This window comes from Streptomyces sp. NPDC023573 (assembly GCF_055559735.1).
Map to the genome: position 1 here is coordinate 1,168,761 of NZ_JBVHKB010000001.1, position 56,355 is coordinate 1,225,115.

A 56,355-nucleotide genomic window follows, 5' to 3' on the forward strand; every position below is an offset into this window, starting at 1 on the left:
AGGTGTGGACGAACCCGGAGTGGATCCGGGTGGACTTCAGCGACGGGGCGGGCGCGACGGTCTCGGTGTTCTGCACCTGGAACGGCCACTCGCCGATCGTGGAGACCGTGGACCAGTAGGCGAGTCACGAGTCACGAGTTACGAGTCACGAGAACGCGTCGGGCGGCGGGGCCGGGGACGGCTTGGCGCCCGCGTCGGTGACGACGGCGGCGCCTCCCGTGAAGTCGGCGAGCGCGCGGCCCTGTTCGACACGGCCGGGGTGGGGGTCGCTCGCGACCCGCCGGGTCAGGTCGGCGACGGCGATCGGCAGGTCGGAGGCGACCAGGACGGCGTTCCCGAAGCGGCGGCCGCGCCAGACGGTCGGGTCGGCGGCGAGGGCCACCTCGGGGAAGAGCGAGGCGGCCGTGGCGATCTGGCCGCGCAGATGGGCGAGCGGCGGGCCGTCGGCGAGGTTGGCGGCGTACTGCCCGCCGGGCTTCAGCACCCGGCGCACCTCGGTGAGGAATTCGGCGGAGGTGAGATGGGCGGGGGTCCGGGCTCCGCCGAACACGTCGGCGATGACGAGGTCGGCCCAGCCGTCCTGGATCCTGCCGAGCCCGGCGCGGGCGTCCGCCGAGCGGACCCGTATGCGCGCCTGTGGGTCCAGGGGCAGCTCCCGCCGCACCAGCTGGACGAGGGGCGCGTCGATCTCCACGATCTGCTGCGTGGAGCGCGGGCGGCTCGCGGCGACGTACCGGGCGAGCGTGAACGCCCCGCCGCCGAGGTGCACCACCTGGAGGGGCCGGCCGGCCGGGGCGGCGAGATCGATGACATGGCCGAGCCTGCGCTGGTATTCGAACGAGAGGTACGCGGGATCGTCCAGGTCCACATGGGACTGCGGGGCGCCGTCCAGCAGCAGCGTCCAGGCGCGCGGGCGCTCCCGGTCGGGCACCAGCTCGGCGACACCGCCGTCCACCGTCGCGGAGACGGACTCCTGCCGGCGCTCGGACCGCTTCCGGTCGCTCGCGCCCCGGGCCGCTCCTCGACGTGCCACGCGCGCTCGTCCCCATCACTCACCGGTTTCGGGCCGGTTCCCCGGTGGGGCCGGCGTGGGCGGGAGGCCCCGCCCACCTGGCCATTATGGCCTCAGCGGCAGTTGTCGGCCGCCTCGATGAGCCGGGCCGCCTGGTCGAGGGCGGCCCGGAGGACGGCCGGATCGGTGACCGGGGCCTCCTCGACGGGCGGCAGGAGCCACCCCCCTCCGGTGACCGGCGGCTCGGCGGGCACGCGCAGCCCCCGGCCGTCCGTCCTCGTACAGGCGCTGCCGGGCACGTCCCACGCCTCCGCCGTGCCGGGCGGCACCAGGAAGCCGAGGACGGCGCATGCTCCGTCGTGCAGGACCGGGCCGACGGGCTCGTTCTCCGCTCCCCTGCGCAGGATGTCCACGGCCTCCAGGCCCTGACGCGCCGGGACGGTCACCAGGTCACACGGTGTGGTCTCCGGGCCCCTGTCCGTATGAGGCAAGGGAACCCCTCCTCTCGTCTCGACGAGACGGCGCCGCGCCCGTCTCCTCATGGACCAACGCGCCGACGGCGTCAAGGGCTACGGCGGCACGCCGCCGCAAAGGGTGGCAGTTCATGGCGGATCACGGGCGAGATGTCCGCTTTATAGCTAAACGCTGCGTGTGCGGTCCGTCACAGCAGGTACGTTCTTGCTCCGCCGGGACACCGGAAGCAGGAGCCCGGCTGCACCAGAGAGGGCCTTGCCATGGTGTCGACACGGGCAGTTCCCAACCTCGCCTTCCGGCGGCTGCGCGGACAGCGCTCCGCCGGGGAGTTCGCGGCCGCGGTCCGCCGGGCCGCGCGCGAGATCGGTGAACACGTCGCGTGCGACGCCCGGTACGTCGGACGCGTGGAGTCGGGTGAGATCCGCTGCCCCAACTACGCGTACGAACGGGTGTTCCTGCACATGTTCCCCGGGGCGAGCCTCGCGGACCTGGGCTTCTCGGCGCGCGAGAGCGTGCGCGGCCGGGGGGCCCGCACGACACCTCTGCCCCCGCCCACCACACCCCCCGCGCTCGACAGCGACATCCACGAGGAGAGCGACGTGCTGCGTCGCGTGTTCATGACCAGCGGTACCGCCACGGTGGCGGCCGCGTCCCTGGGCCTGGGCGGCCATGCGTCCGCCGCGGGCCCCCTCACCGTGCCCGCGCAGCGCCGGATCGGCGAAGCCGAGGTGAGCGCCGTGGAGAAGGCCGTACGCCAGATCCGCCTGCTGGACGACCGGCACGGCGCGGACGGTCTCTACCGGCGGGCCTCCCAGCCGCTCCGGGCGGCGTACGCCCTGCTCGACTCCGGGACCACGGCGCGGCGCAGCACGGCGGACCGGCTGCACGCGGGCGCCGGTGAGCTGGCGATCTCCGTGGGCTGGCTGGCCCACGACTCGGGGCGCTTCGACGACGCGCGCTCCCACTACGCGGAGGCGCTCGCGACGGCCCGGCTGGCCGGGGACGCCGCGCTGGAAGCGCACGCGTTCTGCAACGCCTCGTTCCTGGCCCGTGACACGGGGCGGGCCAGGGAGGCGGTCCGCGCGGCGGAGGCCGGGCAGCGGGCCGCCCGGCCGCTCGGCTCACCGCGGCTGCTGGCCCTGCTGGCGCTGCGGGAGGCGGGGGCCAGGGCGTGGCTCGGGGACCGTACGGGGTGCGAGCAGGCGATCGGGCGGGCGCAGACGGCGTTCGGTCGCGGGCCGGGCGACGCGGATCCGGAGTGGATGACCTTCTTCCGGGAAGCGGAGATGGAGCTGCTGGAGGCGCAGTGCTGGTCGGCGCTGGGTGACTGGCCCCGGGCGGCGCGGCACGGCCGCCGGGCGACCCGGCTTCAGGACCCGCACTTCACCCGGAACCTCGCGCTGTACCGTGCGCAGCTCGCCGGAGACCTGGCGCGGGCGGGCACGGCCGACGAGGCCGCGGCTGCGGGCCATCAGGTGCTGGACCTGCTGGACCGGGTCCAGTCCTCCCGGATCCGCGGGATGCTGGCGAGCGCCGTGCGGGTGCTCCGCCCTCGGGGCGGCCCGGAGGTGACGGCCCTCCTGGCCCGCTACGAGGAACTGCCTCCGGACACATGAGTTCGCGCCGCGAGGCCGAGGCCTCACGCCGCCCCCGCACCTCCCAGCCCTGGCCGGCCGGTTCAAGCCCGTCCGGCGATTGAGGACGGAACCGGTGCGCGGGGGACGGGAGCCGGCGCACGGGCACAGCGGGCGCACCCCAGCTCGGGCCGGCCGAAGCCCCCTCTCCCCCGCACCTCCCAGCCCTGGCCGGCCGGTTCAAGCCCGTCCGGCGATTGAGGACGGAACCGGTGCGCGGGATCCTGGCCGCGCTCTCCCTCTCAGGCACACGTGGTCAGCCGGCCGAACCCGACGCCAGGGTTCCGTCCGCGAACGCCGGACCGGCTGGGTCTGCCGAGCTGGAACCGGACCGGGCGCGGCGGCCCGGCAGTCCGGTGAGGTCCAGCACCCCGGGTCAGCGGTCCAGGTGGCCCGTGTCGTTCCAGCGCTCCAGCGCGGGCAGGCCGTAGGCCCATCCCAGCACCGACAGCGACGTCGGCTCCAGCCGGATCCGCGCGGCGAACGACACGTCCTCGCCCAGCCACCGCGCCCCCAGCGCCCGCAGGATGTGTCCGTGCGCGAAGACCAGCACATCGCGGTCGGCGGACCGCGCCCACTCGACGACCTCGTCCGCCCGGGCCGCCAGTGACGCGAGGCTCTCGCCCCCCGGGACACCGTCGCGCCAGATGAGCCAGTCCGGCCGGTCCGCCTTGATCTGCGCCGGGGTCAGACCCTCGTAGTCCCCGTAGTCCCACTCCATCAGCGCGTCCCACGGCTGGGCCCGCCCGCCGAATCCGGCGATCGCGCAGGTCTCGGCGGCACGGACGAGCGGGCTGGTCCGCACCTCGACGCCGGGCAGGCCGCCCCAGGGCTCCCGGTGCAGCCGTTCGCCGAGCAGCTTGGCGCCCTCGCGGCCGGTGTCGAGGAGGGGAATGTCGGTCCTGCCGGTGTGATTGCCCTGGACCGACCACTGTGTCTGGCCGTGCCGGGCGAGCAGGATTCGCGGTGCCATGACGGCTCTCCCTGAAAAATACGAAGATCAGAAGATCCGGGGACCCTAGGATCTGGTGGGTCCGGGACGGCGGTGTCCGGGACGGCGACGGGGCGGCGGACGCGAGCGGCCCGCTGGGACACCGGTGCGGGATCGGGCCCCGCTCCATCATCTCTCACCTGCCGCACGGGCAACCTGCGGGGCGGCGCCCGCGTCCCTCCCCACGCATGACCGGGGCCGTCCGCGTGGGACGGGCCCCGGGGGGAATCAGGACATACGACCGCCGTACGGTTGAACGCCCGCCGTCGACCGCATGAACACTGGGGAGAGCTACCGGATGCCGCACGCCACCGCCGCGACCCCTTCCTCCGGTCACCGGCCCCGCTGGTGGACGGAGCTTCCGCTGATCGCGGTGGTGTACGGGCTGTATTCGACGGGCCGGCTGCTGGTCCACGAGAACGTACCGGCGGCCGTGGAGAACGGGCTCGCGATCCTCCGCCTGGAGAAGGCGCTGCACCTCAACGCCGAGCACCCCCTCAACCGGCTCCTGACCGGCAACCCCGCACTCGGGATACCCGCCGACTTCGCGTACGCATCCCTGCACTACCTGGTCACCCCCGCCATCCTGATCTGGATCTTCCGGCGCCGTACGGCCGTCTACCGGGCGGCCCGGACCTGGCTGATGACCTCCACCCTCCTCGGGCTGGTCGGCTTCACGCTGATGCCGACCTGTCCGCCCCGGCTGCTCGACGCCCACCACGGCTTCGTCGACACGATGGCGCAGTACAGCGCGTACGGGTGGTGGGGCGCGGGCGCGAGCGCCCCGCGCGGGCTCAGCGGGATGACCAACCAGTACGCGGCGATGCCCAGCCTGCACGTCGGCTGGGCGGTGTGGTGCGGCGTCCTGCTGTGGCGTCACGGCCGCCACCCGGTCGTCCGGGCCGCGGGGATCGCCTATCCGCTGATCACCGTGTTCGTGGTGATGGGCACGGCGAACCACTATTTCCTCGACGCCGTGGCCGGTGCCGCCGTGATGGCCGTCGGCGCGCTGCTGACCAGGCCGTATCTGCGGCTCGCGGACCGCGTCAAGGACCGGGTGAGGGCGGTGTTCGCACCGGTGCCCGCGTCCGTCACCCCCACGGGCTCCACGATTGTCAGTGACGGATGCAAGACTTCCGCGGGTGAGCGAATACCCGGCCGGCGGACCGCCTCCGCAGATTCCAGCGACGCGCGCCCCCGTTCCGCGGTCGAAGCCGGCGACGACACTCCGGCAGCGGCTCGCTGAGCTGCGTGGTCCGGCCGTCGCGCCGCATCCGCTCGACGCACGCGCGCTGGCAGCACTCGCCGCCAACCCGGGATGCAAGCGGCGCGCCCTGCTCGACGGCGCGGGCGTCGACAAGGCGGAGCTGGCCACGGCGCTCGGCTCCCCCACGGCGTTCGGCCAGTCGCAGTTCGCGTTCGTCCGGGGCAACGCCTTCGAGGCGAAGGTCAAGGCCGACGGCGGCACGGAGCTGCTGCGCCTCCTCGTCGAGCGGCTCGGCGGCGGTGCCGAAGCGCCGGCCTCGGCCGTGGTGCCCGATCTGACGGCCGCCGGCCCCGAGGGCCGCGCCGCGCGGACGGCGCTGGCGCTGCGCGAGGCCACGGCGGCGGGCGGCTGGGCGCTGCTCGACCATCCGATGCTGGCCCTGGAAGTCGCGGGCTCGCCCGCCTACCTGGAGCCGGACGCCGTGGTGGTGCACCCCGACGGCACGTGGACGGTCGTCGAGATCAAGTCCTTCCCCATGATCGACAGCTCGGCGGACGCGGCGAAGGTCGGCGCGGCGGCCCGTCAGTCCGCGGTCTACGTCCTGGCGCTGGAGCGGATCGCCGCCATGACGGAAGGCGCCCGGGTCGCGCACCGGATCCTGCTGGTCTGCCCGAAGGACTTCTCCAACCTGCCGACCGCCTCGGTCGTGGACGTGCGCAAACAGCGTGCCGTCACCAGCCGCCAGCTGACGAGGCTGACCCGTGTCGAGGACATCGCGGCCGCCCTGCCCGAGGGGACGACCTTCGACCCGGGCTGCTCCCCCGAGGAGCTGGGCACCGCGGTCGAGGCGGTCCCCGCGGCGTACGCCCCCGAGTGCCTGGCCGCGTGCGAGCTGGCCTTCCACTGCCGGGCCAAGGCCCGCGCCGAGGGCGCGGTGGAGTCGCTGGGCCGGAGTGTGCGGGGCGAGCTCGGCGGCCTGACGACGGTCGCCGGGGTGCTGGCCGCGGCGGCCGGCAAGGAGGGAGACCCGGCCGACCCGACGGTGGCGGCCCTGCGCCGGGCCGCCGCGCTGCGGGCCGAGGCGCTGGCCGGTGCGGACGGCGGCGTTCCATGTCGCTGATCAGCACGCTCGCCCGGCTGGAGGCCGTCGACAGCGGCCGTGCCCAGCCGCTGGCCACCGTCCGCCACCGCCATCTGACCGACCGGCCGCTCGTGCTGGTGCCGCTGACGACCGCCGGTGAGGCAGGCGCTCCGCTCGGCGCGCTCGTGGGCACGGACCGCGCGGAACCCCGGCTGCTGGTGGTGGCCCAGCCGCGCGACCGGGATCTGCGGTTCGCGTTCCTCGCCGAGCTGGCCGAGGCGGTGCTGCCGCACATCGAGTCGTACGCCGACGACGTCGAGCCCGCCGAGCGCAACGAAGTGGATCCCGGGACCGGCAAGAAGGTCAAGGTCGAGGTGGAGCTCTGCGCCGACGCGGCGCAGCTGATCGTGCCCAGCAGGGCGGGCCTGGACTTCGTACGGCTGCTCGGGCGGTCCATGCGGTTCCGCCGGACGGCCGAGGACGACCCGGACACGCCCTATCCGGCGCCCGCCCGTGTGCCGCTGCTCGGCCGCTGGCTGACGCATTACGGGGAGCGGGCCAGGGTGCCGGGCTCCTCGCTGCTGCTGGCCACGACTGATCTGCTGAACCGGCACTGGGCGACGGGGCAGAGCAGCCTGGAGGACCAGCACCTCGGTGCCCTGCTCGCCTGGGTCGACCCGCCGGCCGGTGAGTCCGGTGCGGAGGCGGCGCTGCGGGCGGAGGGGGAGCGGGACCGTGCCGGTCAGCTGGTCTGCCCGCCCGCCGGACCGGCGACGGATCCGGCGTTCGACAACAGGCTGCTGGCGCCCGCGATCGAGCGGTACGACCGGGCGCGCCACGCGCTGGCCGCCGCGGAGGACGGGGTCGACGCCGACACCCGGCTCGGTGAGCTGAGCGGTGCGGAGCGGGAGATCAGGTCGCTGCTGGCGGGGGTGCTGCTGCCCACCTGGGACGCCGTGTGGCGGGGGCTCGACCTGCTGCGGGAGCTGCCGGAGGGGGCCAGGGCACAGGACCGCTGGACGCGGGACCGCTGGTCGTTCACCGCGCACCGGGACCGGGTCCGGGCGGGCGAGCCCCCCGCAGCCGCGCCGGGACGACGCGGTCACGGCCGCGCAGAAGCTGGCCTCGCGGGAGACGGCCCAGGCGCAGCTGGACGCCCAGGAGGCGCTCGACGACCCGCTGGTGCTGGCGGGCCGCAGGCTGGCCGGTGAGGCGTTCGTCGGGGAGGTGACGGAGGTCGAGATGGCGTACAGCGAGTCCAAGCGGCCCTCGCCGCGTCCGCTGGTCACGGTGCGGACCGAGGAGCGCCCGCATCTCGGGGAGCGCACCAAGGTGTACCGCTCGCTGGACGGCAAGCCTCAGACGGCGGAGTTCGTGGGGTACGCCGCCGAGGATCCCGACGCCGGCACGGTCGGCCTCGTCCTGCGCGTCACGGACCGGATGGGCCGGTCCAAGGAGCCCGCGCCGGGTTCGGTGCCCGAGCCCGGCGACCGGATCGCCTGGACCCTGTTCGAACACGACCAGCGGGGCGGTCCGAAGCTGCCCGATCCGGAGGAGACCCCGTGGACCCACGGCGGTCCGCCGGGCGCCGACGGCTCCACCGGCCATGCCGAGCAGCCCGATCCCGTGACCGCGGAGGACCTCCTGTGACAGCCGTTACCGACCCGGGGGCCGCGGCGGCCCGGGCGACCGACGCGATCCTGGACGACACCCTGCGCGGCACGGCGCGCGGCATCGTCGTGGACTCTCCGCCGGGCGCGGGGAAGTCGACGCTGGTGGTGCGTGCGGCGCTGGAGCTGGCCGCCGCGGGCCGCCCGCTGATGGTGGTCGCGCAGACCAACGCCCAGGTGGACGATCTCGTGGTGCGGCTGGCGGAGAAGGCTCCCGAGCTGCCGGTGGGCCGGCTGCACAGCAGCGACTCCGATCCGTACGACAAGGTCCTGGACGGCCTGGACAACGTACGGAAGTCGGCGAAGGCGGCGGACCTGGCGGGCCTGGACATCGTCATCTCCACGGCCGCGAAGTGGGCGCACGTGAAGAACGTGGAGCCGTGGGGGCACGCGATCGTCGACGAGGCGTACCAGATGCGGTCGGACGCGCTCCTGGCGGTGGCCGGACTGTTCGAGCGGGCGCTGTTCGTCGGGGATCCGGGCCAGCTCGACCCGTTCTCGATCGTGGGCGCCGACCAGTGGGCGGGCCTGTCGTACGACCCGTCGGCGAGCGCCGTCTCGACCCTGCTCGCGCACAATCCCGATCTGCCGCAGCACCGGCTGCCGGTGTCGTGGCGGCTGCCCGCGTCGGCCGCGCCGCTGGTGTCGGACGCGTTCTACCCGTACACACCGTTCCGCAGCGGCACGGACCACGGTGACCGGCGGCTGTCGTTCGGGGTGCCATCGGACGGGTCGGGCGCCGACCGGGTGCTGGACGAGGCGGCGGAGTCCGGCTGGGGGCTGCTGGAGCTTCCGGCCCGGCACACCCCGCGCACGGACCCGGAGGCGGTCAGGGCGGTGGCGCTGGTGGTGCGCAGGCTGCTGGACAGGGGCGGCGTCGCGACGAGCGAGCGTGGCCCGGATCCGGTCCCGGTGACGGCGGACCGGGTCGCGGTCGGCACGGCCCACCGCGACCAGGCCGCCGCGGTGCGGGCGGCGCTCGCGGAGCTGGGTGTGACGGGTGTGGCGGTGGACACGGCGAACCGGCTCCAGGGCCGCGAGTTCGACGTGACCGTGGTCCTGCACCCGCTGTCGGGCCGCCCGGACGCCACGGCCTTCCACCTGGAGACGGGCCGCCTGTGCGTCCTGGCCTCGCGGCACCGGCACGCGTGCGTGGTGGTGTGCCGTGCCGGGGTGGCGGACCTGCTGGACGAGCACCCGTCGACGGAGCCGGTGCAGCTGGGCGTGACGGTGAAGTTCCCGGACGGCTGGGAGGCGAACCACGCGGTGCTGGCGCACCTCGCCGAGCACCGCGTGCATGGGGCGCCCTGACCCTGGGCAGCGCTCTTGCGCCCGGCTGGACAATGGAAGGTGGCCGTCCGGCCGTACGAGGAAGGAACACCACATGGCACAACCCGAGCGGAACGAGCGGCAGAGGCTGCGTCCGGCGCCGCTGCTCTTCGAGCCGTCGGAGGCGGCGGCGGACCCCGAGCACTTCTTCGACCTGGAGTCGATGGAGGACCCGAGGGAGCTGCTGGCCCGCGCGACGGAACTGACGCTCGCCTTCCGGGCGGCGACCGACCGGGCCGTGGAGTTCCAGGCCGTGGCCGCCGCCCAGCTCGCGGATCCGCGACGGTTCGACCGGCTCACGGCCACGGACATAGCCGAGCGCGCGGAGTGGACCGAGGACTACGCCAAGAAGATGATCGAGTTCGGCCGGTCCCTGCTCGACGCCCCCACGCCCTGACTTCGGGGTCCTTGCCGGCCCCGGACACCGCACGACCGTCCGTCACTGCGGGTACACCCCTGGCATATGCCGTCGGGCAAGATACTCCGCCGGGGTCCGTCCTGTCCGGCTTTCGGCAACTCTGGGGAACAGGAGCGTCACGGCCGGTAGACATGTCGTCATGAGCGCATGGCTGAATGACGAAACGACCCTGCGGACCGCACCCGCCCCGCGCCCCGGTGTCGACATCTTCGCCCTGCTGCGGGACCGCGTGGACCGCCGGGCCGACGACAGGGCTGCCCAGGTCACGGCGTCCGGTGCCGCGTGGCTCGCGGGCGCCTCGGCCTACCCGCGCAGCACGCTCTCGCAGTGGGAGGCCCACCCCTGCTCCCCCGGCGTGCTGCCGTGCGGCTCCTCGTTCGACGTCGTGAGCGTCCCCGCGCTGTTCGGCAGGCGCATGCTGGAGCGGCTCTGGGCGGAGGGGCCGGGATCGGGTCCGGTCGCTACGCACCGGGGCCGGATGCTGCTGTTCGCCTCGCCCGGCACGGCCCAGCGGCTGCCGTCCCTGCTGGCCTGGGAGGAGTGGGGCACGGGCTCCGCCGACGCTCCCCCGCGCCCCCAGGGCGCGCTGCCGCCGGTGCTCTGTCACGGCACGGGGGACGCGGTCACCGTTCCGCCCCTGACCGGCGGCGCGGGCACCGGCGGGCCCCGCTGGGTGGTCGCCCCCGACACCCGCAACCCCTGGCTCCCGGGCCCTGACGTACTGCTGTGGGCCTGTGTGAGGGTGGGCAGGTCGGCGGCCCCGTCGACCACCGGGAATTCGATTTTTCCTCCCGCCGATCCGGGTGCTAATGTCTACGACGTCAGCAGGCGCCGTTAGCTCAGTTGGTTAGAGCAGCTGACTCTTAATCAGCGGGTCCGGGGTTCGAGTCCCTGACGGCGCACCGACAGTGGAAGCCCCCTCGTGGAAGCGAGGGGGCTTCTTCGTGTTCCGGCGCGTGTTCAGGTCCCGGTGGCGATCCGGACGGTCCAGGCGCCGGACCGGGTGCGGTCGGCGACGTCGATGCGGACGCGCTCGCCGGGCACGGTGTAGCGCTCGCCCTCCCGGAGCGGGGCGTCCGCGAGTGGCGGGTAGACCGACCGGTCCCAGCAGGCGTCGGAGTCGGGGTGAGTGTCCAGCACCTCCACCGGGCCGCCGCCGGACGGTGTGGCGTTGCGGATGCGGTAGACGAGCACGCCCTCCGTACAGGTCGTTCGGTCGTTGCCCGTGGCGCTGCGGGCCTCGATGGCCAGCGCGCTGTCCGCGCCGGTCCTGACGACCGCGAGCCGGGTCCCGAGGGACGCGCCGCGCACGGGCACCTCGGCCATCGGTTCCAGGGTGAGGTCGGCGGCGCCCTGCACACACACGATCTCCTCCCCGTCGAGCCAGCCGAGCTTCCACTTGTGCCAGCCGAACAGGTCCGGGGAGAGTCCGAACTGGCTGCCCATGACGTCCCAGTCGCCGACGTAGGTGTCCCAGTCGCCCTTCCCGTCCTCCGGGCGGTGGTAGAGGTCCGCCAGGTCGAAGACGTGTCCGGTCTCGTGCGCGAGGACGTTCCGGTCCGGCGGGTGTTCCTCGAAGACGGTGACGACACGCCTGATGTCCGTGCCGTCGGCGCGCACCGGGCGGTCGAAGTTGACGACCTTGGTGGCGTCGGAGTCGACTCCGGGGGCGTCCGGGTCGGCGACGAGGTAGACGATGTCGTAGGCGGAGAAGTCGGTCTCCTCGTCGGCGGCCTCGATGGCGTCGCGCAGATAGGCGCTGCGGCGATCGGAGCCCCAGTCGCGCTGTATGCCGTACCAGGTGGAGGGGTGCGGCATGGAGGTCCACCGCCGCTGCGGGTGGGCGTGCAGGGTGAATTTCCCGTACGAGGCGCGCTGGAAGAAGCGTGTGGTGGAGGGGAAGTAGTCGGCGGCGAGCACCTCGGGGGGCACGACGGGTTCGGAGTCGGGGAACGAGAGGAAGACCATGACCGCGTCGAGGCTGCGGTCGGGGCGGGGGTAGGCGCCGTTCCAGGTGTCGAGGCCGAGGGAGTGGTGCGCGCCGGTCCTGGGCAGGGCGCACGGTCCCGCGTCGCGCGAGGCCGCCACGGCCGGCCCGGCGACGAGTCCGGTGGCGGCGAGCGCCAGGAGGGACGTGAGAGCAGCCGCCGCGCTGCGCAGCCTCGGCCTCTCCGAACCCCCGGGTCTGCGCTGACGCGGCACGTCTACCTCCGGGTGGCGAATGCGGGACTTCCCCCTCACCCTGTGCCGAGTCGGCGGAGTACGCCCTGTTGTGCTGCCCCACACGGGTCAGCCGGAGGCCCCGGTGATCAGTACAGCCACACGATCACCCTTACGGACAGTCACATTTGTTCACTCCGAAAGCCGAACCGTCCAGATCAGCACAAAAATGATCATCTACGGCCATCACGCATGCGGGTGCCTCGCGCGGGACAGGCGTCAGGCAGGCGCGCGGCAGGCGTGGGCCATGCGCGTGCCCCCGGTCCGAAACGGCGGGCGCGTTGGAACGGCCGGTGCGCCACCCTCTATGCTTCACCTCGTTTTCCTGCGTGGTTCCCGCCTCCGGCGCGGCGCTCCACTCCACGCAGCTGCCCGGCCACACCTGTTCACGACAATCGGCATCAGCGGGAGCGAGCGGTGAGCGGAACCTCCGAAGGGCCGGCGCCCTCGGCGGGCACGGCCCCCGGCGCCGGGCCATCAGAGGTCACACAGGGTGATCATCCGAGGCCGGGCCTCTCCGAGCTGCGCGACTACCGCGCGGCGTTCGCCGCGTCCGCTCTCCCGATGGCCGTCGTCGACCACCACGGACTGATCGTCAGGTCCAACGACGCGCTGGGCGGGCTGCTCGGCGCCGCTCCCTCGTCCCTGACCGGGCAGACCGCGGCCGATCTCCTCGGTCTCACCTCGGACAGTCCCACCTGGCGGGCCTACACCGAGGTCCTGCGCGGCGCCCGACCCCGGCTCCGGTGCACCCGGCGGATCGAGCACGCCGACGGCCGGCCCCTGTGGGCCGAGGTCACCGTCGTGCCGATGGGCGACCGGGCCGGCGGCACGGGCCGGGTGCTGCTGTCGGTCGCCGACGTCAGTGACCGGCGCGAGATGCGGGAGCGGCTGCGCCATCTGCGGATACACGACCCGGTGACCCGGCTGCCCAACCGCACCCTGTTCTTCGAGCGGCTCGCGAGCGCGCTGGAGACCCCACCGCACCAGGACGGGCCGTCGTCACCCCCGCACGGCCGGATCGGCCTCTGCTACCTGGACATCGACGGCTTCAAGGCGGTCAACGACACCCTGGGGCACCGCACCGGCGACCGCCTCCTCGCCGCCGTCGCCGGGCGGCTCACCGACTGCGCGGAGGCCGACGGCCACCGCGCCGGCGGTCATCTGGTGGCGCGTCTGGGCGGTGACGAGTTCGCGATCCTGGTCGAGGACTCGTCGGGTACGCCGCAGCTCACCGAACTCGCCCGCGCGGTGCTCCTGGCCCTCCAGCGGCCGTTCGAGGTCTCCGGGCACCTGCTTTCGGTCTCCGCGTCGATCGGGGTGGTGGAGCGGTCGTCGGCCGGCACGTCGGCCACCGCCCTGATGCAGGCCGCGGACACCACGCTGTACTGGGCGAAGGCCGACGGCCGGGCCCGCTGGACCCTCTTCGACCCCGAGCGCAACGCCCACCGGATGACCCGGCAGGCGCTCTCCTCCACGCTCCGCCCCGCCGTCGAGCGCGGCGAGTTCACCCTGGAGTACCAGCCGCTGGTCGGCATGGCGGACGAGGTCGTACGGGGTGTGGAGGCCCTGGTCCGCTGGAACCACCCGAGATTCGGCCTGCTCGCGCCGAGCCGGTTCGTCCCCATCGCCGAGGAGGACGGCACGATCGTCCAGCTCGGCCGGTGGGTGCTGCGCACGGCCTGCCGTCAGGCCCGCCGCTGGCAGCTGGGACACCCCGACGAGCCGCCGCTGTTCATCAGCGTCAACGTCGCCGTGCGGCAGGTGTGGGACTCCGACCTGGTGGCCGACGTCGCGGAGATCCTCGCCGAGACGGGCCTCGACCCCGGGCTGCTGCAGCTGGAGCTGACCGAGTCCGCGGTGATGGGCTCGTCGGGCAGGCCCCTGCGGGTGCTCCAGGCGCTCAGCGACATGGGTGTCCGCATCGCCATCGACGACTTCGGCACGGGCTACTCCAACCTCGCCTACCTCAGCCGGCTGCCCGTGTCCGTGCTGAAGCTGGACGGCTCCTTCGTACGCGGTTTCCGTTACGAGGACGGGGCGCACCCCAGCCCGGCCGACGAGACGATCGTCGAGGCCATGGTGCAGCTGGCCCACCGCCTGGGCCTGACGGTCACCGCGGAGTGCGTGGAGACCTCGGGCCAGGCGGAGCGGCTGCGCCGGATCGGCTGCGACACCGGGCAGGGGTGGCTGTACTCCCGTGCGGTGGCCCCGGAGCGGATCGCCGAGCTGATCGGTACGAGGCCACCGGAGAGCTGACCGGGTCAGCCGAGGGCGGACAGCCCGTAGGCGTCGGCGATGAGTTCGTACGAGCGCAGCCGCGCCTCGCCGCCGTGGGCGTTGGCCGTGATCATCAGCTCGTCGGCGCCGGTGCGCTTGGCCAGGTCGTCCAGGCCGCTGCGGACCTCGTCCGCCGTGCCGTGGACGATGTCCTTCAGCCAGCCGTCGACGAACTCGCGCTCCATGGGGCTGAAGTCGTACGCCTCGGCCTCTTCGGGACTCGGCACGAGGCCCGGGCGCCCGGTGCGCAGCCGGACCATGGACAGGGCACCGGTGAGCACCTGGCGCCTGGCCTCGCGCTCGTCGTCGGCGGCCAGGGCCGCGACCCCGATGAGGGCGTAGGGGGCGTCGAGCACCGCGGAGGGCGTGAAGGACTCCCGGTACAGCTCCAGGGCCGGCACGGTGTTCCGGGACGAGAAGTGGTGGGCGAAGGCGAAGGGCAGGCCGAGCACACCGGCCAGCCGGGCGCTGAAGCCGGAGGAGCCCAGCAGCCAGACGGGCGGGCGGCCGGGCGACTGGACGCCGCCGGGCGAGGTCGCCTGCACGGGCCCGGGGACGGCGTGGATACGGGCGTAGGGATGCCCGTCCGGGAAGTCGTCGTCCAGGAACCGGGTCAGCTCGGCGAGCTGCTGCGGGAAGTCGTCCGCCCCCTCGTTCAGCCGGTCCGTGCGCCGCAGGGCGGCGGCGGTGGCACCGTCCGTGCCGGGGGCGCGGCCGAGGCCGAGGTCGACACGGCCCGGGGCCATCGCCTCCAGGGTGCCGAACTGCTCGGCGATCACCAGAGGCGCGTGGTTGGGCAGCATCACCCCGCCGGAGCCGAGCCTGATGCGCTCGGTGTGGGCGGCCAGGTGCGCGAGGATCACGGCGGGGGACGAGGAGGCCACCCCGGGCATGGAGTGATGCTCGGCGACCCAGTAGCGGTGGAAGCCCCGGCTCTCGGCGAGCTTGGCGATGTCCACGCCGGTGCGCAGGGCCTGGGTCGCTGTGCGGCCCTGGCCCACGGTCACCAGGTCGAGCACGGAGAGGGGCACGGAGGCCGTGCCCCTCGCTGTGCCGCGAATCCCGTCGCCCCGGTTCTCGTCGCCTCGGTTCTCGTCCACGTGTTTCGGCCTCTCCGGTGCTGCGTCTGTGTACCGGAGGGTGCCAACAGGAGGATGGCTCCGCTTATTCCCGTCGTTCCCCCGGCCCCGGGTCTGGACCGCCTACTCCCGGACCTCGATGCCCCGGGGCTCCGTCGCGCCCGGCGGGGGCTCGCGGGTGGCGAACAGGGAACCGAGGGTGGGCGCCCAGATCCGGCGCTCGGCCAGCCGGAGGCCTTCCCACACCGCCACCTGGTTGGCGGTGAGGACCGGCTTGCCGAGGAGTTCCTCCAGTTCGGGGACGTACGCGGCGGTGTGCAGGGCGTTGTCGGGAAGCAGGACCACCTCGGCGTCCGGGTGGTCGCCGGCCACGGCCAGCTCCTTCACGATCTCCACGTCCGCGTCGGCCGCCGCGGACGCCGTCACGATGCCGCCGCCCCGCGTCGAGGTCACCTCGACACCCCCGGACCCCAGGAAGCCCGCGAAGAGCGCGGCGATGTCCTCGGAGTAGGTCGCGGCGACCGCGACCCGGGTGGCGCCCAGCTCGCGTACCGCCTGGACGAAGGCGATGGACGTGCTGGACGCGGGGAGCCCGGCGGCCCTGGCCAGGTCTGCGGCCTGCTCATGGGCGCCCGCCCAGCCGTAGGCGAAGCTGCCGCCCGAACAGGCCCAGACCAGCGACTCGGCGCCGGCCATCCGCAGCTCCTCGACGCCTGCGCCCAGGCGCTCGGCCGAGCCGGCCGTCCGCAGGTTGTCGACCCTGCGGACGTCCTCGTCGATGTCGGTGTGGAAGAGCGGCACTCTGATGTCGCTGTCGAGCATGACCTCGATCCGCGGGAAGTCGTCCTCCGCGGCGTGGCCCGGGTAGAGAAGTCCTACGGTCGTCATGTCCACCCTTCCCGTGCGTCCGGATGTCCTGCCGGCACTCGTAACCACCGCTGCCCCTGCCTGGCACAAGTATTCCCCTTTTCGCCCCATACCGCCGCCCGCAACGGGGGTGACCAGCGGTTTCTCCCCGGATGCCGAGGCCCTGTTGACGGGCGTGCCCCCCCGGTGCGAGCGTGGTCGTTCCGATGACCGATCCCGTGATCCTCGTGCTGGACACCGACCCGTCACCGCGCCTGGGCCGGCTGACCGGCCGGGCCGTCGTCCGGTACGCCGACGAGCGGACGCTGGCCGCCCGGCTGCCCGAGGCGGACGTGCTGCTCGTCTGGGACTTCACCTCCGACGCCGTCCGCGAGGCATGGCCGGGCGAGGGGCCACGACCCCGCTGGGTGCACACCGCGAGCGCCGGGGTGGACCGGCTGCTCTGCCCGGAGCTGGCCGCCTCCCCCACCGTCGTCACCAACGCCCGTGGCGTGTTCGAGCTGCCCGTCGCCGAGTACGTCGCGGGACTGGTGCTCGCCTTCGCGAAGGACCTGCCCCGCACCCTGGAGCTCCAGCGGCAGGGCCACTGGCACCACCGGGAGACCAGGCGGCTGGCCGGCAGCCGGGCCGTGGTCGTCGGCGCGGGCCCCGTCGGCCGGGAGATCATGCGGCTGCTGCACGGCCTCGGCGTCCAGGTGGCGCTCGTCGGCCGTACGGCCCGGCGCACGATCCACGGCGTCGAGGATCTGGGCCGGCTGGCGGCGGGTGCGGACTGGGTGATCTGCGCGGCCCCGCTGACCGACGAGACGCGCGGAATGTTCGACGCCCGCTTCTTCGGACTGCTCCAGCCGTCCGCCCACTTCGTCAACGTGGGGCGCGGCCCGCTGACCGTCGAGGAGGATCTGGCCGACGCGCTGCGGAAGCGGTGGATCGCGGGCGCGGCGCTCGACGTGTTCCACGAGGAGCCGCTGGGTCCGTCGAGCCCGCTGTGGGAGGTGCCGGGACTGCTGGTCTCCCCGCACATGAGCGGCGACACGGCCGGCTGGCGGGACCGGCTGGGCGAGCAGTTCGTCTCGATGTACGAGGGATGGGTGGCCGGTGAGCCGCTCTCCAACGAGGTGGACGTACAGCGGGGTTACGTACCTTCTCCGGACATCCCCGCCTGACATCCGCGGTGACGCGCACTCATGAACCCGCGCGGGGCGGGGAATACGCCCCGCGCATCCGTCGTCGCGCTCCGCCCATGACGAGACACGGGAAGGTCACCCTCCGGCCACTGTTCGATTACATGGCAGCGCTTCCTGCATAGACGTCCGGGAGCGGGAAGGTGCTCACCCTGTCCGGACTGTTCGACACCCCGATTTCTCCAGGAGATTGCGAACCATGGCTGACTTCCCTCACCTGTCCCGTCGGGGCTTCCTCAATCGATCGGCGGCCGTGGGAGGTCTGATCGTCGTTCCCGGCCTGCTCTCCGCGTGCAGCAAGACGGACGCCGGCGCCACGGACGGTGAGGGCGCGCTCGACAAGCTCCGCAAGCAGGGCTTCGTCAGGGTCGCGTACGCCAACGAGGCCCCGTACGGCTACATGGAGGGCAAGCAGCTCAAGGGCGAGGCCCCCACGCTGCACCGGGAGATATTCAAGGCGCTCGGCGTGGACGAGCTGAAGCCCACCCTCTCGGAGTGGGACGGCCTCATCCCCGGTCTCCAGGCGGGCAAGTACGACGTCGTCAGCGCGGGCATGGCCATCACCGCCGAGCGCTGCGCCAACGCCTTGTTCTCCGAACCGGAGTTCATCTCCCCCACCGCCCTGATGGTGAAGAAGGGCAACCCGAAGAAGCTCACCGACCTCGCCTCCGCGAAGGCCGCCGGGGTCACCGTCGGCGTGATGTCCGGTGCGGTCGAGGGCTCGTACGCCGAGGGCGCGGGCATCGCCGAGGGGAAGATCAAGACCCTGCAGAAGCCGCAGGACGGCGCGGACGCCGTCAAGGGCGGGCGGATCGACGCCTTCCTGCTCACCGGGATCTCGCTGCGCTGGCTCGCGAAGACCAACCCGGACACCGAGGTCACCGAGGCCTTCGTCCCCGAGCTGGACGGCGCGAAGCAGTACTCGCCGGGCGGCGCGGTGTTCCGCAAGGGCAACGAGGATCTGCGGGACTCCTTCAACCGGGAGCTCAAGAAGATCGTCTCGGACAAGTCCCGCTATGTGGAGCTTCTCCAGGAGTACGGCTTCGGCGCCACGGAGATTCCGCCGGCCACGCTCAAGACGGCCGACCTGTGCAAGGGCTGACGAGGACGGACCCCACCGCATGAGTGACTTCCTCTCCATACTCGGCGAAGAGTTCCCCCAGGTCAGGTCGGGCCTGTGGGTGACGCTCGAGGCGACCGTCCTGGGCTCCCTGCTCGCCCTGCTGCTGTCGTTCGCCCTCGGCCTCGCCGCGGGCAGCAAGCTGCTGCTGGTGCGGGGGGTCTCCCGGACCGTCGTGGAGTTCTTCCGCGGCACCTCGCTCTACATCCAGCTGTTCTGGCTCTACTACGCGATGCCGCCCCTCACGGGTTACGAACTCACCCCGCTGGTCTGCGGCGTCGTCGCGTTCGGCCTGAACTACGGGGCGTACGGCTCCGAGATCGTGCGCGGCGCGATCAACTCCGTGCCGCGCGCGCAGTACGAGGCGGCCGTGGCGCTGAACATGACGCCCTTCCACCGCATGCGGAAGGTGATCATGCCGCAGGCCTGGGTGCAGATGATCCCGTCCTTCACCAACCTGCTGATCCAGCTGCTGAAGTGCACGCCCCTGCTGTGGCTGCTCTCCGCGGCCGACCTGATGACCGCGATCGAACACGTCCGCAGCCGGAGCGGTGAGAGCCTCCTCACCTATCTGCTGCTGCTGGCCGTCTACTTCGTCCTGGCCTACGCGCTGACGCTGCTGATGAACATGCTGGAGCGCACCGCCAAGCGGCGGCTGGGACTGCACACCGGTGCGGGCAGCCTGCTCAAGACACGCACGGCGGAAGCCGCCGCCACAGCGGGAGGTGCCCGGTGAACCAGTCGTTCCGGTGGGAGGCCGTCGGGGACGCCTTTCCCCTGCTGCTCGAAGGATTCCGGGTCACGCTGCTCGCGACCGTGCTCGGCACGCTGGTGGCGGCGGTGCTGGGGCTTGCCGTCGCCGTGGCCGGGCGGGCGCCGTCCCGCTTCGTGACCGTGCCGGTGAAGGCGGTGACCGAGTTCGTCCGCTCCACCCCGCTGCTGGTGCAGCTGGTGGGCGCGGCAGCCGTCTTCAGCTCCGTGGAGCCGCTGACCATCGGCATCATCGTGCTGGGCATCCACTACGCCGCGTACACCTCGGAGGTCTACCGGGCCGGGATCGACGGTGTGCCCAAGGGCCAGTGGGAGGCCTGCCGGGCGCTCTCCATGTCGCCGCGGCGGACCTGGCAGGCCGTGATCCTGCCGCAGGCGGTGCGCAACGTGCTGCCCGCGCTCGGCAACTACGCGATCTCGATGTTCAAGGAGACCCCCTTCCTCGCCGTGATCACGGTGCAGGAAATGGTCTTCGAAGCCCGGAAGTACGGAGCCGACCACTTCGTGTACACCGAGGTGTTCACGCTCGCCGGACTGGTCTTCCTGGTCGCGAGCTACCCCACCTCACTGCTCATGAGAAAGCTGGAGAAGCGCCTTGGCCACTGAATCCGCACCTCTCGAAAAGGAACCCGGGCCCGCGGACGCGGCTCCGGACGCCCGGCTGACAGGAGTCGAGCCGCTGGTCCGATTCGACAAGGTCGTCAAGCGGTACGGCGACCATGTGGTCCTGGACGAGCTGGACTTCACCGTGCGGCGCGGTGAGCACGTCACGCTGATCGGGCCGAGCGGCTCGGGAAAGACGACCATCCTGCGGCTCCTGATGACGCTGGAGAAGGTCAGTGACGGCGTGATCTGGGTGGACGGCTCGCCGCTCTCGCACATGCGGACGCCGTCCGGGGCGCTGAAGCCCGCCGGTGAGAAGCAGCTGCGGGAGTCCCGGAAGAAGATCGGGATGGTCTTCCAGCAGTTCAATCTCTTCCCGAACATGAAGGTGCTCCAGAACATCACCGAGGCGCCCGTCAACGTCCTCGGCATGGACAAGGACGAGGCGGAGGCCCGTGCCAGGGAACTGCTCGACCTGGTCGGGCTCTCCGGCAAGGTCGACGCCCATCCCTCCCAGCTCTCGGGCGGCCAGCAGCAGCGCGTCGCCATCGCCAGGGCGCTGGCGATGCGGCCGGAGATCCTGCTGCTCGACGAGGTGACCTCGGCTCTGGACCCGGAGCTGGTGGCGGGCGTCCTGGAGCTCCTCGGCGACATCGCGAGGAACACCGACATCACCATGCTCTGTGTGACCCACGAGATGAACTTCGCCCGGGACGTGTCCGAAAAGGTCCTGATGTTCGACGCGGGACGGGTCGTGGAATCCGGTACGCCGGAAAAGATATTCACCGACCCCGAACACGAACGCACGCGCGAATTTCTCAACGCGGTGCTGTGACCTCGCCTTTGGCATGTCGACCGTGACCGTGGCATATGCCGAGCGGGTGCGCCCCAGCTGACCCGGCGGGGGCGCACCATCAACTCCTCGACAGCTCCTCCCCTGCGGCCTGTTGACGACTATCGTGGGTCATGAGCTTGCGGTCACAACCTGGTAGCTGCCCTGGAGGGGGAACCGTGGCGTTGAAGCCCGAGCCGAAGGCACCGTTCCATTCGGTGCAGTACGCCCTGCGGGTGCTCGAATCCGTGTCCACCCACGGCAGCGGGGTGACCGAGGCGCGGCTCTCCCGCGAGACCGGACTTCCGGCGGGGCATCTCGCGCCGCTCCTGCTGACCCTGCGCCGCGAGGGTTACGTCGAGCAGGTCGCCGACGGCGCCTACATCATCGGGTCCTCGCTCCTGGAGCTCGGTTCCGGCTCCTCCCGCAGGCGGGCCCTGGAGGCCAAGCTCCAGCAGACGCTCGTGCAGCTGCGCGACTCGGTCGGCGCGGCCGTCTATGTCAGCCGCTACGTCGACGGGGAGATCCGCGTCACGCAGGTGGCCGACGGGCCCCGCACCCCCGCCGTCAACGAGTGGGTCGACTTCCGCTCGGCGGCGCACGCCAGCGCGATCGGCAAGTGCCTGCTGACGCAGCTCGACCAGAACGGCCGGCGCGACCACCTGGCCCGGCACAGGACCGCGCGGCTGACGTCGCGGACGATCACGAACGAGAAGGTGCTCTTCTCCAAGCTGGACAGCCAGCCGGCGACGGTCCCGGTGCTCGACCTCCAGGAGTACGCCGTGGGCACGGTGTGCGCGGCCGTTCCGCTGACGGCGGGCTCCTCGGCCGGGTGCCTGGCGCTCTCCCTGCCGATCGAGCACGCGCACCGGCTGCGGGCCGCGGCCGCCACGCTGAACCGGCGCGCGGCGCCGGTTCTCCTGTCGCTGGCCCTGTGAGCCGGGATCCGCGCAGACCGCTCCCCTGTGGCACACACCACGCCCGGGCGGTGGCCGGAGGTCTCGCCCGGTATACACGCAGGGGTGCGGGCCCGCAGGTCAGGGGCGGGTCCGCACGGATCGGCGGCTGTCGTCGGGGTGCGGCGGGCATGTGTCATCAGCACCCCTGAGGACCAGGTATTATTTTCGAGTCAGCAGGCGCCGTTAGCTCAGTTGGTTAGAGCAGCTGACTCTTAATCAGCGGGTCCGGGGTTCGAGTCCCTGACGGCGCACAGACACCACAGTGGGCGGTCTCCTTCCGGGGAGACCGCCCACTGTGTTTTCGTGCCGCGCGGGATCAGAACTTCACGTCGGAGCACGCGTAGAACGCGTTGCCGGTGTCGGCGACGTTCCAGACGGCCAGGATGATGTGCTTCCCGGACTTCTGGGTGGGCATCGAGCCCTGGTGGGTCAGCGTCGCCGGCGGCTGCTGGTTGCCGTACGGCACCGTCATGAAGGGCTGCGATTCCAGTGCCGCCCTGGTCAGCGGCTTGGTGGAGTCCCAGCCGTTCTTGGTGATGTAGTAGCGGAAGTCGCTGGTGGAGTGCCGGGCGGTGAACTGCCAGCGGAAGCTGTAGCCCTGCCCCGAGGTGACCTGGGTGGCGGGCCAGTTGCCGCCTCTCGGGTCGTCGAGCTGAGCGAAACCGCCGTTTCCGCCGGAGCAGATCTTGCCGTCCGCCGGTCCTGCCGCCGGGAAGCCCTTGGGGCCCTCGACGCTCTGCGGTTCCCACTGGATGTTGCCGCAGCCGGTGACGGTGCCGTTGGCACAGAGCTTCTGCCGGCTGATGGGGGAATCCGTGTAGCCGTGACTGCTGGCGCTGCTGGTCGCGAACATGGAGACGCCCGCTATCGCCAGGCCGATGACGGCCGCGCTTGCCCTTTTCCGCATGCTGTGTCGCTCCTCGAGAACGTGGGGGATGTTCTGGGGATGATCCGAACTGTGCTGCGCGCCTCGCTGTGCGGTCTAGACCAAGTCCAGATTATTGACGCGGCATGAACATGTCCAGACCAATGTGGATCGGGTTTCAGCGCTCCCTCCGGTGCAAGCGGAGGCGGTCAGGCCCTGTCCCCGCCGCTGCGGCCGGTGTAGAAGGCCACCGTCAGATCCCTGACCAGGGCCTTGTGTTCGTAGGCGTCGAGCTCGACGATGCCGCGCGCGGTCAGCCGGCCGACGGTGTCGTCCACCGCGTCGACGACGGAGGTCAGCACCTCGTCCCGGTGCTTCGCGTCGATGGCGGCCACCCGGCACCGCTGCATCGCCGCCGCGACCTCGGGGGCGTACTCGATCTCGGTGGGCTGCGCGGAGTAGACCTCGATGCCCACGGGCACGCAGTCCGCCTTCACCATGCGGGTCAGCGCGTCGCCCACCGCCTCCGCGTCGCGCAGGGTGCGGGTCTCCTCCTGGAAGGCGTCGGCGGGCAGCTGAGAGAGGACCCTGGCCAGCGCCGCCTCCACCTGGTCGCGCAGATACCGCTCGTGGTCCGCCACTCCGAGCGTGGCCCGCGCGGTGTCCCTCACCCGCCATACGACGAGGACCACGGCCCGCAGCGCGGTACCGCTCGCGTCCACGGCGGACAGCGGCTCGCTGCGCCAGTGCCGCAGGCGTACGTCGACCCGGCGGCGCCGCAGGATCGGGGAGATCCAGAGAAGACCGGTGCGCCGGACGCTGCCCCGGTAGTCGCCGAAGAGCGTCAGCACCGAGGCGTGTCCGGACCGGCCCCGGCCCAGACCGCAGAGCGCGAACAGCACCACCGCCGCCACGAGGGCCAGCAGCGCCCAGGTCCCGGCGCCGATGCCGTCGTACGGGCGCTCCCCGAGCCCGAGCCGCCCCGTCACCGCGGTGGGCAGCGCGCCCTGCCACCGGAGCAGGGCCAGTCCGCCGGCCACCCCGGCCGTCGCGGTGAACAGCGCGGCCCAGCCCGGCAGCACGGGCCCGGGCCGCTCGGTGAGCCGGGGGTCGGCGAGGGGCGCGGGCCGGGTGGGCACCTGCGACCGGCGGGACCGCGGCAGGGGCGCGCGCCGCGCGGTGCCGGTCCCCGCGCCGTCGGGTCTGCCGCCGTCCTGGTCGTCGTCGCGGAAGAGCAGGTGTACGGGGATGGAGGCGGTGGTCTCGGTGGTGATGACGGGCTGCCGGCGCCCGGCCCCCCACCAGGCGACGGGGTCCGCGGCACCGACCGTGAGCGTCACCGGGGCGCTCTCCTCGCCGCCGGGCGACCGGAACCGGCCGGGCCGGGGCTTCTGGAGGTCCGGCGGCCCTTCCCCCTGGCCGGCACCCTGGCCCACCGGGGCGGACGCCGCCTCCGCATCCGTCCCCGTACCGGCCTCCACACCGACGACCTCTTCCGGCACGGACGGCAGAAGACCTGTCTCCGGCTCCGCTTCCATATCCAGCCCCAGCCCCAGGTCCAGGTCCAGGTCAGCCGGAACGCCCGGGCCGTCCGCCGGTGCCGCACGGCCCACCACGGCGACGGCGTCCAGGGCCGGCCCCAGATCGGGCGGGATGTCGTCCTCCACCGCCGCCCGTACGTCCACCACAGGAGCCGGGGCCTCGTCCGCCCCGCCCCCGGCCGGCTCCGCCGACGGCTCCGGAACCGCCACCGCCGGCACCTCGGCAGGCACCTCTCCCTGCGCGTCCCCCACGCCGGGACCGGGCACGATCACCCGCGTGTCCCGCTCACCCAGCTCGTCCCACTCGCCGCGTACGTTCTCCGTTGACCGCATTCCCGCCTCCGTCATGTCCGTTCCGTCACTTCACCCGTCACGCGAAGAGCCGCCGCCATGTCTCCGGCCCCGGATATCCGTCGGCCGCGCTCCCGCTCCAGCCCTGCGCACGCTGGAACGCCTGCACATTGCGGCGGTCCGCCTCCGTCCAGCGCGGGCCGGGGCCGGTCACGTAGTGGGTGCCGAACCCCTTCTTCACCAGCCGGTCGCCGAGCCGTTCGACATGGCCGCTGGACTGCCCCGGCCGGAAGAAGCTCTTCCCGGGGTACTCCACGGCCCCGCCCGGCCCGGCGGCGGGGATCCTCTGCCCGGTGCCCTTGACCAGCAGGCTCCAGGTCCCCGGCCCGGGGATGCCGTCCGCTTCCTTGCCCTTCCACCCCTGCGCCAGCTGGAACGCCTGGGTCGCCCGCCTGTCCGCGTCGCTCCAGCGCGGCCCCGCGCCCTGCGTGTAGAAGCGCGCGCCGCCCTGCGCGATGAGCAGCTGCCCGAGCCGGGTCACCTGCGCGTTGTCGGAACCGGGACCGAACTTCCCGGCCCCGGGGAAGGCGGTGGCCGAGCCGCTGCCGCTCGCACCGCCGGTGATGCCCTTGTAGCGGTAGGCCACGTACTTGGAGGAGTTGCTCCAGTACGCCATCGGCGTCGTCGCCGCCCGCGCGTTCGGGCGGGTCTGCTCGTACGCGAGGTAGTGACTGCGCGTCTGGTCGGTCCAGCCTCCGAAGACCGTGACGTGGGACCCCACCGCGGGGTCGGCCAGGTTGTGGAAGAGGAGGATGTCGCCGGGCTCCAGGTCGGCCCGGGCGATCTTCGTCCCGAAGGCGGCGAGGCTGCCGGTCCACTCGTTGCTGCCGAGGTTCCACGCCATCGACACGAAGCCGGAGCAGTCCTGCCGGTAGCCGTCCGACCAGTACGCCGCCATGTCGTACGGGACCTTCGCCGTCACCCATTTCTTGGCGCGGTCGATGATCTCGGTCCGGGTCGTCGTGCGCGGCGCGGTGTCCGGAGCGGAGGGCGGCCCGGAGGATCCGCCGCTGTTCAGTGGACCCACCGTGCCCTGGGGCGTGACCGGCTGGGGATCGGCCACCGTGCCGCCGCGGGCGTCCCGTCCGGCAGCGGTGGCGGCGGCCTGACCCGCCCCGCAGGACAGGACCACCCCCGCGGCGGTGACCAGCACCAGCGCCCGCCGCGCGCCGTACGCGGCCGGGTGGCCGCCATGGCGCACGGGCAGCGCGGCGGCCGTACGGCGACGTCGCGCGCAGCCCGGGCAGCCACAGTCGGCGGCGGGTTCGTACTCCTCGAAGACCGGCACAGTCATGCGACTCCTTTTCCCCTCGGCAGACGTCCAGATCTTCCGTATCTCGACTTTCCCGGCATAGCTCATGGTGACGGATTAAAGAGACAAAACGACCATCCGACAGGCCGTGCCGGAGAGGAATTGGTCAGGAGCACTCCAGGACATCGGGTAAAGTTCTCCAGGTCAGCAGGCGCCGTTAGCTCAGTTGGTTAGAGCAGCTGACTCTTAATCAGCGGGTCCGGGGTTCGAGTCCCTGACGGCGCACGCAACAGCGAGGCCCCCTCACCGAGTGTGAGGGGGCCTCGTTCTGTGAGGGCCAGGACGCGTGCCGTGTGGCCGGCGCCGTAGTGGTTCCCTGAGCGTCATGGGAGACGACTCACTGCCCGCTGAGCCGGAGCACGACGGCCGTGTACAGGCTCACGGACACCGTCAGAAGCAGAAACGCCAGAACCGTGTGGCCGAAGAGACCGCGCCCTGGGGCGAGGCCCAGATGAACCCGGGCCGCCCGGCTCACCCGAGGCCCCGGGACACCCCGCGCGGAGTTCGCGTCCGCCCTCTCCACCGCTCGGCGCAGCTTCCTGCGGCTTCTCACGGTCGTGATTCCCAGACGCACGCCCTGGCTGTCGCGCACCAGCAGGGTGCGGTACGTGCTGCCGTACGAAAAGGTCGTCAACAGCCGGACCGTGGTGATGCTGTTCAGGTCGACGGCACGCTCGCCGGTGAGCGTACGGGCGATCAGATGCGACGACGAGTGCCGGAAGGGTGCCTGCTCCTCGCAGAGCGCGGGGAGCAGCACGAAGCCGGCGATCACCGCCATCAGGCCGAGCACGAGCGGTGTCCCCTCCGGGACCGCTCCCGTCCGAGCCAGTCCGTAGCCGCCGAACGGCAGCAGAAGGCCCGTCACCACCAGCCCCGAACCGAGGCGCGCACGGACCCTGCTGCGGGCCGCGGTGTCCCCCACCCCGCACCCCCCGTTCCTGTCGGCGGGCACCATCATGGGTGCGCGGCGGGCCCTGTCGCACTGCCGGCCTCCGGCAGCCTTCGGCGGCCGGAGGCCACCGGGTCCCGGCAGCTCCCGCCCGGATCAGGACATCCTGCCGAAAAACACTCCGGGTGCGGGACGTCGTCGGCCTACAGTGTCGTGTCGGTACGCAGGACCCGACCTCCCGCGTCGCGCCCGGGTCACTCCCGCGGTCCGGGCGCCGCGGTAGAGGACCGGCCCGGCCGGCGGCTCCGAGGGGGAACGGGCGCCGACCGGGCCAGGTCGCCTTTCAGGCGCGGCTCTCCGAGCCGTCCTCCTCCATGCTCTTCTCCGCCGTCAGATACGCGGAGACGACGACGTTCGCCGTGTACGCGCGGGACTTGTGGTCGTACGTACCGCCGCAGGTGATCAGCCGGAGCTCCGCCCGCCCGTCCTCGCGCGGCCCGTACGCCTTCTGCGCGTCGAAGCGTTCGCGGGTGAAGACCTGGACGTCGTCGATGGTGAATTCGGCGATCTTCCCGTCGGACCGGCTCACCCGGACCTTCTCGCCCGGTCTCGCGGCGCTCAGCCCGTAGAAGACGGCCGGTTTCGTCTCGGTGTCGACATGGCCGACGAAGAGCGCGGCGCCCTCCGTGCCGGGCTCGGTGCCCTCGGCGTACCAGCCGACGGCACCCGGCGTCTCGAACGGCGGGGGCGTGATCGCCCCTTCGTCGTCCAGGCCGCGGCTCACGAGATCCGCGTCGATACCGAGGGCGGGGATCTCGACCCGCTCCGGCGTGGCACCCTCCAGCGGATCGTGCGCCGGGGGCATCGGGACGCCCAGGGGGCGGCCGACCGCCGCGACGTCACCGGTCGTCGGGGCGGAGTTCCCCGCGGTGGCCGCGCGGCCCCACAGCCAGAGTCCCAGCAGGAGAACGGCCCACGCGACACCGGTCAGCAGCCGTCCGGTCCCGGCGGGACGGTCCGGGGCCGGCATGTCAGTGCTGCGCCGGGCGGCGGCGGCGCGCGCTGCGGAACGCGACGGCGACGGCCGCGACGGCGCCCAGTCCGAGACCGATCACCGCGTGCCGGGTGCCGGGGCCCTCGTCGGCGGCCTCCTCGGCGAGCGCCGCGGTGCCTCCGCCGCCGGCCCGCACGGGGGCGACGGGCGAGGGACGGCCGTGGTGGACGACGGTGACCGTGCCGGTGGCCTTGCCGTGACCGTCCTTGCAGGTCACCCAGACCTCGTAGTCGTCGGGCGCGGCGTCGGAGCGGATCCGGGCATCGGCGACGAGCTCTTTGCCGTCGCCCCGCTCGAAGCGCGCTTCGGAGGCGAAGGCTTCGGAGTTGCCCCGGGCCGACCTGCCCTTGCCGCAGGCGTCGGTCCGGAGCTCCACCTCCCCGCCGGGTGAGACTCGGGACGGGCTGACCGAGACCGTCCCGGAACGCCTCTCGTCCCTGGAGTCGTCGGACTTGGATTCGGCCAGCGCGGCGGACGCGGGAAGGGCTATCGTCCCGGCCACGATCGCGGCACAGAACGTGAGGGGCAGTGAACGCATCGTAAACCTCCTGAGTGAAGGTTCACGCTCCGGGCGGCACCCCGCATCCGCTGTAGCCCGGTCGGGTTACGGCACGGGCAGGTCGACCAGGTCGACGAGGTCCGCGATCGAGTCGACGACCGTGGAGGGCCGGAAGGGGTAGCGGTCCATGTCGCTCTCCGTGGTCAGTCCGGTGAGGACCAGGAAGGTCTGCATCCCCGCCTCCAGACCGGCCAGCACGTCGGTGTCCATCCGGTCGCCGATCATGGCGGAGGTCTCGGAGTGGGCGCCGATGGCGTTGAGTCCGGTCCGCATCATCAGCGGGTTGGGCTTCCCCGCGAAGTACGGCGCCTTCCCGGTGGCCTTGGTGATCAGTGCGGCGACCGAGCCGGTCGCGGGCAGCGGGCCCTCGGCGGACGGGCCGGTCTCGTCCGGGTTGGTGCAGATGAAGCGCGCGCCGCCGTTGATCAGCCGGATCGCCTTGGTGAGGGCTTCGAAGGAGTAGGTCCGGGTCTCTCCGAGGACGACGTAATCGGGCTCGTGGTCGGTGAGGACGTAGCCGATGTCGTGCAGCGCGGTGGTGAGTCCGGCCTCGCCGATGACGTACGCCGTGCCGCGCGGCCGCTGGTCGTCCAGGAACTGGGCGGTGGCCAGGGCGGAGGTCCAGATGTTCTCCACGGGCACGTCCAGACCCATGCGCTTGAGGCGCGCGTGCAGGTCACGGGCGGTGTAGATGGAGTTGTTGGTGAGGACCAGGAACGGCAGCCCGGAGTCCCGCAGCCGCTTGATGAAGGCGTCGGCCCCGGGGATCGGTGTGCCCTCGTGGATGAGGACACCGTCCATGTCGGTCAGCCAGGATTCGATCGGCTTGCGCTCTGCCATGTGACGGGCTCCTGCCGTACGCGCTGTGCACCCGAGGTGCTGGACGCCGGCGGCACCGCGTTGTGCAGCGCCGACGCCCCGATCCTAGGCCGCACGCTGCGCCGGGCGGAACCGGCCGCACGCGAGCAGCCGACCTCGGCCGGCATCCGGTCCTCGGCGCACTCGCACGCGGGGAGCCCCAGGTCAGTCCCGTAGGCGGCGGATCCTGCGCGCGCCGGCCAGGGCGGCCACACCGCCGGCGAGCAGCACTCCGGCGGCGATTCCGGCTGCGGCGGCCTGGTCCTCCTGCCCGGTGGGGGCCAGTTCGGAGGTCTCCGTATCGCGCTCCTCACCGGTGTCCGTCCCGGGGCCGGTGGGCTCCAGGTCGGTCCCGCCGTCGAGGTCCCCCTCGACGATGTCGAAGGTGTAGTCCTCCGACTCCCCCACCCAGTCCCCGTCGTCACCGCGCCGCTCCCCCGCCGCCAGCCGCTGCACGACGGCCGCGTTGGCCGTGACCCGTCCGGGTTCGGTGTCCGAGGTGAAGGCCATCCGGACCTGGACGGTGACGGTGCCCCCCGCCGGCACGGTGAAGCCGGCGAAGTCGTCGTCCTCGCCGCCGCCGAAGACCCCGATCTGCTCGTGCCGTTCCGTGGTCTCCCAGGAGACGCGGTGCCGCGTGTCCGGGTCGGACTCCTCGGCGAACTCCAGCTGGATGCGGGCCGGGGTGAGCGTGCGGTCCTCGTCGGTGAGCACCAGCACCGGGTGGATGGCCCGGCAGGGCTCGGCCGTGGTGTTGGTGAGGTCGAGGTGCCAGATGCCGTAACCGCCGCCGGAGGCGTAGGTGTCCGGGCCGCCGTGGATGCGGGTCTCGATCGGGAAGCGCTCGGCGTCCGGCTCACCGCAGACGGGCTGCCGGTCGCCGGCGACGACCGAGGTGGGGGCCGGCGGTGCCGCCTCCGCCTGGGTTCCGCCGAGGAGGACGGCGGGTACGGCGAATCCGGCCGCAAGACCGAACGTCCCGAGGGTGGAGAAGACACGGCCGTCGCGCGGCCGTGCTGGGGGTCTGGGGGGCATGGGAGAACACCCTTCGCTGCTCGCGAACGACCGGCGCGGGGAGGCCGGCTGCCGTGGACGACGCTGCCACGCGCGCGCGTGGGCGGCCACCGCCGACCGGGCGACACCGCCCTTACGGGCGTCGGAAACCGCCCGATCAGCCCTGCCAGGACCGCTCTTCGGCCTCACCCGCCCGGCCGAAGAGCGGGGCGAGGACCAGCTGGGCCGCTCCCTCGGCGACGGGGCGGTCCCCGCCGCCGGCCACGGTGACGGGGACGGCGGTGGTGACGCCTTCACGCCGGGCACGCTCCTCGACGACGGCGCGGACCCCGCTCAGATAGGCGTCCTCGTCGGCGGCGACGGTACGGCCGCCGAGGACGATCCGGTCGATGTCGAGCAGCCCGACGAGGTTGGCCGCGCCCGCGCCGAGGACCCTGGCGGCCTCCGCGATGTCACCCCGGGCGGCGGCGGCCAGGCAGAGCGCCTCGATGCAGCCGCGTCCGCCGCAGCCGCACGGGGGGCCGTCCAGCTGGAGGGTCTGGTGGCCGAACTCTCCGGCGCCGGTACGGGCCCCGCGGTGCAGGGCCCCGCCGAGGACGAGTCCGGCGCCGAGGCCGGTGCCCAGGTGGAGGTAGGCGAAGTCGGCGTCGGCGCGTGCACGCAGGGCGAGGCCGAGGGCGGCGGCGTTGGTGTCCTTGTCGAGGACGACGGGCAGCCCGGTGTGCTCCGCGAGGGCGTCGCGCAGCGGGTAGCCGTCCCACCGGGGGAAGCCGGTGACCCGGTGCAGCACTCCGCCCCTGTGGTCCAGGGGGCCCGGCAGGGCGGCGCCCACGCCGAAGATCTGGTCCTCCTCGGCCCCGGGGGCCGCTGCCCGTACCGTCTGCACCGCGTGGGCGGCCGTGGTGAGGACCTCGGCGGCCGGGGCTCCGAGGTCGAGCGGGAAGGTGCGGGTGGCGACCGTGGTGCCGGCGAGGTCGGCCAGGACGGCGGTGAGTTCGTCGCGGTCCAGGTGGAGGCCGACGGCGTATCCGGCGTCCGGGACCAGGCGCAGGACGGTGCGGGGTTTGCCGCCCGTGGAGGCGAGCCGGCCGGCTTCGGCGGCGAGGCCCTCCGCACGGAGCCTGGCGGTGATCTTGCTGACGGCCTGCGGGGTGAGCCCGGTGCGCTCGGCGAGCTCCAGCCGGCTGATGCCCTGCTCACCGGCGACGCGCAGCAGGTCGAGGACGAGCGACGCGTTGTGGTGGCGCAGCGCCGGCAGATTCGCTCCGCCGCTCCTGCTGTTGCTCCTGTTCACCGCCCCATTGTCTCCATCGCTTGCACTTTGGCAACAGCGTTGCTTAAGTGGATCGCATGACTGCCAACGCTCCTCTCCGCGTCGGGCTCGTCGGCTACGGCCTGGCGGGTTCCGTCTTCCACGCCCCGCTGGTCGCCGCGACCGAGGGCCTCGTCCTCGACACGGTCGTCACGTCGAACGAGGAGCGGCAGGCGCAGGCCCGCGCCGAGTTCCCCGATGTGAGGTTCGCGGTCTCGCCCGACGAGCTGTGGCCGCGCGCGGACGAGCTGGACCTGATCGTGATCGCCTCGCCGAACAAGACGCACGTCCCGCTCGCGCGGGCGGCGCTGGAGGCGGGGCTGCCGGTGGTCGTGGACAAGCCGCTCGCCGGCACGGCCGCCGAGGCCCGTGAGCTGGCCGCGCTGGCCGGGGAGCGGGGGCTGATGCTCTCGGTCTTCCAGAACCGGCGCTGGGACAACGACTTCCTCACCCTGACCGGTCTGATCGAGGAGGGCGAGCTCGGTGAGGTGCAGCGCTTCGAGTCCCGTTTCGAGCGGTGGCGTCCGCAGCTGAAGGGCGGCTGGCGCGAGTCGGGCGACCCGGACGAGATCGGCGGGCTGCTCTACGACCTGGGCAGCCATGTCGTCGACCAGGCGCTCACCCTGTTCGGGCCGGCGGTGCAGGTGTACGCGGAGTCCGACGTGCGACGCCCGGGCGCGGCGGCCGACGACGACACCTTCATCGCGATCACGCACCGCGACGGGGTGCGCTCGCACCTCTACATGAGCGCCACCACGGCCCAGCTCGGCCCCCGTTTCCGGGTGCTCGGCTCGAAGGCGGGCTATGTGAAGTACGGCCTGGACCCGCAGGAGGCCGCGCTGCGTGAGGGCGCGCGTCCGGCGGCCGGGGTGCCGTGGGGCGAGGAGCCGGCGGAGCTGTGGGGCCGGATCGGTTCCGGCGAGTCCCCGCTGACCGGCGGCGGCGACCCGGTCCGCACGCTGCCGGGCGACTATCCCGCGTACTACGCCGCCGTGACCTCGGCCCTGCGCGGCGAGGGTGAGAACCCGGTGACGGCTCTGCAGGCCGCCGCCGCACTGGACGTCCTGGAGGCGGCACGGCGCTCGGCCCGTGAGGGCGTGTCCGTGACGCTTCTGCCCCACCATGAAGAGGAGCAGCACGCATGAGCCCTACCGCTCCGACCATCTCCGAGCTGATCGCGCAGGAGCGGCGTCTGACGCTGCCGCGCTTCGGCTACGACGACGCGTACGCGCTGGGCGGCCTGCTGGTCGCGCTGGCCCGTGAGCGGCACGCCCCGGTCGCGATCGACATCCGGCGGGGCGGCCAGCAGCTGTTCCACGCCGCGCTGCCGGGTTCGAGCGCGGACAACGACGCCTGGATCGACCGTAAGCGGAAGGTGGTGGAGCGGTACGGGGAGAGCTCCTACCTGGTCGGTACGCGGTTCCGGGCGAAGGGCACCACGTTCGAGGAGTCCTCGCGGCTGGACCCGGACGCGTACGCCGCGCACGGCGGCTCGTTCCCGATCGCGGTGGAGGGGGCCGGCGTGATCGGCTCGGTCACGGTGTCGGGACTGCCGCAGGCCGAGGACCACGCGCTGGTCGTGGAGGCACTGGAGCAGTTCACGACGCGTCCGCGGGCCTGACGGCGGGGCGGGGCGGGCCCCCGGGGATCGCCCGGCGGCCCGCCCCCTCCGTCACACGTCTACGCGTCCTTGAGCTCCTGGCGCTGGCGGCCCAGTCCCTCGACCTCCAGCTCCACCACGTCTCCCGCACGGAGGTACGGCTTGGGCTCGGGCCGGCCCATGGCGACGCCCGCCGGGGTCCCGGTGTTGATGACGTCGCCCGGGTAGAGCGTCATGAAGTGGCTGAGATAGCGCACGACCTCGCCGACCGGGAAGATCTGCTCGGCCGTGGTCCCGTCCTGCTTCAGCTCCCCGTTGACCCACAGCCTGAGCGGCAGTGCCTGCGGGTCGGGCACCTCGTCCGCCGTGACGAGCCAGGGGCCCAGCGGGTTGAAGGTCTCGCAGTTCTTGCCCTTGTCCCAGGTACCGCCGCGCTCGATCTGGAACTCGCGCTCGGAGACGTCGTGCGAGGTCGCGTATCCGGCGACGTGTCCCAGCGCCTCCTCGGCGGAGCCGAGGTAGCGGGCGGTGCGGCCGATCACGACGGCGAGCTCGACCTCCCAGTCGGTCTTGCGGCTCCCGCGCGGCACCAGCACCGTGTCCTCGGGGCCCACGACGGTGTCGGGGGCCTTGAAGAACAGGATCGGCTCCTCCGGGATCGCCGCCCCGGTCTCGGCGGCGTGGTCGTGGTAGTTCAGCCCGATGCACACGATCTTCCCGATCCGCCCGAGAGGCGGCCCGATCCGCAGGCCTTCCGCGTCGAGCGGGGGCAGGACGTCGGGCGTCTGCGCCGCTTCCCGTACGCGTGTCAGTGCGGAGGCGTCGGCGAGGAGCTCGCCGTCGATGTCGGTGACGAGGCCCGAAAGGTCACGCAAAGTCCCGTTCCGGTCAAGCAGCGCAGGGCGTTCGGAGCCCGCCGTACCCACTCGAAGAAGCTTCAACGGTCCATCTCTCCTTGGTCGCGATCGAGCCCGTCGGTGGGTTGCGGCCAGCGAAAGGCTCGGTCGATCCTCCAAGACATCGGATCACTCCGCAAGACCCTGTTCACACACTGGACCCGACGCGCCTACACGGCGGGCGCGACCGCGGCCTCGGTGGCCGGAGTCTCCCGGTAGAGGTAGGCGCGCTCGATCGCGGTCCAGGTGGTGCTCGTGACGATGTACAGAGCGGCGGCGAGCGGCACGTAGGCGACGGAGACGAGGGTCAGGAAGGACATCAGCGGCATGACCTTCGTCATCGCGCCCATGCCGGGCACGGGCTGTCCGTCCGGGCCGGTGGCCGGTGTCATCGGGTTGGCGGCCATCTGCCGCTTGGTGCGTCCGTAGTTGAAGGTGGCGACGGCGGCGACGATCACGAAGAGCGCGAGGTAGACCATCCCCTGCTGGCCGAAGGGGCCGCCGTCGGCCAGCGCGTCGTGCCAGCGCTCACCGAGCGGGGCTCCGAAGAGTTCGTGACCGAGCAGCGAGTTGGGGTCGCCGCCGATTTTCTGGCTGGAGAAGAGGTGGTAGAGCAGGAAGAAGGCGGGCATCTGGAGCAGGCTCGGGAGGCAGCCGGAGAGCGGTGAGACCTTCTCCTTGGCGTGGAGCTCCATGAGCGCCTTCTGCATCCGGTCGGGGTTCTTGGCGTGCTTCTTGCGGAGTTCGGCGATCTGCGGCTGGAGCTTGGTGCGGGCCTTCTGCCCGCGCGCCGCCGCCCGGGAGAGGGGGTGGACGGCGAGCCGTACGAGCGCGGTGAAGAGGACGATCGCGGCGGCGGTGGAGGCGCCTTGGAAGAGGGGCTGGAGCAGATCGGCGAATGCGCCGACCAGGCTCGCGAATGCGGACATGAACGCGGACATGGGTGAGCCCTCCGGGGGTCTCGTCGTGCCGGGGAGTGAATGACTCGGCAGGACGACCCGCGCAGGGGTGGTGGGAGTGTGCCCTCTACGCGGCCGTCAGGAGGGCGGCCCCGGGCGCTCGGGGCCTGGTGCGTCCCCGGGCGTCGGGGTCACGCTGCGGGAGGAACGCGGTGCGCTTCTCCCGGTCGCGCATGGCGGTGCGCACTCTCGTACGGGGTACGGGAGCGGCGCAGCGCGCGCTGATGACGGAGCAGACGAGGAGCGCCGAGCCGGCGGCCGCGGTGGCGGCGAGCGCGACGGCGGCGGAGAGGCTGCCGCCCTCGGCGAGGAGGACCTCGGTGAGGAAGAGGACGAGGAAGGCGGCGGGGCGCAGGAGGCGGGCGACCGCACGGCGCACACGGTTCATGTCGTCGTTCATCGGCCCTCCCCTGTCGCTTCGCGCTCGTACGTATCCTTCAGCCGTTATACACGATCGGCGGCCGGCGGCCGAGGGAGCGGTGCTGCCGCCCGCCGCCTCGGCGGCGGGTCTCCTCCCCTGCGGGAGCGGGCCCCCGGGTGTTCTCCCCGGCGTCCTCGGGCCTTCATCCAGCACTCCGGCCCGCACCCTCTCGCCTCGCACCCGACCCGCAGTACCGTGTGGTCCATGCGCCCCGACACGCCTGCCGACCACATCGCCGAAGCCGAGCGCCTGCTGCGCACCGCGGCGCAGTATCCCGAGGACCACGAACCGCTGTTCCTCCAGGCCGCGGCCCATCTGGAGCTCGCCGGAGACCGTGCCCGCGCGAGCACCCTCTACGACGACCTGCTCGGCTCCACCGAGACCACCATCGATCACCCGCATCTGGTCAAAGCGCTCAAAGCGGCCAACCTGTGGGAGTACGGCCACGAGGCGGAGGCACGCGCGATCATCGACGGCATCCGCGCCGCCGGTCCGCTCGACGCGGCACCGTGGGAGATCGCCGCGGAGACCCTCGAAGCGCACGACGAGCTGGAGGCGGCCCACGACTTCTTCTCGACCGCCCTGACGCTGCTCCTCGCGCCGGGCGAGGAAGTCCCCTACGCCACCCAGTCGCTGGTGACCGGGCGGCACCGGGTGCGCAGGCTGATGGGCGTCGCCCACGACGCGTGGGACGAGCTGGCCGACGCACTGCACACGGCCGCCGTCCCCCTCGACGAGCTGCACGACCCGAAGCGGCTGTGGTCCCTGGGCTCCTCGGACCCGGGCGAGCTGCAGGCGGAGATCAACCGGCTCCGCGCCGAGCTGGGCACCTACCGCAGCGCACTGTCCCGCCCGTTCCCCGTCGCGGTGCTGCACTGGCCCGAGGGCGAGCTGCGGGAGCTCCTGACGGCCTACCCGGAGCTGGCCCAGGAGTACCTCTCGCACCAGGACCACCTGGCACGCCTGGAGGCGGCGCTGCGGGATCTGCATGCCGCGGGCACGCCGAATCTCGGCATCGTGACGGGCACGGTCCCCTCCTACGAGGCGTTCGCCGCGTCGGAGGCCGCGTCCCCGTCCGACCCCGACCTGCTCCCCCAGTACGCCACGACGCTCGCGGCCCGTGGCCGCGCCGTCCCGTGGCCCCCTGCGCGGAGCGCGGCGTGCTGGTGCGGTTCGGAGCGTTCGTACCGCGAGTGCCACGGGGCGGGCTGAGGAAGAAAGCCCTTCTCCTTCGGGAGCCGGGAGCCGGGAGCCCCGCTCACTTCCCCGCGAACACGTCCCGCAGCTCCTTGTCGAGCTTCTCGGCGGCCTCGTCGGTGTCGGGCCGCTCAGAGGCCAGCAGCGCGTGCACATGGGACTGGAGGACCTGGGTGAACGCGCCGTAGTAAGGGGTGCGCGGCCGCTGCACCGCGTCGGCCAGCGCCTCGCCGAGGATCCGGATGTACATGGCTCGCTGCTGCGGCCCCTGTCCCTTCCGGGCCCTCTCCCCTGTGGCAGCCGCCTTCGGCGCGTCCCCCGCGGGCCGGAGCGCGGCGGCGACCCGGGCCCAGCAGGGCTCCGCGGTGTTGCCGTAGACGGAGGCCCGGGTCGCCGCGAAGCCGGCGTCGAGCAGGCAGCGTTCGCTCTCCCGCGAGGTGAGGAAGGTGATGAGCTCGCGGGCGCTCTCGGCGCGGGGCGAGTCGGCGGTGACGGCGAGGTTCTGCCCGCCGAGCACGGCCTTCCCCGGCAGCCGGTTCACGGCGTAGTCCTTCGGGGGCATCAGGCTCCCCAGGGCCCCGTAGGCGTAGGGCCAGTGGCGCAGGAAGACCGCGCGTCCCTCGGCGAAGTCGGTGAGGGACGCCGTCTCGTCGGAGGTGAGCGCGGCGGGCTGGACACGGCCGCGGTCGACGCGGTCGAGGAGCATGTCGAGCCCCTTCTTCAGCCTGCCGGCGTCCGAGCTGTACGTCCCTTCGCTGTCGGTGAGTTCGACGTCCGCGTCGGCGAACGCCTCGACGGTGTTGACAGTCAGACCCTCGTACTGCTTCAACTGCGTGGTCCAGCCGGCGCGTTCGTCACGGCGGACCGGGTTCAGCCCGAGGGTCTTGACGGAGGAGTAGAGCTGGTCCCACGACCAGTTGGCATTGGGCTGCTTGTCCGTCTTGATGTCGGCCTCCGTCAGGAGGTCGGGCCGGTAGTAGAGCAGCCCCACGTCGGTGTTGAACGGCCGGGCGTACGAACGGCCCTTCCAGACGGTGGTGGCGTGGACCTCCGGGATGAAGTCCTGGTCGGCGGCGGCCCCGGATTCCCCGGCGGGCATCGGGCGGATGAGTCCGGCTTCGGCGAACTCCGGAATCCAGGTGATGTCGAGGTTCACCACGTCGTAGCGGGCGCTGCCGGACTGGAGGGCGCCGAGGAGCTGGCTGCGCTGCTGGTCGGCGCCGCCGGGCAGCTCGACGAGCTTGGCCTGCTCGGCCTTCGACCCGGCGTGGCGGCGGTTCCACTCCTCTATGAGCTGCTGCCGTACGCTGCCGGACCCGGTGACGTCCAGCCCGCTGGCGACGACGATCGGACCCTGGGCCGGCTTCCCCCGGCCGTCCTGCGGCGTCCCTCCGGGCTCGCCCGTGCAGGCGGCGGAGACAAGCGCGAGCAGGCAGGCGAGGGCGACGGCCGCTCTGCCCCTCCGGTGGCTGGTGCGCCGGTCGCCGTGGGTCATTCCGCGTCCCCCGTACCGGTCTTGGCGACCTCCGCCGCCAGTTCCGCCGCGATGTCGTCGGCGGGGTCGAGGCAGCGGCCACCGCTCGCGTCCGCGAGCCGCTCGCCGAACCGGCCGGGTCCGCAGGCGCCGGCCTGGAGCGAGACCGTCACGATCCTGACCAGCGGGGTCTTCCCCGCCTCCGTGACCAGCCGCTGCTGTTCCTTCTCCTCCACGGCCTCGAAGTCCTCGCCGTCGGTGACCAGGACGAGCAGCCGGGGCCGCTCCTCCTCGGGGAACTCCCGCAGGGTGCCGAGCGCCTCGCGCACGCCCGCCGCGATGCGGGCGTCGAAGGCGGCGGTTCCCGCGTCCGCGACGGTCTTCTGCGCGTCAGCCCTGGGGGGCGACCCGAAGGGCACGCGGTCCGTGGCCCGTTTCCCCTCGGCGACAGCCGCCAGCCACACCCCGTACGAGTCCCCGGCGCCCAGAGAGCTCATCGAACGGACCACCAGCTCCTTGGCCCCGCCGGTGCCGTCCCAGACCCGTTTGTCGGCCATCGAGGTCGAGTTGTCGAGGAGATACAGCACCCGCCCCGGCCCGAGCGCCCCCCGGTAGCTGTCGAGGGTGTCGGTCAGCGACGCGGAGACGTCGGCTACCGGGCCGGTCTGGGGGATCTGTTCGCGTACGGCCGACGTGTTGTCCTCGTTGGCCAGCACCGAGTCGTGTGGCGGCGGGGCCGGGGCGCCCTTCGCCACGCCCCGGAAACCGTCGTCGGTGAAGCACTTCTGGGCGTCCTCGTCCGTGGCCAGCCAGGTGTAGAAGTCCTTCACGGCGTCCTCGCGGGCGGCGGCGTCCCGGTCGGCCCCGGCCCAGGTGACCCGGATGAAGGGGAGGTCCAGCATCGGCACGTCGGAGGGGTAGTGGGCCACCCGGTGCGCCAGTGCCTCGGTCGCGCAGGAGGGCCGGCCCTGTTCGCCCGCCGACAGGTTGAACTGCGCCAGGGTCTGCTCCGGCACGAGGACGGCCGCCCGGTCCTCCAGGTCGTTGTGGGCACCGTCAGCCAGTACGCACATCAGTTCCCGCGCGGTGGAGGGCATGGGCCGCAGCACCTGGGACATCCTCTGTTCGAGCGTGCCCACGCCCTCGGAGGCGGCGTAGAGCGCGTCGGTAGCCAGCAGGGCCCCCTCGGTGTCCTCGGGGTCGGGACGCAGGATCTCGACCGTCTGGTCCTCCTTGAGCCCGGAGACGATCGCGCCGAGCGGATCGTCGGTCTGCAGGGACTGCGCCAGACGCATGGTGTCCGGCACGCCGAGGACCATCGGTGTGTAGGCGATGGAGCCCAGCCGGTCGAGGCCCACCACGCTCTTCCCGGCGTCGGCCGAGGGCTCGTCGCCGTCGTTCCCGGTGGCCGTCGCGGTGGAGGACGTGCCGCCGCCCGCCCCGTCGGCCGTCGCCCGCTGCCACGCGCTGTCGGCGGCCGGGATCCAGATGTCCGGCTGGGCGCCCACATCCCGCTGCGGCCGCGGGCAGTCGCCGGAGGACGGGCAGGTGGCGGGGGGTTCCTGCCAGAGCGAGGAGGACCGGAGGGCGGCCACGGCGTCGGTGGCCTTGGCGTCGTACACGTTGATGCCGACGGTCCGGCAGCCGTCGCCGTCCCGCTTGGAGTAGACGTCGGCGGCCTTCTGCACGCTGGCCTTCAGATCGGGGTCGGCGAGCACGCGCAGTTCCAGGGGCGACGGGCACGGGCCGCCGGAGATCCCGCCCAGGAAGTACCACGCACCGGCCCCGGCGAAGGCGACGACGCCCGCCAGGACCACCGCTGCCGTACGCGTCACACGGCTGAGCACACCGGGAAGCCGGCGGCGCGGGGGGCGCGGCGGCTGCTTCGGGCGCCGCGGCTTCTTCTCCTCGTGCGGGGGCTTCGGATCCAACGGGTCGGGGTCCGAGGTCACCGGGGGTTCCGCGTCCGTCGCGAAGGCGAGCACGACGTCGTCGCCGTGGCGGAGCTCGTCCGGGATCCAGGGGTGTCCGTCGACGGCCTTGAAGGGCTCCATCGCCTCACGGATCCCCGCGACGATCCGCGTGAAGGTGACCGGCTCACCCTTGCCGGTGGTCAGCAGCCGGTGGAGGGCCGCCGTGAACTCCGTACCGGTGCGGGGATCGCCGGGCGGAACCTCCACGCCGGGCTCGGCGGCGGTGAGCAGGGCGAAGTTCTGCCCCACGGCCGGCTGGAAGGCACGGAGGGCGTTACCGGCGAAGCAGCAGTCGAGGATGACGACGACCCAGTCGGCGTGGGAGTTCCGCAGGACGCCCATGACCTCGTTGTCCCAGGACAGGGTGGTGACGAAGGGGTGGTGCCGGTCCCTGGTCACCTCCGAGTCGGTGAACATCAGGTTGAGGTCGCTGCCGTCGGGGCGCACGATGCCGTGCCCGGCGAAGTAGACCACCAGCAGCCCGGTGACCTCCTTGCGGGCAGCGGCGAGCGCGGTGCGCACGCTGTTCGGATCGACGGTGGTGTCCGGGCCGCCACCGTCCGGTGGGACCACGACGAGATCCTCCGGGGCGAGCACGCCGGTGCGTTCGTCGGTCAGGGCCTCGCGCATGAGGCGGAGGTTCGTGGTGACGGACGGCAGGTCGTTCCGGGCACCCCTGTAGTGCTCCACCCCGATGAGCACGGCCCTGTGACGCTTGGCTCCGTTCTCCTCGCCGCGCGCGTCGTACGGCGGCACGGCCCGCTAGTCCTCTCCGGGCTCGTCGCCACCGTGCGTTCGGTCCGGGCCGCCGTCACCGTCACGAGCGGCATCCTCGTCGGTGTCGCGTCTCAGGTCGGACCCGGCGCCCTCGGGCGGCCCGTCCAGCGTGACGCGCGGCCTCTCCTCGGGGTCGGCGAACCGGCGCCGGTTGCGCAGCCAGGTCTCCACGGACCGCCAGGCGTTCTCGGCCACCGAGCGCGCCACCTCGACGGAGACGACCAGGATGATGTCCTGGATCAGCTCCCCGCCCATCGCCTCGGTCTGCTTGAGCGAGGCCTTGCGGGCCAGGGTGACCTCGTCCCGCTCCAGCGCGTCCTCGAGGACCGGCGCGTTCTGCAACCAGGTGCTCAGGGCTTCGAGATCGTCGCGCCGGGTGTGCGTCCCGCTGAGGCTGATCCGTAACTCGACGCTCTCCTGCCCCTGTTCCCGCACGCCCGTGTCCGCCCCGTCCGCCATGCCTGCCCCCATCGACCCCGCCGCTCTCGCCCCGCAAGGGACCGGTCACTGAACACCGAAGTATTTCACGCGAGTTGACAGGAGGCACCCCTTTGTTCCGCTCCGTCTGGAGCTTGCGCGCGAGATCGTGGCGCGCGCACCGGCGACCTGTTCGCCCTCCGGCAGCCGCCGAGGAGAAGTAGGGGCCGGCAGAGGCCTGGTCACCCCTCGTCGTCAGGGACCTCGTCGTCAGAAACCTCGTCGTCAGGGAGCGCTTCGGCGGAGGATCCGTGGTCGGGGGTCCCGCCCTCGGTGTCCGCCTCGGGGATCGCCTGCTCCGACCAGACGGTCTTGCCCTCGGCCGCGTAACGGGTGCCCCACAGCGAGGCCAGCTGGGAAATGATGAAGAGGCCCCGCCCGCCCTCGTCGACCGCTCCGGCGTACTTCATGTACGGGGCGGTGGTGCTGCCGTCCCGGATCTCGCAGGTCAGCCCCCGGTCCAGGATGAGGCGCAGCTCCACCGGCGGGCGGCCGTAGCGCACGGCGTTGGTCACCAGTTCGCTGACGATCAGCTCGGTCGCGTCACCGGTGTCGCCGTCGACGTGCCAGCCGGCCAGCGCCTTCGACGCGAGGCGGCGTGCGGTGGCCGGGGCCGTCTTGTCGTACGGGAGCTCCCAGGCGGCGTACCGGTCCTCGGGCATCGCGTGCGTGCGGGCCAGGAGCACGGCCGAGCCGTGGAGGGCGGCGGCGTCGGGCAGGGCGTAGGAGACCGCGTCGCACAGTTCCCGCAGCGGCCGGTCCGGCGGTGAGAGCGCCTGGACCAGCAGGCCCGTACGGGGGTGGGCGTGGTCCTGCAGCGCGTTGCTGTGGAGCGCGATCAGGCTGCCCTCCGGCACCGGGAACGTGGCCGCGGCCACGGGCTCACGGTTCTGCGAGCCGAGTGGCGGCCCCTTGGGGACGGTGGCCTCCGTGAGGGCGCCCTTCGCGCCGATGACGAGGGGAGCGCAGTGCCCGGCGGAGGCCACGGTGCACGTCTCGGTGAACGGGTCGTACACCACGTACGTGCACGACGCGGTCAGTGGCTCACGGTGCAGCGGGTCACTCTGCGGCAGGTCGGCGCGTTCCCGTGCCAGCCGGTCCGCGGTGTCGTAGAGGCGCGCCAGCAGCTCGTCGGGTTCCAGGTCGAGTGCGGCGAGGGCGTGGACGACCGTGCGCAGCTGCCCCATGGCGGTGGCCGCGTGGATGCCCCGCTCGGCCACTTCCCCGATGACGAGCGCGGTGCGGGCCCCGGGCAGCGCGATCGTGTCGAACCAGCTGCCCGCGCCCCCGCCGGGCAGCAGCAGGTGGTCCGTCTCGACGGCGGGCTGGGGGGACGGGTGCTGGGGCAGCAGCTGACGCTGCAGGGCGCTGGCGATGGTGTACTCGTGCACGTAGCGGCGGGCGTTGTCGATACCGAGGGCGACGCGGGACGCCATGGCGGCCGTCACGGGGATGTCCTCCTCGGTGAAGGCCTCGGAGTCGCCGCAGCGGTAGAGGCTCACCATCCCGAGGACGGCCCCGCGCAGGGTCAGCGGCGCCAGCAGGAGTGTATGGGCGTGCTGCTCCCGGATGGAGCGCGCCCGCGCGGGGTCGGCGTCGGCCCAGGGCGCGTCCTCGACCGGGACGACGCGGGCCCGCAGGTCGGACAGGGCGCGCTGGAACGGCGTCCCCAGGGCCACGGCCCGCACGTCGCCGATCGGGTAGGCGGGCTCGTCGCCGCCTCCGAACGCGGCCCGCCGCAGCGGCACGTCGCGGCCGAGCGGCCCGGGCTGCGGGGTCTCGCCGCGCAGGACCGCGTCGACGACCTCGACGACGCCGATGTCGGCGTAACCGGGGACCAGCGCGTCGACGAGGTCCTGGCAGGTGGCCTCGACGTCCAGCGTGCGGCCCACACTGTCGCGGACCGCGTCGAGCGCCGCGTCCCGGGCCTGACGCCTCGCCTGTTCGGTGACGTCGGCCACGGAGACGGAGACCCCCAGGACGGCGCCGTGGCCGCCCGGCCGCGCCCCGTGCCCCTCCTGTAGCCGGAACGCCGTCACGGAGAGGGTCCGCCGCCCGCCGGGCACGTCACCGGGGCGGGCACGGAAGTGGTGCGCGACGCCGGGCACGCCGGTGCGCAGGACCTCCCGTACGAACGCCTCGACCCGCTCCGGTTCCTCGAAGGCGCACACATCGCGGAACGGCAGGCCGCGCAGCCGCTCGGTCTCGTCGGTGTCGGGGTCCGGGGAGTGGTCACTGATCCGCAAAAGGCGGAGGTCGGGGTCCAGCACATGGACGCGTACGTGTGCCTGGGTGAACAGCACGTCCAGCAGCGCCTGCCCGACGGCCCCGGGACCGGGGCTCGTGTCGGCGGTCCGGACGGCCCAGCCCCCGCCCGCGAGCGGCTCCAGCCGCAGCCCCGTACGCGCCTGGCCGCCCCCGCCCGCGCCCAGGGGGTCGCGCGCACCTCGGGTGTCGCCCGCGTCGCCCGTCCCGCCCGCGTCGCCTGCCAGTACGTCCATGACGTACATGCCCAGCGCGTCGGCGGTCGTGGCACCGAAGCGCCGCTCGGCCGCCCGGCTCCACCCGGTGACCACTCCGGCGCCGTCCACGACCATCAGGGGCGCATCAGCCATGGATCCAGCTCCTTCGCCCCCCGCACGGGCCCGGGACAGGGCCTCCTCACACGTGGACACGTACCGAACCAGCATCGGGCCCGCTTCTGCCGACCGCTACCTGAGCGGGCGGACAGCAGGACAACCGGGCCTTGTACCACATCATTGCCCCTCAGGACGGAATATGCCCCTATCTGCGCAATCTACTGACATCCAGGTCACCCCTACGCCACACTCTGGCTCCCGAACAACGACAGAGCGGACAGGAGACCGGATGACAGGCTCGGCCGATCCGCCCGGTGCCGACGGCCGGGTCACTCGTACGTCCCCGGGGCCCGGCACCGCGCCGCCTCCGCCCGCGCCGGGCCGAGGTCCCCGTCCCGTGCGGTACGTGTACGACGAGATCCTCCGTACGCTCGCCCCACCGGTACGAAAGACCCTGGTCAGGGTTCTGGCTGTGCCGCTCGTCCTCCTTCTGGTGCCGGCCACCCACCCTTGGTCGTATCTGCCGTCCGACGACGGCGGCGAATCCCCCTACAGCGCGGGCGCGCCCGAGTCCTCCGCCTCGGACCCGGCGGGCGGCGGCGGTGCGCAGGAGCCCCCTCCGACCGGGACACCGGCCACCTCCTCGGCGCCGACCGCGTCCGCCGAGGAGGCAGCCCAGGCCGGCGCGCTGGACGGGATCGTGGAGAAGTCGGCCGGCTACCGGACGAGTGTGCGAACGGCTGTCGACGACGCCTCTGCGTGCGGCGCGACGCAAGGCCTCGAACAGGATGCCTCCACCCTCCGCGGCGCGGCCGAGGCGCGGAGCGCACTCGCTTCCGACGTGAACGCCCTGACACTCGACCAGGTCACTCGGGGACTCGACCTGAAGGTCCTTCTCCAGGAGGCGCTTCGGCTCTCGGCCACCGTGGACAACCACTTCGCCGACTGGGCCACGGCTCTCGACGACGGCTCGTGTTCCGCTTCCTCCGTCACCGACCAGGCCGACTACCTCCTGGCCACGGGCGAGGCGAACGAGGCCGCCGCGACAGCGAAGCAGGACTTCGTGGACGCCTGGAACCCGGTCGCGGAGACGTACGCGCTGCGTTCGTGGCGTGCCGACCAGTTCTGAGCCCTACCGCCGTGAACCGGCGAGAACTCCCGGGGGACCGACATGAGCACTGACCGCACCACGTCTTCCGCACCACCGCCCGGCCCTGGCCGCACCGACCCCGCGCCCCCGGCCCCGTCACCGGCGCCGGGGTGCCAGGACGGGGCCTCCTCCGCGCAGTCCGAGGTGACCAGGCTGCTGTCCGTCGGCGCCCATGTGGACCGGGAGTTCGCCGACCGGGTGATCGAGGAGCTGTTCGACAACCGCCACCGCCTCGCCGCTCCCGCCTACGGCTACGACGCGGCGACCGTGCTGGGCCACGCGCTCGCCGCCCGTCGGCTGCGGCGCGTCCGGACGGCCGTGTCCACCGCGGCGGCTCTCCAGTGGCTCCTCGTCGGGGTGCTCGCCGTCGTGGCGGGACCGCTCGGTGTGACGGCCTTCTGGGTGTGCACCGTCGTGGGTCTGTGGGCGGCCTGGGCGGCACGCCTCGTCGGCGAGATCGTCACCCGGCAGATCACCACGGTCCATCTCAGGCCTGCCACGCGGTCGGACGCCGGATACGGTTTCGACGGCGAGCCGCCGCTGAGCACCGCGAGCGACGCCGAGGTCTACGACGAGATCCGGCAGGAGCAGGACGGAAGCTCCGGCATCGTCCACTACGGCGGGTACATGCCGTTCGTCGGCGCGGGGCACGCGCTGCGTACCTGGTCCTTCGCCGTGCTGCTGGACGGAGCGCCGCAAGGCCCTCTCCACCCCACCGGGCCGCCCCGCCCGGACTCCGGCCCCGCCCCCTTCACCGGTCCGGAGCTGACGGCCTACGTACAGGAGCGGCTCACCACACACCTGCTGACGGAGGTCCCGCACCCGGACCAGCGGCTGGACGGCCTGGAGGTCACTCGCCGTCTCTACGCACGCGCCGACGGCCCGCACCCGCCCGCACCCGGGGAGGACGGCGGCCCCCGGCCGGGCGGCCCGTCCACGCGGGAGTCGTCCGAGCACTACGACGCGGCACGCGAGTTCCTCGTCGTCCGGGTCGGTTCCTGGTCGGAGGAGCTCGTCCTCACCGTCTTCCTCAACTTCGATCTCAAGGGCAGGGTCCTGCACACCCAGTTGCACGCCTACGAGCTCCTGCCGGTGAAGGCGGCCTACCACGCTCCGGACCGGCTGCCGCGCGGAGTGAACAGCCGGGTGCTGCGGGCCCTGGCCCTCGAGGCGCTGCTCGGCGGCATGGGCGCGGTCGCCGCCGCACCCCGGGCCCTGCGCTCCCGCCGGGCGGCCGCGCGCCGGAGCACCGGCCCCGTGCCACTACCGGATCCCGACGCCGACGCCGGTGACCTGCCGTACACCGACTGGGGTGCGCGGCACAGCGTGCGCCAGCTGGGGGCGAGCTCGGGCTATCACCACTACTTCCAGCGGATGGACAGCACCAAGTACTTCAAGGTCGTGGAACGCCGGACGCTGGAGGTCATCCTCGACTTCCTCGATCTGAAGCACGTGGACACCACCGAATTCCGGGCCCGGCAGTCGGAGGTGCTGAACGTCGGCATCCTGCAGACCGGCAGCGGCACGATCGTCAACCGCGGCACCACCGCCGTCGGTTCCGACGCGTCCGTCTCGGTCTCCGGCAGCGGGTGACGGCGGGCCACCAGGCCTCCCGATCACCGGACCACCCGATCACCGGACCACCAGGACATCCGCGTCCCACACGTCGACCACGCGAGAAGAGAAGAGAGACATGAGCGGCGAACAGAACATCGGCATCTACCAGGCCGGAAGCGGAAAGATCGACAACTCGGGCACGACAGTGGCCGGTTCGGGAGCCAGGGTGTCCGTCACCACCGGCGGTCCGGCCACCGCGCCGGACGGGACGACCCCTCAGGAGGCGCTCGCCGCGCTGCGCGAACTGCTCGCCGTACACGGCGGGGAACTCCCCGACGCCGACCGCGCACGGGCACGCGGCGAGCTGGAGGAGGTGGCGGACGAACTCGCCGCCGACGAGCCGGACCGGGGCCGCCTCGCCGGCGCACTGGACCGGCTGGGCAGCGCACTCGGATCCGTCGCCGGCCTGGCGGCCGCCGCGGAAGCCCTGAAGCAGGCCGTCACCGGGCTCCTCTCGTGATCATCGGACCTCACGACGGGGCCGTACCGGGAGAGGGCGGGCACTGATGCCGAACGAGTTCGGGCAACTGCGGAAGGCCGTCCGCAGGCGGGACCTGATCAGGTACGGCAGCCTCGGTCTGCTGTCCGTCGCCCTTGCCGCCTGCGGCGGGAAGAAGGGGGAGGACGACGGCGCCTCGGGCGCCCGGGGACGGGCCGGCGGTTCCAGCAGGCCGACCGTCGCCGGGGCCGCCGTCCAGGCCTTCGTACAGGGCGCGTGGAACCTCACCTACAGCCCACAGGGAGAGGTCAACGACGAGTATCGGCGGATCGAGATCACGGGCCGCGCCTGGGACCTCGACGGGGGTGACCTGGTCGGCTCCTTCACACTCACCGGCGACGAACTCCAGCTCACCATCGACAACATGAGCACGGACAACGTCTGGGCTGCCACCGGCATGCCGGGCACGGTCGGCGACGACGCCTCGCTCACCCTGCAGTGGGGTCACGACGCGGAGTCCGGCCTCAGCGACGGAGAGCCGGTGGACACCACACCGTTCCCCCTCCCCGTGGCGTGGGACGGCACCACGCTCAAGATCCGGACCGTCGACGGTGTACTGATCACCGCGGTGCGCGCCTGACCTCCCGTAACGGTGCCGGTGAGCCCTCGGCGGTCACCCGTTGGATCAGCGTGCCGACGCCGTGGGCCGGCTGCGGTCCGAAGGCGGCGGTGTGGCGGGCGTCCGTCCGGACGTGCCCCGCAGGAAGACGGCCGAGAACACCCCGGCCCCGGCCATGGCCACCGCCGCACCGACCGCCGCGATGCCCAGCCCGTGGGTGAAGGCCTCACGCGCTGCCGACAGCACGGTGTCCGCCGCCGCGGCCGGCAGCTCGGCCGCGACCGCGGCGGCGCCGCCCAGGGTTTCGCGCACCACGTCGGCGTGGGCCGTCCCGGCGGGCAGGGCGTCGGCCATGTCCCGGCTGTAGACCGCGGCGCCGATGGAGCCGAGGATCGCCATGCCGAGGGCTCCGCCCAGCTCCTGGCCCGACTCCAGGACGGCCGCCGCCGATCCGGCGCGCTCGGGCGGGGCGGCGCCCAGGGCGAGCTCGTTGGCGAGGGTCATGGAGGCGACCAGACCGCCCGCGTAGACGGACGCGCCGGCGAGCGCGAACCACAGGGGCGAGTCCGTACGCAGCTGGGACAGCCAGAGGAATCCGCAGGCGGCGACGAGGAAGCCGCCTCCCATCACATAGGCGCGGTCGGTCCGCTGGGCGAGCGCGGCCCCGGTCGGCGCCATGACGGCGACGCCCGCGGCGGGCACCAGGCTCCACAGCGCGGCGGTGAGCGGGCTCAGGCCGAGCACGGACTGCAGGTACTGCGTGACGAAGACGGCCATACCCACCGTGGCGAACATCGCGAGCAGGTTGGCGACCACCGGCCCGCCGAAGGCACGCCGTCCGAGCAGGCCGAGATCGATCAGGGGGTGGGCGACGCGCTTCTGACGGCGTACGAAGACGAGGCCGAGCACCAGCCCGGCGGCGATGCAGAGCGCGGGCAGCGGTTCGTAACCGTGCCGGGCCCACTCCTTGATGCCGTAGATGACCGCGAGCAGGGCACCGAGCGAGAGGACGGCGCCGAGCAGGTCGAACCGTCCGCGGGCGGTGGTGGCGGTCTCCGGCACCAGGATGGGCACCAGCACGAGCAGCAGCGCCATGGCGGGCAGGTTGATGATGAACACCGAACCCCACCAGAAGTGTTCGAGCAGCAGCCCGCTGACCACGGGCCCCAGCGAGATACCGGTGGTCATGACGCCCGTCCATACGGTCACCGCCTGCCCGCGCTGCTTCGCGTCGTGGAAGAGGTTGCGGATCAGGGCGAGGGTGGAGGGCATCAGGGCCGCACCGCCGATCCCCAGCAACGCGCGTACGCCGATGAGCACTTCGGCGGAGTGCGCGTACGCGGCGGCGAGCGAGGCCGCGCCGAAGACAGCGGCTCCGGCGAGGACCAGCGTGCGCCGCCCGATGCGGTCGCCGAGGGCGCCCATGACGATGAGCAGGCCGGCGAGCACGAAGCCGTACACGTCCAGGATCCACAACTGCTGGGTGGCGCTGGGCTCCAGGTCCTGGCTGATGGAGGGGATGGCGAAGTAGAGGACGGACACGTCCATCGAGACGAGGAGCAACGGCAGCATCAGGACGCCGAGGGCGGTCCATTCCTTGCGGCCCGCGCGGGGGCCGGGTGTGTTCTCCATGTGCAGCACGGAAGCGGGCCGCGACGTACACCGCAAACAGCTTCCTAGTGCACCGGCACGAACCCCCAGCTGACAGGGGTACGGGCGCCCCAGGTGCACTAGTACGGTGGTGCCATGACCACCGAACCGCCCTACCTCCGCATCGCCGGGGAGATCCGCCGCCGCATCGCCTCGGGCGAGCTCGGCCCGGGTGACGCGGTCCCCTCCACGCGTCGTATCACGCAGGAGTGGGGCGTCGCGATGGCCACGGCGACGAAGGCCCTCGGGGTGCTCGGCCAGGAGGGCCTGGTGCGGGCGGTGCCCGGCATCGGCACCGTGGTCGCGAAGAGCGGCCGGGAGCGCGCCATGCCGCCGGGCCGGCAGCTCAGCCGCGAACGCGTCATCCGTAAGGCGATCGCGCTCGCGGACGCGGAGGGCCTCCCCGCACTCTCGATGCGCCGCCTCGCGACGGAGTTCGGCACCTCCACGATGGCCCTGTACCGCCACGTCCCGAACAAGGGCGAGCTGGTCCGGCTGATGGCGGAGGCGGTGTTCGGCAGCGGCCCGGCCGGCCCCCGCCCGAAGGGCTGGCGCCCACTGCTGGAGTGGGAGGCGCGCTGGCTGTGGAGACAGTACGAGCGCCACCCCTGGCTGGCCCGCGCCATGGCCGGCCTCACCCGCCCGATGGCCTCCCCGAACGCGATGCAGTACACGGAGCGGGTCCTGACCGCCCTCAGGGGCATCGGCCTCACCCCGGAACAGATGCTGCACGTCCACCTCACGGTGCTCGGCTACGCCCAGGGCGTGGCGATGGCCGTGGAGCTGGAGTCCCAGGCACTCCAGGACAGCGGGATGACGGCGGACGAATGGATGGCGGCGACCGGGGAACGCATGGACGCGATCCAGACATCCACGGCCTACCCGGTGCTGGCCACGCTCTTCGACGAGGACGGCTTCGACCTGGACCTCGACACCCTCTTCGAGTTCGGCCTGGCACGGGTGCTGGACGGGGTGGAGGGGCTGGTGGCGGGGGCCGGTCGCGGGCCTGCCTCGAACCTGTAACAGCCACGGGACGAATTCATCGGGGAATTCCCCCATGTCGCACCTTTGCAATACGATCACATTCAACAACCAGCTCCGGGCCACTCCCCCCACGCAGGCCCCGTTCCGTCTGTGCGAGGAAGCCCATGCCGCCCTACCAGCCGTCGTCGGACTGGCAGTACGAGATCCCGACGAGCGGCAGCAAGCGGCTGCCGCCCGCCGCCCGTTATGTCGAGTCACTGACGCATCAGGGGTACGGCTTCGAGGCGGCGATAGCCGACCTCGTCGACAACTCCATCGACGCGGGTGCGCGCAACGTCGTCATCAGCTTTCTGCGCGACGAGGACCGCCTTGTCAGCCTCCTGGTCGTCGATGACGGGCGGGGCATGAACGACGAGACGCTCGACACCGCGATGACCGTGGGCGGGCGACAGGAGTACGGGGAGAACGCGCTCGGCCACTTCGGTGCCGGCCTCAAGGCCGCGTCCCTCTCGCACGCCGATTCGCTCACGGTGATCAGCCGCACCAAGCGCAGTCCGTCCACCGGCCGCCGGTGGCTGACGGCCCGCGCCCAGGCCGATTTCACCTGCGACATCGTGGACCCCGGTTACTGCCAGGACCTCGTCGACCGCTACGACGGCCTGATCGAGTGGCACGGCACCATCGTGCGCTGGGACAAGGTGCGCGCCTTCGACACGGTCACCGCCGGACAGGCCGACCGATATCTCGACGACGCGATCGAGAAGCTGGAGACCCACCTGGGGCTCCACCTGCACCGCTTCCTGGCCGATGACTCGTTCAACGTCGACATCGTGGTCGAGGACGTCGCGACCAAGGAGGAGCTGGACCACCGGGGCGTCGAACCGATCGACCCCTTCGGCTACCGCGTCCCCGGCCGGGCCGGATATCCGCGTACGTACACCGCTCCCGTCGCGGGCGTCGGTGACGTGGCGCTGACCGCTCACATCTGGCAGCCGAAGTCCCCGTTGGTCAGCTTCCGTGGGATCGGCCCGCTCGCCGAGCGGCAGGGCTTCTACATCTACCGCAACAACAGGCTTGTCCAGGCCGGTGGATGGAACAGCACACGCAGCGCCGAGGGCCACCTCGCGCTGGCCCGTGTCGCGATCGACCTGCCGGCCGGGGCGAACGATGTCTTCAGCCTCACGGTCAAGAAGGACGGCGTGACGGTGACCCCCGCATTCGCGCGTGGGCTCGAACAGGCGACGGACGCGTCGGGGCACACCTTCGGCGAGTACGTCCAGGAGGCACAGACGACGTACCGGGAAGCTGCCAAGCGAGTCACCGAAGTGACGCGCGACGCGGTCATCCCCGCCGGCAAAGGGCTGGACCCGAAGCTGCGACGGACGCTGCGTGACGAGCTGCCCGCGCTGGAGGGAGAGGAACCGATCACCTTCCGCTGGGCGTCCCTCGCGCCGGACCTGTTCTTCGAACTCGACCGCGACGTGCGTGAGATCAGGCTCAACAAGCTGTACAGAACAGCATTCAACGGCGGTCGCAGGGGCGGCCTCAACGATGCCCCGGTCGTGAAGAGCATGCTCTATCTGATGGTCGAGGAGATCTTCCAGAAGTCCCGGGTCCGTGCCACGCGCGCCGACAAGCTCGCCCTGTGGAACAGCGTCCTGGTGACAGCGGCACGCTGCGAAATGACTCGCTGACGCCCACGCCGCACTCCGCCCCTCCCCGAGAAAGTCCGTACCGCCATGACCGACCACCTGTTCAACCTGCACGGCGACGTCCTGGCGGCCATGCGCCGGGGCCCGAAGGCGTTCGCGAAGCTGGCCTTCGTGCTCTCGGAGACGGAGGAACCGGCCGACATCGACCTCGGCCACTTCCGGGACCGGATCGTCGCGGCCGGCCCGGGGGACGAGCTCATCGCACTGTGGCACCGCACGCTGACCGCCTGGGACCTGGCGGAGCAGGCGGACTGGTCCGAGGCACCGCCGCGCACGGACGCCAGGCGAGCCGACGTGCATGACCGTCTCGGCTTCGGTACGGACCTGCGCAAGGCCCTGGACGAAGCCGTGCCGGTGTGCAAGGAGCCCGGGGCCACCGTCATCAGCAAGGAGTTCACGTCCTGGTACTCCAGGGACATGGCGGCGGCACGCGCCTTCTACTGGAACTCGTACGAGCGGACGCTGCGCCGCAAGGGCTGGTCGGACGCGGCCGTGTCGAGCCTGGACGAAGCCGGCCACGCGGTGGTCGAGCGTCTCGCCGATCCCACCCGCGCCGAGGCGTACGGGGCCCGGGGCCTGGTCGTCGGCTATGTCCAGTCGGGAAAGACGGCCAACTTCACGGGCGTCACCGCGAAGGCCATCGACGCCGGCTACCGCCTGGTCATCATCCTCGGCGGCACCCTGAATCTCCTTCGGGGCCAGACCCAGCGCCGACTGGACATGGAGCTGATAGGGCAGGAGAACATCCTGCGCGGCGCCGACCCGGCCGACACGGACGCGCTCGTCGGTGTCGACTACCAGGACGACGAGGACTGGCCGGCGAAGTTCGTCAGCCACGGCGGACGTCCGTCCACGCTGGGCGCCTTCGACATCGAGCGGCTCACGACACGGGACAACGACTACCAGAGCCTGCTGAACGGCATCCGGACGCTCGAATTCGAGAAGCAGGTCCGCACGCAGCCCCTGTACGACCCGGCCAATCTGCACCACGCCGCCGCTCGCGTGATGGTCGTGAAGAAGAACGCGGACGTGCTGGACAAGCTGCTCAGGGACCTGAAGAAGATCGGCCCGATCCTCTCCGAGATCCCGGCACTGATCATCGACGACGAGTCGGACCAGGCGTCGGTGAACACGACGGACCCGAAGAAGTGGGAGAACGGCAAGGTCGCCCGCAAGGCGATCAACGGCCAGATCACGCAACTGCTCGGCCTGCTGCCCCGCGCCCAGTACGTCGGCTACACGGCGACACCGTTCGCCAACGTCTTCGTCGATCCGGGCGACGAGGAGGACATCTTCCCCCGGGACTTCCTGATCTCGCTGCCGCGGCCGACCGGCTACATGGGCGTACAGGATTTCCACGACCTCGAAGGCGAGGGCTCGGCCGAGGAGACGCACATCCGCGGCATCTACGACGACACCGGCGACCGCCTCCAGGAAGCGCTGGACGCCTTCGTCCTCACCGGTGCGCTGAAGCTGTACCGGGTGGCGAACGGCGTGCCCGAGGAGCCGTTCCGCCACCACACGATGCTCGTCCACGAATCCGTGCAGCAGCGGGAACACGCGGCCCTCGCCCTGCGGATCAACTCGATGTGGCACCGCTCGGCCTATACGGGCCAGGAGGGCCACGCTCGCCTCGCCGCCCTGCTGGCCGACGACTTCCAGCGCTTCGCGGACGACGGCCTGCCGGTCCCGACGTCGTACGACGATCTGAGGCCGTACGTCTCCCGGGCCCGCCAGCTGATCAACTCGGGCGGCGAACCGGTGATCATCGTCAACGGCGCCACCGAACGCGACTACGAACAGGCGGAGCTCGACTTCGACCGGACACCGCATGTGTGGAAGATCCTTGTCGGCGGCACGAAGCTCTCCCGCGGCTTCACGATCGAGGGCCTCACGGTCACGTACTACCGCCGCACGACCCAGCAGGCCGACACCCTCATGCAGATGGGCCGCTGGTTCGGCTTCCGCCCCGGCTACCGCGACCTGGTACGCCTCTACATCGGCCGCGAAGTCCCCATGGGCAAGAAGAAGACCGTCGACCTCTACGAGGCCTTCGAGGCCATCTGCCGCGACGAGGAGACCTTCCGCACCCAGCTCACCCGCTACGCCACCCTGGTGGACGGCAAGCCCCAGGTCACCCCGGCCCAGATCCCGCCGCTGGTCTCGCAGCACCTGGCATGGCTGAAGCCGGCGGCCCGGAACAAGATGTTCAACGCGGAGCTGGTGGAGATCCGGTCGCCGGGGCAGTGGGTGGAGCCGACGGCCTACCCGACGGGGGCGGCGGACCTGCGGCACAACACGGAGGCGTGGCGCCCCGCTCTCGAAGCTCTGGATCCCGCCCTCGTCACCTTGCGGTGCTCCTCCATCGAGCACGGCCGGGACGACAGCTACGAAGCCGCGCTGGGGACGCTCGACCACGGCGCGCTGCTCGGGATCCTGTGCGATCTGAAGTGGTCCGCGCCCGCCCAGTTCTCGCCTCACCTGGAAGCTCTCGTCTCGGCGGCCGAGGCAGGCAACGTCATCGACGACTGGTTGGTCGTCGTTCCGCAGCAGACGTCGGTGCGTAGGGTCGAGGCGACCATTCTCGGCTCACGTCCCCTCTCGCTGGCGAGCCGTACCCGGCGCCGTGGTGATCTTTTCGGCGCGATCAGCGAGCCCAAGCACCGTGGGGTCGCCCTGCGGGTGGCGGGTGCGCTGAAGGACTCCCAGGACCCTCTGGTCGAGTCACTCGCCCGCGACCGACGTGGTGTCCTGGTCCTCTACCCCTTGATCGAGAGCGAGCCTCGGCTCTCCTCCGGTGGCGCGATAGACCCGGGTGACGTAGTCATGGCCTTCTCTCTGGTCGCACCGACGTCTCCGGACAGCGGGCGGAGGAGTCTGGTGCGCTTCCGTGCGATCGATTCGAGCAGGAGCAATATCGCCGTCATTGATCGCGAAGAGGGCTGACCGTAGGAAACTGGGAAGTGATGAGCACCGCCAAACCGTCCTCCCCAAGCGTCTCGGCCCGGATGAGCCGCCAGGCACGCCGCGACACCGCGCCCGAAGTGGCGGTCCGAAGGCTGCTGCACGCCTCCGGTTACCGCTATCGCCTCAACGAGCGCGTGCCACATATGTCCCGGCGCACGATCGATATCGCTTTCACACGGGCCAAGGTGGCCGTCTTCCTGGACGGGTGCTTCTGGCACGGCTGCCCCGAACACGCCACGCAACCGAAGTCGAACGCGGAGTGGTGGCGCCAGAAGCTGGATCGCAACATGGCACGGGACGTCGAGACCACGGAGCACCTGTCCGCCGCGGGGTGGACGGTACTGCGTTTCTGGGAACACGAAGCTCCGCTTCGAGTGGCCGAGCAAGTGGCGAAGGTCGTCGACCGGGAACGATTTCGTCGAGGAGCACAAGGGCTGGGTGGGACCTGTGAGTGAACTGCGGTTCGTGGATGTGTGCGCGGGCGCGGGCGGGCTGGCTCTGGGCCTGGAGCAGGCCGGCTTCGAGCCGGTGCTGCTGGTGGACAACAAGCCGGTGGCCTGCCAGACGCTGCGCCTGAACCGTCCGGCATGGGACGTGCTGGAAATGGACCTCCTGGACTTCGTACCCGATGACTACCCGAAGACCTACGACGTGGATCTACTCTCGGCAGGGCCACCTCGGGTGAAGTCCAGTGCGACCACCGCCAGGGCGGAGACCGAGGAGGAGCAGCGCCTTGTGGAGGCAGCGGTTCTCCTTACTCATTCCATCCAACCGCGCGCTCTCCTCATCGAGAACGTGCCAGGGCTCGTGGCAGCTCCGGAATTCGAGCCCCTACGCACATTCATCCGCAAAGAGCTGGAACACCTCGGATATCGGCTGCACTGGTTCGTCCTGAACGCGGCCGACTTCGGCGTACCGCAGGATCGCAAACAGGGCGTGCTGGTCGCTTTGAAGGAGCGGTACTCCGACCGCTTCCGGCCGCCGTTGCCGACGGTCGGAAAGCACGTGTCGGTGGGCACGGCCCTCCGTCGTTCCATGGCGGCACGCGGTTGGCCCGGCGCTGACGCCTGGGCGACTCAGGCTCTCAGCGTGGCGCCGACGCTCGTCGGCGGCTCGGACAACCGTGGCGGAGCGGATCTGGGACCGACGGGGACGAAGAGGGCCTGGGCGCGCATGGGGGTCAACGGGGGCGCACTCGCCGACGAGGTCCCGGGGCCTGAGGTCGATGATTGCCCGGGTCTGATCAAGCTCACGGATGCGCAGGCCGCGCTGTTGCAGAGTTTTCCGGCCGATTGGTTGTTCGCGGGCAGGAAGACGGCTCGGTACCGCCAGATCGGGCACGCGTCGCCGCCGCCGGTCGGCAGGGCCCTGGGGAACG

General features: G+C 72.2%; 49 protein-coding genes, 3 tRNA genes and 1 pseudogene (2 of these 53 running past the window's edge). 30 read left to right on the plus strand and 23 right to left on the minus strand.

What is annotated here, in order from left to right; translation table 11 throughout:
- Positions 1-119: the 3' end of a hypothetical protein gene (locus ACZ32T_RS05245; RefSeq protein WP_467365426.1), read on the plus strand. The gene continues 442 nt to the left of window position 1, outside the view; 119 of the gene's 561 nt are visible here — the last part of the coding sequence; its start codon lies beyond the left edge, outside the window; its stop codon occupies positions 117-119.
- Positions 120-145: 26 nt separating this feature from the next.
- Here ACZ32T_RS05245 and ACZ32T_RS05250 read toward each other — a convergent pair whose 3' ends face one another.
- Both ACZ32T_RS05250 and ACZ32T_RS05255 read right to left on the minus strand, forming a co-directional pair.
- A complete protein-coding gene (locus ACZ32T_RS05250) occupies positions 146-1,033 on the minus strand; it encodes a spermidine synthase (RefSeq protein WP_467365428.1) in 888 nt (295 codons plus the stop codon).
- Positions 1,034-1,125: 92 nt separating this feature from the next.
- On the minus strand, positions 1,126-1,503 hold the full coding sequence (locus ACZ32T_RS05255) for a hypothetical protein (protein WP_467262981.1): 378 nt from the start codon (positions 1,501-1,503) through the stop codon (positions 1,126-1,128).
- 243 nt (positions 1,504-1,746) lie between these two features.
- Between ACZ32T_RS05255 and ACZ32T_RS05260 the strand changes: the two genes are divergently transcribed.
- Positions 1,747-3,102 carry a tetratricopeptide repeat protein gene (locus ACZ32T_RS05260; protein WP_467365430.1) on the plus strand — a complete coding sequence of 452 codons (1,356 nt, stop codon included), beginning with the start codon at positions 1,747-1,749 and terminating at the stop codon, positions 3,100-3,102.
- 394 nt (positions 3,103-3,496) lie between these two features.
- On the opposite strand, the gene ACZ32T_RS05265 is transcribed toward ACZ32T_RS05260, so the two are convergent.
- Positions 3,497-4,093 (minus strand): histidine phosphatase family protein, encoded by a 597-nt coding sequence (locus ACZ32T_RS05265; protein WP_467262985.1) that lies wholly within the window; start codon positions 4,091-4,093, stop codon positions 3,497-3,499.
- A gap of 316 nt (positions 4,094-4,409) precedes the next feature.
- Here ACZ32T_RS05265 and ACZ32T_RS05270 point away from each other — a divergent pair, with 316 nt between their 5' ends.
- The 7 genes and pseudogenes from ACZ32T_RS05270 (at position 4,410) to ACZ32T_RS05300 (ending at position 10,718) form a co-directional block, all read left to right on the plus strand.
- A complete protein-coding gene (locus ACZ32T_RS05270; protein WP_467263402.1) occupies positions 4,410-5,357 on the plus strand; it encodes a phosphatase PAP2 family protein in 948 nt (315 codons plus the stop codon).
- Positions 5,254-6,438 (plus strand): hypothetical protein, encoded by a 1,185-nt coding sequence (locus ACZ32T_RS05275; protein ID WP_467262987.1) that lies wholly within the window; start codon positions 5,254-5,256, stop codon positions 6,436-6,438. The genes ACZ32T_RS05270 and ACZ32T_RS05275 overlap by 104 nt, the downstream gene beginning before the upstream one ends.
- Positions 6,429-8,049, plus strand: a pseudogene (locus tag ACZ32T_RS05280) (hypothetical protein). Before ACZ32T_RS05275 ends, ACZ32T_RS05280 begins: the two are co-directional and overlap by 10 nt.
- Positions 8,046-9,380, plus strand: coding sequence for an AAA domain-containing protein (locus ACZ32T_RS05285; RefSeq protein ID WP_467365432.1), 1,335 nt, complete (start codon positions 8,046-8,048; stop codon positions 9,378-9,380). Before ACZ32T_RS05280 ends, ACZ32T_RS05285 begins: the two are co-directional and overlap by 4 nt.
- A 73-nt stretch (positions 9,381-9,453) precedes the next feature.
- On the plus strand, positions 9,454-9,795 hold the full coding sequence (locus ACZ32T_RS05290) for a hypothetical protein (RefSeq protein WP_467262995.1): 342 nt from the start codon (positions 9,454-9,456) through the stop codon (positions 9,793-9,795).
- Positions 9,796-9,955: 160 nt separating this feature from the next.
- A complete protein-coding gene (locus ACZ32T_RS05295) occupies positions 9,956-10,654 on the plus strand; it encodes a hypothetical protein (protein WP_467365434.1) in 699 nt (232 codons plus the stop codon).
- Positions 10,645-10,718, plus strand: a tRNA-Lys gene (locus ACZ32T_RS05300). The genes ACZ32T_RS05295 and ACZ32T_RS05300 overlap by 10 nt, the downstream gene beginning before the upstream one ends.
- Positions 10,719-10,776: 58 nt before the next feature.
- Here the strand turns inward: ACZ32T_RS05300 and ACZ32T_RS05305 are convergent.
- The gene (locus ACZ32T_RS05305; RefSeq protein ID WP_467262999.1) at positions 10,777-12,018 is read right to left on the minus strand and encodes a M6 family metalloprotease domain-containing protein; all 1,242 of its coding nucleotides are present in this window, start codon (positions 12,016-12,018) and stop codon (positions 10,777-10,779) included.
- 435 nt (positions 12,019-12,453) lie between these two features.
- Between ACZ32T_RS05305 and ACZ32T_RS05310 the strand changes: the two genes are divergently transcribed.
- On the plus strand, positions 12,454-14,295 hold the full coding sequence (locus tag ACZ32T_RS05310; protein ID WP_467263001.1) for a putative bifunctional diguanylate cyclase/phosphodiesterase: 1,842 nt from the start codon (positions 12,454-12,456) through the stop codon (positions 14,293-14,295).
- Positions 14,296-14,300: 5 nt separating this feature from the next.
- On the opposite strand, the gene ACZ32T_RS05315 is transcribed toward ACZ32T_RS05310, so the two are convergent.
- Entirely contained in the window at positions 14,301-15,416 is a 1,116-nt protein-coding gene (locus ACZ32T_RS05315; RefSeq protein ID WP_467263003.1) for an LLM class flavin-dependent oxidoreductase, read from the minus strand.
- 102 nt (positions 15,417-15,518) lie between these two features.
- Positions 15,519-16,283, minus strand: a complete 765-nt coding sequence (locus ACZ32T_RS05320) for a maleate cis-trans isomerase family protein (protein ID WP_467263005.1) — start codon at positions 16,281-16,283, stop codon at positions 15,519-15,521.
- A gap of 185 nt (positions 16,284-16,468) precedes the next feature.
- Here ACZ32T_RS05320 and ACZ32T_RS05325 point away from each other — a divergent pair, with 185 nt between their 5' ends.
- The 7 genes from ACZ32T_RS05325 to ACZ32T_RS05355 all read left to right on the plus strand — a co-directional run bounded on the left by ACZ32T_RS05325 (position 16,469) and on the right by ACZ32T_RS05355 (position 21,982).
- A complete protein-coding gene (locus ACZ32T_RS05325; RefSeq protein ID WP_467263008.1) occupies positions 16,469-17,428 on the plus strand; it encodes a D-2-hydroxyacid dehydrogenase in 960 nt (319 codons plus the stop codon).
- A gap of 217 nt (positions 17,429-17,645) precedes the next feature.
- Positions 17,646-18,548, plus strand: a complete 903-nt coding sequence (gene ehuB / locus ACZ32T_RS05330; protein ID WP_467263010.1) for an ectoine/hydroxyectoine ABC transporter substrate-binding protein EhuB — start codon at positions 17,646-17,648, stop codon at positions 18,546-18,548.
- 19 nt (positions 18,549-18,567) lie between these two features.
- On the plus strand, positions 18,568-19,302 hold the full coding sequence (gene ehuC, locus ACZ32T_RS05335; protein ID WP_356708410.1) for an ectoine/hydroxyectoine ABC transporter permease subunit EhuC: 735 nt from the start codon (positions 18,568-18,570) through the stop codon (positions 19,300-19,302).
- Positions 19,299-19,943 (plus strand): ectoine/hydroxyectoine ABC transporter permease subunit EhuD, encoded by a 645-nt coding sequence (ehuD, locus tag ACZ32T_RS05340; RefSeq protein WP_467263013.1) that lies wholly within the window; start codon positions 19,299-19,301, stop codon positions 19,941-19,943. The genes ehuC and ehuD overlap by 4 nt, the downstream gene beginning before the upstream one ends.
- Positions 19,933-20,775: an ectoine/hydroxyectoine ABC transporter ATP-binding protein EhuA gene (gene ehuA, locus ACZ32T_RS05345; RefSeq protein WP_467365436.1), complete on the plus strand. Its 843-nt coding sequence runs from the start codon at positions 19,933-19,935 to the stop codon at positions 20,773-20,775. Before ehuD ends, ehuA begins: the two co-directional genes overlap by 11 nt.
- Before the next feature lie 176 nt (positions 20,776-20,951).
- A complete protein-coding gene (locus tag ACZ32T_RS05350) occupies positions 20,952-21,710 on the plus strand; it encodes an IclR family transcriptional regulator (RefSeq protein ID WP_467263019.1) in 759 nt (252 codons plus the stop codon).
- Between the two features lie 198 nt (positions 21,711-21,908).
- Positions 21,909-21,982 (plus strand) — tRNA-Lys (locus tag ACZ32T_RS05355).
- A 65-nt stretch (positions 21,983-22,047) separates the two neighbouring features.
- On the opposite strand, the gene ACZ32T_RS05360 is transcribed toward ACZ32T_RS05355, so the two are convergent.
- The 3 genes from ACZ32T_RS05360 to ACZ32T_RS05370 form a co-directional block, all read right to left on the minus strand.
- Positions 22,048-22,638, minus strand: coding sequence for a lytic polysaccharide monooxygenase auxiliary activity family 9 protein (locus ACZ32T_RS05360; protein ID WP_467263021.1), 591 nt, complete (start codon positions 22,636-22,638; stop codon positions 22,048-22,050).
- Positions 22,639-22,805: 167 nt separating this feature from the next.
- Positions 22,806-24,470, minus strand: coding sequence for an SPFH domain-containing protein (locus ACZ32T_RS05365; protein ID WP_467263024.1), 1,665 nt, complete (start codon positions 24,468-24,470; stop codon positions 22,806-22,808).
- 37 nt (positions 24,471-24,507) lie between these two features.
- On the minus strand, positions 24,508-25,782 hold the full coding sequence (locus ACZ32T_RS05370; protein WP_467365438.1) for a peptidoglycan-binding protein: 1,275 nt from the start codon (positions 25,780-25,782) through the stop codon (positions 24,508-24,510).
- Between the two features lie 169 nt (positions 25,783-25,951).
- On the opposite strand from ACZ32T_RS05370, the gene ACZ32T_RS05375 reads away from it, so the two are divergent.
- A tRNA-Lys gene (locus ACZ32T_RS05375) sits at positions 25,952-26,025 on the plus strand.
- A 112-nt stretch (positions 26,026-26,137) separates the two neighbouring features.
- Here ACZ32T_RS05375 and ACZ32T_RS05380 read toward each other — a convergent pair.
- The 6 genes from ACZ32T_RS05380 to ACZ32T_RS05405 form a co-directional block, all read right to left on the minus strand.
- On the minus strand, positions 26,138-26,722 hold the full coding sequence (locus ACZ32T_RS05380; protein ID WP_467263028.1) for a hypothetical protein: 585 nt from the start codon (positions 26,720-26,722) through the stop codon (positions 26,138-26,140).
- 310 nt (positions 26,723-27,032) lie between these two features.
- Entirely contained in the window at positions 27,033-27,719 is a 687-nt protein-coding gene (locus ACZ32T_RS05385) for a class F sortase (RefSeq protein ID WP_467263030.1), read from the minus strand.
- Position 27,720: 1 nt separating this feature from the next.
- A complete protein-coding gene (locus tag ACZ32T_RS05390; RefSeq protein ID WP_467263032.1) occupies positions 27,721-28,281 on the minus strand; it encodes a hypothetical protein in 561 nt (186 codons plus the stop codon).
- Positions 28,282-28,347: 66 nt separating this feature from the next.
- Complete coding sequence (locus tag ACZ32T_RS05395) at positions 28,348-29,142, minus strand: HAD-IIA family hydrolase (RefSeq protein ID WP_467263033.1); 795 nt, start codon at positions 29,140-29,142, stop codon at positions 28,348-28,350.
- Positions 29,143-29,325: 183 nt separating this feature from the next.
- Positions 29,326-30,195 (minus strand): hypothetical protein, encoded by an 870-nt coding sequence (locus tag ACZ32T_RS05400; protein WP_467365440.1) that lies wholly within the window; start codon positions 30,193-30,195, stop codon positions 29,326-29,328.
- A gap of 136 nt (positions 30,196-30,331) precedes the next feature.
- Positions 30,332-31,468: an ROK family transcriptional regulator gene (locus ACZ32T_RS05405; RefSeq protein WP_467365442.1), complete on the minus strand. Its 1,137-nt coding sequence runs from the start codon at positions 31,466-31,468 to the stop codon at positions 30,332-30,334.
- 56 nt (positions 31,469-31,524) lie between these two features.
- Between ACZ32T_RS05405 and ACZ32T_RS05410 the strand changes: the two genes are divergently transcribed.
- Together ACZ32T_RS05410 and ACZ32T_RS05415 are read left to right on the plus strand one after the other, a co-directional pair.
- Positions 31,525-32,631: a Gfo/Idh/MocA family oxidoreductase gene (locus tag ACZ32T_RS05410; RefSeq protein WP_467263039.1), complete on the plus strand. Its 1,107-nt coding sequence runs from the start codon at positions 31,525-31,527 to the stop codon at positions 32,629-32,631.
- The gene (locus tag ACZ32T_RS05415; protein WP_467263042.1) at positions 32,628-33,107 is read left to right on the plus strand and encodes a heme-degrading domain-containing protein; all 480 of its coding nucleotides are present in this window, start codon (positions 32,628-32,630) and stop codon (positions 33,105-33,107) included. Before ACZ32T_RS05410 ends, ACZ32T_RS05415 begins: the two co-directional genes overlap by 4 nt.
- Before the next feature lie 59 nt (positions 33,108-33,166).
- Here ACZ32T_RS05415 and ACZ32T_RS05420 read toward each other — a convergent pair whose 3' ends face one another.
- The 3 genes from ACZ32T_RS05420 to ACZ32T_RS05430 all read right to left on the minus strand — a co-directional run bounded on the left by ACZ32T_RS05420 (position 33,167) and on the right by ACZ32T_RS05430 (position 35,341).
- Complete coding sequence (locus tag ACZ32T_RS05420; RefSeq protein ID WP_467263045.1) at positions 33,167-34,027, minus strand: fumarylacetoacetate hydrolase family protein; 861 nt, start codon at positions 34,025-34,027, stop codon at positions 33,167-33,169.
- 125 nt (positions 34,028-34,152) lie between these two features.
- A complete protein-coding gene (locus tag ACZ32T_RS05425) occupies positions 34,153-34,923 on the minus strand; it encodes a YidC/Oxa1 family membrane protein insertase (RefSeq protein WP_467365444.1) in 771 nt (256 codons plus the stop codon).
- Positions 34,924-35,008: 85 nt separating this feature from the next.
- Entirely contained in the window at positions 35,009-35,341 is a 333-nt protein-coding gene (locus ACZ32T_RS05430; RefSeq protein WP_356708434.1) for a DUF6412 domain-containing protein, read from the minus strand.
- 225 nt (positions 35,342-35,566) lie between these two features.
- Between ACZ32T_RS05430 and ACZ32T_RS05435 the strand changes: the two genes are divergently transcribed.
- Complete coding sequence (locus ACZ32T_RS05435) at positions 35,567-36,574, plus strand: SEC-C domain-containing protein (RefSeq protein ID WP_467263048.1); 1,008 nt, start codon at positions 35,567-35,569, stop codon at positions 36,572-36,574.
- A 46-nt stretch (positions 36,575-36,620) separates the two neighbouring features.
- Here the strand turns inward: ACZ32T_RS05435 and ACZ32T_RS05440 are convergent, their stop codons facing one another.
- From ACZ32T_RS05440 to ACZ32T_RS05455, 4 genes are all read right to left on the minus strand, one after another.
- On the minus strand, positions 36,621-38,054 hold the full coding sequence (locus ACZ32T_RS05440; RefSeq protein WP_467365446.1) for an extracellular solute-binding protein: 1,434 nt from the start codon (positions 38,052-38,054) through the stop codon (positions 36,621-36,623).
- On the minus strand, positions 38,051-40,762 hold the full coding sequence (locus tag ACZ32T_RS05445) for a vWA domain-containing protein (RefSeq protein WP_467365448.1): 2,712 nt from the start codon (positions 40,760-40,762) through the stop codon (positions 38,051-38,053). The genes ACZ32T_RS05440 and ACZ32T_RS05445 overlap by 4 nt, the downstream gene beginning before the upstream one ends.
- Before the next feature lie 6 nt (positions 40,763-40,768).
- Positions 40,769-41,242 (minus strand): hypothetical protein, encoded by a 474-nt coding sequence (locus tag ACZ32T_RS05450; RefSeq protein ID WP_467263055.1) that lies wholly within the window; start codon positions 41,240-41,242, stop codon positions 40,769-40,771.
- A gap of 200 nt (positions 41,243-41,442) precedes the next feature.
- On the minus strand, positions 41,443-43,875 hold the full coding sequence (locus tag ACZ32T_RS05455) for a SpoIIE family protein phosphatase (protein ID WP_467365450.1): 2,433 nt from the start codon (positions 43,873-43,875) through the stop codon (positions 41,443-41,445).
- Between the two features lie 370 nt (positions 43,876-44,245).
- Between ACZ32T_RS05455 and ACZ32T_RS05460 the strand changes: the two genes are divergently transcribed.
- From ACZ32T_RS05460 to ACZ32T_RS05475, 4 genes are all read left to right on the plus strand, one after another.
- Complete coding sequence (locus tag ACZ32T_RS05460; RefSeq protein ID WP_467365452.1) at positions 44,246-44,968, plus strand: hypothetical protein; 723 nt, start codon at positions 44,246-44,248, stop codon at positions 44,966-44,968.
- 42 nt (positions 44,969-45,010) lie between these two features.
- Positions 45,011-46,582, plus strand: a complete 1,572-nt coding sequence (locus tag ACZ32T_RS05465) for a hypothetical protein (protein ID WP_467365454.1) — start codon at positions 45,011-45,013, stop codon at positions 46,580-46,582.
- Between the two features lie 100 nt (positions 46,583-46,682).
- Positions 46,683-47,066 (plus strand): DUF5955 family protein, encoded by a 384-nt coding sequence (locus tag ACZ32T_RS05470; protein ID WP_467365456.1) that lies wholly within the window; start codon positions 46,683-46,685, stop codon positions 47,064-47,066.
- A 46-nt stretch (positions 47,067-47,112) separates the two neighbouring features.
- Positions 47,113-47,685, plus strand: a complete 573-nt coding sequence (locus tag ACZ32T_RS05475) for a hypothetical protein (RefSeq protein WP_467365458.1) — start codon at positions 47,113-47,115, stop codon at positions 47,683-47,685.
- Positions 47,686-47,730: 45 nt separating this feature from the next.
- On the opposite strand, the gene ACZ32T_RS05480 is transcribed toward ACZ32T_RS05475, so the two are convergent.
- Positions 47,731-49,296 (minus strand): MFS transporter, encoded by a 1,566-nt coding sequence (locus tag ACZ32T_RS05480; RefSeq protein WP_467263066.1) that lies wholly within the window; start codon positions 49,294-49,296, stop codon positions 47,731-47,733.
- A gap of 114 nt (positions 49,297-49,410) precedes the next feature.
- Between ACZ32T_RS05480 and ACZ32T_RS05485 the strand changes: the two genes are divergently transcribed.
- The 5 genes from ACZ32T_RS05485 to ACZ32T_RS05505 all read left to right on the plus strand — a co-directional run.
- Positions 49,411-50,337, plus strand: coding sequence for a TetR/AcrR family transcriptional regulator C-terminal domain-containing protein (locus ACZ32T_RS05485; RefSeq protein WP_467365460.1), 927 nt, complete (start codon positions 49,411-49,413; stop codon positions 50,335-50,337).
- 125 nt (positions 50,338-50,462) lie between these two features.
- Positions 50,463-51,992, plus strand: coding sequence for an ATP-binding protein (locus tag ACZ32T_RS05490; RefSeq protein WP_467365462.1), 1,530 nt, complete (start codon positions 50,463-50,465; stop codon positions 51,990-51,992).
- Between the two features lie 45 nt (positions 51,993-52,037).
- On the plus strand, positions 52,038-54,956 hold the full coding sequence (locus ACZ32T_RS05495; protein WP_467365464.1) for a Z1 domain-containing protein: 2,919 nt from the start codon (positions 52,038-52,040) through the stop codon (positions 54,954-54,956).
- 20 nt (positions 54,957-54,976) lie between these two features.
- Positions 54,977-55,432 (plus strand): very short patch repair endonuclease, encoded by a 456-nt coding sequence (locus ACZ32T_RS05500; protein ID WP_467365466.1) that lies wholly within the window; start codon positions 54,977-54,979, stop codon positions 55,430-55,432.
- Positions 55,425-56,355, plus strand: partial view of a DNA cytosine methyltransferase gene (locus ACZ32T_RS05505; protein WP_467365468.1) — the 5' portion only. The gene runs 50 nt beyond the window's last position; 931 of the gene's 981 nt are visible here — the first part of the coding sequence; it begins with the start codon at positions 55,425-55,427; the stop codon falls past the right edge of the window. Before ACZ32T_RS05500 ends, ACZ32T_RS05505 begins: the two co-directional genes overlap by 8 nt.

What these genes read in the sequence shown, in the direction of transcription:
- ACZ32T_RS05435 (WP_467263048.1), top strand. Translation starts at nt 35,567, where the DNA reads ATGCGCCCCGACACGCCTGCCGACCACATCGCCGAAGCCGAGCGCCTG.
- ACZ32T_RS05390 (WP_467263032.1), bottom strand. Translation starts at nt 28,281, where the DNA reads ATGCGTTCACTGCCCCTCACGTTCTGTGCCGCGATCGTGGCCGGGACG.
- ACZ32T_RS05480 (WP_467263066.1), bottom strand. Translation starts at nt 49,296, where the DNA reads ATGGAGAACACACCCGGCCCCCGCGCGGGCCGCAAGGAATGGACCGCC.
- ehuC (WP_356708410.1), top strand. Translation starts at nt 18,568, where the DNA reads ATGAGTGACTTCCTCTCCATACTCGGCGAAGAGTTCCCCCAGGTCAGG.
- ACZ32T_RS05465 (WP_467365454.1), top strand. Translation starts at nt 45,011, where the DNA reads ATGAGCACTGACCGCACCACGTCTTCCGCACCACCGCCCGGCCCTGGC.
- ACZ32T_RS05410 (WP_467263039.1), top strand. Translation starts at nt 31,525, where the DNA reads ATGACTGCCAACGCTCCTCTCCGCGTCGGGCTCGTCGGCTACGGCCTG.
- ACZ32T_RS05425 (WP_467365444.1), bottom strand. Translation starts at nt 34,923, where the DNA reads ATGTCCGCGTTCATGTCCGCATTCGCGAGCCTGGTCGGCGCATTCGCC.
- ACZ32T_RS05320 (WP_467263005.1), bottom strand. Translation starts at nt 16,283, where the DNA reads ATGACGACCGTAGGACTTCTCTACCCGGGCCACGCCGCGGAGGACGAC.
- ACZ32T_RS05365 (WP_467263024.1), bottom strand. Translation starts at nt 24,470, where the DNA reads ATGCGGTCAACGGAGAACGTACGCGGCGAGTGGGACGAGCTGGGTGAG.
- ACZ32T_RS05455 (WP_467365450.1), bottom strand. Translation starts at nt 43,875, where the DNA reads ATGGCTGATGCGCCCCTGATGGTCGTGGACGGCGCCGGAGTGGTCACC.
- ACZ32T_RS05450 (WP_467263055.1), bottom strand. Translation starts at nt 41,242, where the DNA reads ATGGCGGACGGGGCGGACACGGGCGTGCGGGAACAGGGGCAGGAGAGC.
- ACZ32T_RS05325 (WP_467263008.1), top strand. Translation starts at nt 16,469, where the DNA reads ATGACCGATCCCGTGATCCTCGTGCTGGACACCGACCCGTCACCGCGC.
- ACZ32T_RS05370 (WP_467365438.1), bottom strand. Translation starts at nt 25,782, where the DNA reads ATGACTGTGCCGGTCTTCGAGGAGTACGAACCCGCCGCCGACTGTGGC.
- ACZ32T_RS05385 (WP_467263030.1), bottom strand. Translation starts at nt 27,719, where the DNA reads ATGCCGGCCCCGGACCGTCCCGCCGGGACCGGACGGCTGCTGACCGGT.
- ACZ32T_RS05360 (WP_467263021.1), bottom strand. Translation starts at nt 22,638, where the DNA reads ATGCGGAAAAGGGCAAGCGCGGCCGTCATCGGCCTGGCGATAGCGGGC.
- ACZ32T_RS05495 (WP_467365464.1), top strand. Translation starts at nt 52,038, where the DNA reads ATGACCGACCACCTGTTCAACCTGCACGGCGACGTCCTGGCGGCCATG.
- ACZ32T_RS05265 (WP_467262985.1), bottom strand. Translation starts at nt 4,093, where the DNA reads ATGGCACCGCGAATCCTGCTCGCCCGGCACGGCCAGACACAGTGGTCG.
- ACZ32T_RS05490 (WP_467365462.1), top strand. Translation starts at nt 50,463, where the DNA reads ATGCCGCCCTACCAGCCGTCGTCGGACTGGCAGTACGAGATCCCGACG.
- ACZ32T_RS05475 (WP_467365458.1), top strand. Translation starts at nt 47,113, where the DNA reads ATGCCGAACGAGTTCGGGCAACTGCGGAAGGCCGTCCGCAGGCGGGAC.
- ACZ32T_RS05395 (WP_467263033.1), bottom strand. Translation starts at nt 29,142, where the DNA reads ATGGCAGAGCGCAAGCCGATCGAATCCTGGCTGACCGACATGGACGGT.
- ACZ32T_RS05400 (WP_467365440.1), bottom strand. Translation starts at nt 30,195, where the DNA reads ATGCCCCCCAGACCCCCAGCACGGCCGCGCGACGGCCGTGTCTTCTCC.
- ACZ32T_RS05415 (WP_467263042.1), top strand. Translation starts at nt 32,628, where the DNA reads ATGAGCCCTACCGCTCCGACCATCTCCGAGCTGATCGCGCAGGAGCGG.
- ACZ32T_RS05295 (WP_467365434.1), top strand. Translation starts at nt 9,956, where the DNA reads ATGAGCGCATGGCTGAATGACGAAACGACCCTGCGGACCGCACCCGCC.
- ACZ32T_RS05290 (WP_467262995.1), top strand. Translation starts at nt 9,454, where the DNA reads ATGGCACAACCCGAGCGGAACGAGCGGCAGAGGCTGCGTCCGGCGCCG.
- ACZ32T_RS05270 (WP_467263402.1), top strand. Translation starts at nt 4,410, where the DNA reads ATGCCGCACGCCACCGCCGCGACCCCTTCCTCCGGTCACCGGCCCCGC.
- ACZ32T_RS05470 (WP_467365456.1), top strand. Translation starts at nt 46,683, where the DNA reads ATGAGCGGCGAACAGAACATCGGCATCTACCAGGCCGGAAGCGGAAAG.
- ACZ32T_RS05440 (WP_467365446.1), bottom strand. Translation starts at nt 38,054, where the DNA reads ATGACCCACGGCGACCGGCGCACCAGCCACCGGAGGGGCAGAGCGGCC.
- ehuB (WP_467263010.1), top strand. Translation starts at nt 17,646, where the DNA reads ATGGCTGACTTCCCTCACCTGTCCCGTCGGGGCTTCCTCAATCGATCG.
- ACZ32T_RS05485 (WP_467365460.1), top strand. Translation starts at nt 49,411, where the DNA reads ATGACCACCGAACCGCCCTACCTCCGCATCGCCGGGGAGATCCGCCGC.
- ACZ32T_RS05260 (WP_467365430.1), top strand. Translation starts at nt 1,747, where the DNA reads ATGGTGTCGACACGGGCAGTTCCCAACCTCGCCTTCCGGCGGCTGCGC.
- ACZ32T_RS05430 (WP_356708434.1), bottom strand. Translation starts at nt 35,341, where the DNA reads ATGAACGACGACATGAACCGTGTGCGCCGTGCGGTCGCCCGCCTCCTG.
- ACZ32T_RS05500 (WP_467365466.1), top strand. Translation starts at nt 54,977, where the DNA reads ATGAGCACCGCCAAACCGTCCTCCCCAAGCGTCTCGGCCCGGATGAGC.